Annotated in this window: 52 protein-coding genes, 1 pseudogene and 2 riboswitches (1 of these 55 running past the window's edge); of the genes and pseudogenes, 36 read left to right on the top strand and 17 right to left on the bottom strand. The window is 46.9% G+C overall.

The features are described 5' to 3' along the window. Positions 1–30: 30 nt before the first annotated feature. The gene (locus tag EJP77_RS00735; protein ID WP_127197282.1) at positions 31–408 is read left to right on the top strand and encodes a nuclear transport factor 2 family protein; all 378 of its coding nucleotides are present in this window, start codon (positions 31–33) and stop codon (positions 406–408) included. Between the two features lie 2 nt (positions 409–410). Beyond that, positions 411–1073 carry a formylglycine-generating enzyme family protein gene (locus tag EJP77_RS00740; protein ID WP_127197283.1) on the top strand — a complete coding sequence of 221 codons (663 nt, stop codon included), beginning with the start codon at positions 411–413 and terminating at the stop codon, positions 1071–1073. Positions 1074–1140: 67 nt separating this feature from the next. On the opposite strand, the gene EJP77_RS00745 is transcribed toward EJP77_RS00740, so the two are convergent. Together EJP77_RS00745 and EJP77_RS00750 are read right to left on the bottom strand one after the other, a co-directional pair. Continuing rightward, a complete protein-coding gene (locus tag EJP77_RS00745) occupies positions 1141–1470 on the bottom strand; it encodes an ArsR/SmtB family transcription factor (protein WP_127198243.1) in 330 nt (109 codons plus the stop codon). A 1-nt stretch (position 1471) separates the two neighbouring features. Continuing rightward, positions 1472–1873 (bottom strand): SRPBCC family protein, encoded by a 402-nt coding sequence (locus EJP77_RS00750; RefSeq protein ID WP_127197284.1) that lies wholly within the window; start codon positions 1871–1873, stop codon positions 1472–1474. A gap of 137 nt (positions 1874–2010) precedes the next feature. Between EJP77_RS00750 and EJP77_RS20535 the strand changes: the two genes are divergently transcribed. The 6 genes from EJP77_RS20535 to EJP77_RS00775 all read left to right on the top strand — a co-directional run bounded on the left by EJP77_RS20535 (position 2011) and on the right by EJP77_RS00775 (position 7003). Continuing rightward, a complete protein-coding gene (locus tag EJP77_RS20535) occupies positions 2011–2151 on the top strand; it encodes a hypothetical protein (RefSeq protein WP_185897085.1) in 141 nt (46 codons plus the stop codon). Between the two features lie 177 nt (positions 2152–2328). After that, positions 2329–3267 (top strand): hypothetical protein, encoded by a 939-nt coding sequence (locus EJP77_RS00755; protein ID WP_127197285.1) that lies wholly within the window; start codon positions 2329–2331, stop codon positions 3265–3267. Positions 3268–3347: 80 nt separating this feature from the next. Beyond that, positions 3348–4085 carry an ABC transporter ATP-binding protein gene (locus tag EJP77_RS00760; RefSeq protein ID WP_127197286.1) on the top strand — a complete coding sequence of 246 codons (738 nt, stop codon included), beginning with the start codon at positions 3348–3350 and terminating at the stop codon, positions 4083–4085. Next, the gene (locus EJP77_RS00765; RefSeq protein ID WP_127197287.1) at positions 4078–4824 is read left to right on the top strand and encodes an ABC transporter permease; all 747 of its coding nucleotides are present in this window, start codon (positions 4078–4080) and stop codon (positions 4822–4824) included. The genes EJP77_RS00760 and EJP77_RS00765 overlap by 8 nt, the downstream gene beginning before the upstream one ends. Positions 4825–4841: 17 nt before the next feature. Beyond that, positions 4842–6320, top strand: a complete 1479-nt coding sequence (locus EJP77_RS00770; protein ID WP_127197288.1) for a sensor histidine kinase — start codon at positions 4842–4844, stop codon at positions 6318–6320. Continuing rightward, entirely contained in the window at positions 6317–7003 is a 687-nt protein-coding gene (locus EJP77_RS00775; RefSeq protein ID WP_127197289.1) for a response regulator transcription factor, read from the top strand. The genes EJP77_RS00770 and EJP77_RS00775 overlap by 4 nt, the downstream gene beginning before the upstream one ends. A 126-nt stretch (positions 7004–7129) precedes the next feature. On the opposite strand, the gene EJP77_RS00780 is transcribed toward EJP77_RS00775, so the two are convergent. The 5 genes from EJP77_RS00780 to EJP77_RS00800 all read right to left on the bottom strand — a co-directional run bounded on the left by EJP77_RS00780 (position 7130) and on the right by EJP77_RS00800 (position 13631). Beyond that, complete coding sequence (locus EJP77_RS00780; RefSeq protein ID WP_127197290.1) at positions 7130–8623, bottom strand: response regulator; 1494 nt, start codon at positions 8621–8623, stop codon at positions 7130–7132. An 11-nt stretch (positions 8624–8634) separates the two neighbouring features. Further along, positions 8635–10452, bottom strand: coding sequence for a cache domain-containing sensor histidine kinase (locus EJP77_RS00785; protein WP_246021586.1), 1818 nt, complete (start codon positions 10450–10452; stop codon positions 8635–8637). A gap of 28 nt (positions 10453–10480) precedes the next feature. Further along, positions 10481–11314, bottom strand: a complete 834-nt coding sequence (locus EJP77_RS00790; RefSeq protein ID WP_127197291.1) for a carbohydrate ABC transporter permease — start codon at positions 11312–11314, stop codon at positions 10481–10483. A 2-nt stretch (positions 11315–11316) separates the two neighbouring features. Continuing rightward, on the bottom strand, positions 11317–12210 hold the full coding sequence (locus EJP77_RS00795) for a carbohydrate ABC transporter permease (RefSeq protein WP_127197292.1): 894 nt from the start codon (positions 12208–12210) through the stop codon (positions 11317–11319). A 110-nt stretch (positions 12211–12320) separates the two neighbouring features. Next, positions 12321–13631 carry an ABC transporter substrate-binding protein gene (locus tag EJP77_RS00800; protein WP_127197293.1) on the bottom strand — a complete coding sequence of 437 codons (1311 nt, stop codon included), beginning with the start codon at positions 13629–13631 and terminating at the stop codon, positions 12321–12323. A 315-nt stretch (positions 13632–13946) separates the two neighbouring features. Here EJP77_RS00800 and EJP77_RS00805 point away from each other — a divergent pair, with 315 nt between their 5' ends. The 6 genes from EJP77_RS00805 to EJP77_RS00825 all read left to right on the top strand — a co-directional run bounded on the left by EJP77_RS00805 (position 13947) and on the right by EJP77_RS00825 (position 20466). Continuing rightward, positions 13947–16544: a glycosyl hydrolase gene (locus tag EJP77_RS00805; protein ID WP_127197294.1), complete on the top strand. Its 2598-nt coding sequence runs from the start codon at positions 13947–13949 to the stop codon at positions 16542–16544. Positions 16545–16728: 184 nt separating this feature from the next. Then, positions 16729–17559, top strand: a complete 831-nt coding sequence (locus tag EJP77_RS00810) for an AraC family transcriptional regulator (protein WP_127197295.1) — start codon at positions 16729–16731, stop codon at positions 17557–17559. A 99-nt stretch (positions 17560–17658) separates the two neighbouring features. After that, positions 17659–18648 (top strand): aldo/keto reductase, encoded by a 990-nt coding sequence (locus EJP77_RS00815; protein ID WP_127197296.1) that lies wholly within the window; start codon positions 17659–17661, stop codon positions 18646–18648. Between the two features lie 153 nt (positions 18649–18801). Then, on the top strand, positions 18802–19713 hold the full coding sequence (locus tag EJP77_RS00820) for a helix-turn-helix domain-containing protein (protein WP_127197297.1): 912 nt from the start codon (positions 18802–18804) through the stop codon (positions 19711–19713). A gap of 276 nt (positions 19714–19989) precedes the next feature. Next, positions 19990–20202 carry a nucleoside triphosphate pyrophosphohydrolase family protein gene (locus EJP77_RS20805; RefSeq protein WP_246021587.1) on the top strand — a complete coding sequence of 71 codons (213 nt, stop codon included), beginning with the start codon at positions 19990–19992 and terminating at the stop codon, positions 20200–20202. Then, the gene (locus EJP77_RS00825) at positions 20203–20466 is read left to right on the top strand and encodes a pyrophosphohydrolase domain-containing protein (RefSeq protein ID WP_246021588.1); all 264 of its coding nucleotides are present in this window, start codon (positions 20203–20205) and stop codon (positions 20464–20466) included. It abuts the gene before it with no gap. Here EJP77_RS00825 and EJP77_RS00830 read toward each other — a convergent pair. Further along, positions 20463–20744: a YbjQ family protein gene (locus tag EJP77_RS00830; RefSeq protein WP_127197298.1), complete on the bottom strand. Its 282-nt coding sequence runs from the start codon at positions 20742–20744 to the stop codon at positions 20463–20465. The two genes, EJP77_RS00825 and EJP77_RS00830, sit on opposite strands and share 4 nt — an antisense overlap. Positions 20745–20892: 148 nt before the next feature. Then, a complete protein-coding gene (locus EJP77_RS00835; protein ID WP_127197299.1) occupies positions 20893–21081 on the bottom strand; it encodes a hypothetical protein in 189 nt (62 codons plus the stop codon). A gap of 321 nt (positions 21082–21402) precedes the next feature. Between EJP77_RS00835 and EJP77_RS00840 the strand changes: the two genes are divergently transcribed. The 5 genes and pseudogenes from EJP77_RS00840 to EJP77_RS20810 all read left to right on the top strand — a co-directional run. Continuing rightward, positions 21403–22326, top strand: a complete 924-nt coding sequence (locus EJP77_RS00840; RefSeq protein WP_127197300.1) for an AlbA family DNA-binding domain-containing protein — start codon at positions 21403–21405, stop codon at positions 22324–22326. 161 nt (positions 22327–22487) lie between these two features. Then, positions 22488–22820: a hypothetical protein gene (locus EJP77_RS00845; RefSeq protein ID WP_127197301.1), complete on the top strand. Its 333-nt coding sequence runs from the start codon at positions 22488–22490 to the stop codon at positions 22818–22820. Between the two features lie 158 nt (positions 22821–22978). Continuing rightward, positions 22979–23167, top strand: a complete 189-nt coding sequence (locus tag EJP77_RS00850; protein WP_127197302.1) for a hypothetical protein — start codon at positions 22979–22981, stop codon at positions 23165–23167. Beyond that, the gene (locus EJP77_RS00855) at positions 23118–23825 is read left to right on the top strand and encodes a hypothetical protein (protein WP_127197303.1); all 708 of its coding nucleotides are present in this window, start codon (positions 23118–23120) and stop codon (positions 23823–23825) included. The genes EJP77_RS00850 and EJP77_RS00855 overlap by 50 nt, the downstream gene beginning before the upstream one ends. 201 nt (positions 23826–24026) lie before the next feature. Then, a pseudogene (locus EJP77_RS20810) lies at positions 24027–24158 on the top strand (HNH endonuclease); the annotation flags it as partial. 93 nt (positions 24159–24251) lie between these two features. Here the strand turns inward: EJP77_RS20810 and EJP77_RS00865 are convergent. Further along, positions 24252–26273, bottom strand: coding sequence for an S-layer homology domain-containing protein (locus EJP77_RS00865; protein ID WP_127197304.1), 2022 nt, complete (start codon positions 26271–26273; stop codon positions 24252–24254). A gap of 149 nt (positions 26274–26422) precedes the next feature. Between EJP77_RS00865 and EJP77_RS00870 the strand changes: the two genes are divergently transcribed. The 9 genes from EJP77_RS00870 to EJP77_RS00910 all read left to right on the top strand — a co-directional run bounded on the left by EJP77_RS00870 (position 26423) and on the right by EJP77_RS00910 (position 42735). Next, positions 26423–27430, top strand: a complete 1008-nt coding sequence (locus EJP77_RS00870) for a substrate-binding domain-containing protein (protein ID WP_127197305.1) — start codon at positions 26423–26425, stop codon at positions 27428–27430. A gap of 24 nt (positions 27431–27454) precedes the next feature. Continuing rightward, positions 27455–29281, top strand: coding sequence for a cache domain-containing sensor histidine kinase (locus tag EJP77_RS00875; protein ID WP_127197306.1), 1827 nt, complete (start codon positions 27455–27457; stop codon positions 29279–29281). Then, the gene (locus EJP77_RS00880) at positions 29281–30507 is read left to right on the top strand and encodes a response regulator (RefSeq protein WP_127197307.1); all 1227 of its coding nucleotides are present in this window, start codon (positions 29281–29283) and stop codon (positions 30505–30507) included. The genes EJP77_RS00875 and EJP77_RS00880 overlap by 1 nt, the downstream gene beginning before the upstream one ends. A gap of 230 nt (positions 30508–30737) precedes the next feature. Further along, the gene (gene chvE, locus EJP77_RS00885; protein WP_127197308.1) at positions 30738–31820 is read left to right on the top strand and encodes a multiple monosaccharide ABC transporter substrate-binding protein; all 1083 of its coding nucleotides are present in this window, start codon (positions 30738–30740) and stop codon (positions 31818–31820) included. Between the two features lie 17 nt (positions 31821–31837). Further along, complete coding sequence (gene mmsA, locus EJP77_RS00890; protein ID WP_127197309.1) at positions 31838–33397, top strand: multiple monosaccharide ABC transporter ATP-binding protein; 1560 nt, start codon at positions 31838–31840, stop codon at positions 33395–33397. Beyond that, positions 33372–34535 (top strand): multiple monosaccharide ABC transporter permease, encoded by a 1164-nt coding sequence (mmsB, locus tag EJP77_RS00895; RefSeq protein ID WP_127197310.1) that lies wholly within the window; start codon positions 33372–33374, stop codon positions 34533–34535. Before mmsA ends, mmsB begins: the two co-directional genes overlap by 26 nt. 244 nt (positions 34536–34779) lie before the next feature. After that, a complete protein-coding gene (gene fdhF, locus EJP77_RS00900; protein ID WP_127197311.1) occupies positions 34780–37764 on the top strand; it encodes a formate dehydrogenase subunit alpha in 2985 nt (994 codons plus the stop codon). After that, entirely contained in the window at positions 37739–38230 is a 492-nt protein-coding gene (locus tag EJP77_RS00905; RefSeq protein WP_127197312.1) for a helical membrane plugin domain-containing protein, read from the top strand. Before fdhF ends, EJP77_RS00905 begins: the two co-directional genes overlap by 26 nt. 224 nt (positions 38231–38454) lie before the next feature. After that, entirely contained in the window at positions 38455–42735 is a 4281-nt protein-coding gene (locus tag EJP77_RS00910) for a glycosyl hydrolase 53 family protein (protein ID WP_127197313.1), read from the top strand. 41 nt (positions 42736–42776) lie between these two features. On the opposite strand, the gene EJP77_RS00915 is transcribed toward EJP77_RS00910, so the two are convergent. Continuing rightward, a complete protein-coding gene (locus EJP77_RS00915; protein WP_127197314.1) occupies positions 42777–43415 on the bottom strand; it encodes a GGDEF domain-containing protein in 639 nt (212 codons plus the stop codon). A gap of 309 nt (positions 43416–43724) precedes the next feature. Here EJP77_RS00915 and EJP77_RS00920 point away from each other — a divergent pair, with 309 nt between their 5' ends. The 5 genes from EJP77_RS00920 to EJP77_RS00940 all read left to right on the top strand — a co-directional run bounded on the left by EJP77_RS00920 (position 43725) and on the right by EJP77_RS00940 (position 48481). Continuing rightward, a complete protein-coding gene (locus tag EJP77_RS00920) occupies positions 43725–44342 on the top strand; it encodes a helix-turn-helix transcriptional regulator (protein WP_127197315.1) in 618 nt (205 codons plus the stop codon). Positions 44343–44355: 13 nt separating this feature from the next. Further along, positions 44356–45159 (top strand): pyruvate, water dikinase regulatory protein, encoded by an 804-nt coding sequence (locus EJP77_RS00925; protein WP_127197316.1) that lies wholly within the window; start codon positions 44356–44358, stop codon positions 45157–45159. A 27-nt stretch (positions 45160–45186) separates the two neighbouring features. Beyond that, positions 45187–46161, top strand: a complete 975-nt coding sequence (gene glpX, locus EJP77_RS00930; protein WP_127197317.1) for a class II fructose-bisphosphatase — start codon at positions 45187–45189, stop codon at positions 46159–46161. A 245-nt stretch (positions 46162–46406) separates the two neighbouring features. Beyond that, positions 46407–47843: an aspartate ammonia-lyase gene (gene aspA, locus EJP77_RS00935; RefSeq protein ID WP_127197318.1), complete on the top strand. Its 1437-nt coding sequence runs from the start codon at positions 46407–46409 to the stop codon at positions 47841–47843. Between the two features lie 170 nt (positions 47844–48013). Next, a riboswitch (cyclic di-GMP riboswitch) is annotated at positions 48014–48105 on the top strand. Positions 48106–48193: 88 nt separating this feature from the next. Beyond that, the gene (locus EJP77_RS00940; RefSeq protein ID WP_127197319.1) at positions 48194–48481 is read left to right on the top strand and encodes a hypothetical protein; all 288 of its coding nucleotides are present in this window, start codon (positions 48194–48196) and stop codon (positions 48479–48481) included. A 101-nt stretch (positions 48482–48582) separates the two neighbouring features. Here the strand turns inward: EJP77_RS00940 and EJP77_RS00945 are convergent, their stop codons facing one another. Further along, on the bottom strand, positions 48583–49314 hold the full coding sequence (locus EJP77_RS00945) for a CAP domain-containing protein (RefSeq protein ID WP_127197320.1): 732 nt from the start codon (positions 49312–49314) through the stop codon (positions 48583–48585). A 6-nt stretch (positions 49315–49320) separates the two neighbouring features. Beyond that, a riboswitch (cyclic di-AMP (ydaO/yuaA leader) is annotated at positions 49321–49452 on the bottom strand. A 226-nt stretch (positions 49453–49678) separates the two neighbouring features. Between EJP77_RS00945 and EJP77_RS00950 the strand changes: the two genes are divergently transcribed. Then, positions 49679–50581, top strand: a complete 903-nt coding sequence (locus tag EJP77_RS00950) for a DMT family transporter (RefSeq protein ID WP_127197321.1) — start codon at positions 49679–49681, stop codon at positions 50579–50581. 79 nt (positions 50582–50660) lie between these two features. On the opposite strand, the gene EJP77_RS00955 is transcribed toward EJP77_RS00950, so the two are convergent. The 5 genes from EJP77_RS00955 to EJP77_RS00975 all read right to left on the bottom strand — a co-directional run bounded on the left by EJP77_RS00955 (position 50661) and on the right by EJP77_RS00975 (position 55434). Then, complete coding sequence (locus tag EJP77_RS00955; protein ID WP_127197322.1) at positions 50661–51446, bottom strand: glucose-1-dehydrogenase; 786 nt, start codon at positions 51444–51446, stop codon at positions 50661–50663. Between the two features lie 22 nt (positions 51447–51468). Further along, positions 51469–52323: a GRP family sugar transporter gene (locus EJP77_RS00960; RefSeq protein ID WP_127197323.1), complete on the bottom strand. Its 855-nt coding sequence runs from the start codon at positions 52321–52323 to the stop codon at positions 51469–51471. A 166-nt stretch (positions 52324–52489) separates the two neighbouring features. Further along, a complete protein-coding gene (locus EJP77_RS00965; RefSeq protein WP_127197324.1) occupies positions 52490–53500 on the bottom strand; it encodes a FecCD family ABC transporter permease in 1011 nt (336 codons plus the stop codon). Then, on the bottom strand, positions 53497–54507 hold the full coding sequence (locus tag EJP77_RS00970; protein WP_127197325.1) for a FecCD family ABC transporter permease: 1011 nt from the start codon (positions 54505–54507) through the stop codon (positions 53497–53499). The genes EJP77_RS00965 and EJP77_RS00970 overlap by 4 nt, the downstream gene beginning before the upstream one ends. Positions 54508–54513: 6 nt before the next feature. Beyond that, the gene (locus tag EJP77_RS00975) at positions 54514–55434 is read right to left on the bottom strand and encodes an iron-hydroxamate ABC transporter substrate-binding protein (protein ID WP_127197326.1); all 921 of its coding nucleotides are present in this window, start codon (positions 55432–55434) and stop codon (positions 54514–54516) included. A 230-nt stretch (positions 55435–55664) separates the two neighbouring features. On the opposite strand from EJP77_RS00975, the gene ypfJ reads away from it, so the two are divergent. Beyond that, positions 55665–56510, top strand: a complete 846-nt coding sequence (ypfJ, locus tag EJP77_RS00980) for a KPN_02809 family neutral zinc metallopeptidase (protein ID WP_127197327.1) — start codon at positions 55665–55667, stop codon at positions 56508–56510. Between the two features lie 307 nt (positions 56511–56817). After that, a protein-coding gene (gene nirB, locus EJP77_RS00985) for a nitrite reductase large subunit NirB (RefSeq protein ID WP_127197328.1) crosses the window boundary here: on the top strand, positions 56818–57671 show its start. 1510 nt of this gene lie beyond the right edge of the window; the window shows 854 of its 2364 coding nt (coding positions 1–854); it begins with the start codon at positions 56818–56820; its stop codon lies off the right edge, out of view.

The following is a 57671-nucleotide window of genomic DNA, read 5'->3' on the forward strand; positions in this document are numbered from 1 at the left end:
GACAAATTAGAGAGGAGCATGAATTTGAACATGGACGAAAGGAAAGAAATTATTAATAAGTATATTGAGGCGTACAACAATTTCGACATCCAGGGTATGATGAGTTGCTTACATAGTGATATTTTGTTCAGAAATATCTCAAATGGAGAAGTTAATACGGAAACCCGAGGAATAGAGGAGTTCAAAGAGCTGGCAGAGAAGTCGACTGCTATTTTCTCAAGTCGGTGCCAGTCAGTTACAGGCTTCGCAGCAACAGAGGACAAAGCTGAAGTGCAGATTGACTATGAAGGCATACTGGCTGTTGATTTGCCAAATGGACTACAAACTGGCGATAAGATTCAGCTGAAAGGGAGAACTGTTTTCCAGATCAAAGAAGGTAAACTCGCTTTAATCGAGGATTACAGTTGAACATGAATATAGAACTAAGTTTTCCGTTGATAAACATACCTTCTGGGGAAGTACAATTAAGGGACGACCGTATCAAAAAAACGTGGACGGCCCAGATCGAAGCCTTCCAGCTTGCGCCAATTCCCGTAACGAAGGCTTTATACAGCTCTGTTATGAATCAGACAGCCGATTGCCCTCAAGATAGGAACGCTCCGGTTACAGAGGTGTCATGGCACGATGCCATCTCGTTCTGCAATAAGCTCTCTAGGCAGTCGGGACTTGGGGAATGCTATACATTGGATGGCAACGTTCCCGAATGGAATAAGGAAGCGAACGGATATAGGCTGCCGACGGAAGCGGAATGGCAGTATGCCTGCCAGGCGGGAATGGGCGGATACCGATACGATGAGCTGGACGCTGTGGCCTGGTATAGCGATAACTCGGGAGGTGGCGTGCACGAGGCAGGTCAGAAGAAGCCAAATGCATGGAAGCTTTACGACATGCTGGGTAACGTCTGGGAGTGGTGCTGGGATGTCTATGATGCCGAGGTATACGGCTCCTACAGGGTTTTTCGCGGAGGGAGCTGGGCAGAGGAAGCCCGAGGCTGCGGAGCTACGTGCCGGCGCCGTAGTCATCCTACATTTCGGATTGACGACCTAGGTTTTCGGATTGCCAGATCCCTATAAGCATAACCAGTCTCAGCTTGAAGGCATAGTAATAAGCTGGCCTACGGTTCCCGGGCCAGCTCGATATTTACTTGTTATCCTCGGACTCTACAAAATTCTTGAGCAGAGCCATTTTATTGTCCCAAAATCGTTCGTAGAAGCTCAGCCACTGCTTCAATTCAGTGAGCGGATCTGGATCAAAGCGGTAGCGGGTCTCGCGGCCAACTTTTCTCTCTTTGACAAGTCCTGCATCGGCAAGTATCCGTAAATGCTTGGATACAGCCGTTCGGCTGATCGGAAAGTGTCCGCTTATTGCCGTTACGGGCATCTCCTTGTCGACAAGCATTTTAAGCAGACTGCGACGGGTAGGGTCTGCAATAGCTTGAAAGACATCATGCTTCGCAGACGCTGCACCCATGCTAGGCTTGGACATATTTGCCGAGTCGCTGCCCAATCTCTGCCCAGCCATGATTCATATTGTTATAAGGGATCTGATCCGCCGCATCCCATCCTGCATGGGTAAGGGTGAATTCGGTCTGACCTTCCAGTTCCTTCAACTCAAAAGTGATAGTCCAGTTCTTGGCCCAGCTGAAGGAAAGCTTGTCAGGGGGCTCAAGCTCAGTTACCTTACAAAGATTCTTGCCATATGGGCCTGCGTCGAGGTAGAATTCATGTCCAATTTCTGCCTTAAAGTCATTGGGCATGAACCAGGCGGCCATCCCTTCAGAAGTGGAAACAGCCTCCCATACTTTCTGAATAGGGGCGTTAAATGTAAATGTGTGCTGGATGTCCGGCAGTGAATTTGAACTTGAATTGCTCATGTGATGTAACCTCCGAATGTTATGTTTTAATATGCAACCAAATGGTTTCCGTTTATGATTATATGACACCAAATGGTTTCGTGTCAATGCATGAAACCTGCTCAAGTCGATCATGTTAAGACATGGAGGTGATCGATTTGTCAGGAAGAAACAATAAACCGAAGAATACAGGTCCTGCAGCCAGCCCCAGCCGGCTTGATCAGTTCGGGCAAGAGCTTGCGGAGGATATGGTAACCAAAGTGGGTAAAGGCAATACATCCCGGCAGGAAGAGAAGTAGAAACTTACGAGCTAAGATCAGAGCAAGGGCTGTCTCATCGTCATCTTGGATGACTGATGAGACAGCTCTTTTTCTTTTTGTTATTTAAGAAAATTTTAATAAATGGTTCACTGGCAATTTATTTTTTATCTCTATCATTGCAATTGTAGTTAATCAGATAACACAGGAGGATGTAAGATGAAGAAAAAATGGTTAGTGTTAGGAAGTACAGTAGGTCTCAGTGCGGCGCTTATGGTGACAACAGGCCTCAGCGCGATGGCGAGCACATCAGGTTATGAAGCATACAAGTCGGCCTTGAAGAACAGCCATACAGTCCAGAGTGTTACTTTACAGGCTAACGCTTCTCTCAAGGATAATGGGAAGGTACTGGAGACAGCTGATGCACAGCTTAAGCTGAATCTGAAGAACGGGAATATGAGCGGGAACACCGATCTCTCCGCTGGCGGCGAACATCAGAAGCTCAGTATGTATAACCAGAATGAACAGACGATTCTAAAAACGGATAGCAGTGATACTTACTATGTGAAGCAGGATAAAGATGACACTAAGGCTGAGTTCAAGAAAATGCATCATTCCAAAGCAAGTGACCCGGAAACTTCCCGTCAGGTAGAGACGGTTATTGATGCGCTGGTCGGTAATCTGAAAGATTATGTGAACATGGATACGGCTTCAGATGGTTCCAAACAGATCTCTCTGCAGCTTGATCAAGCCCAGCTTCCTGCCGTTGTCAATGCGATTGCACCTCTTGCTATTAAAGAAGCAACGAAGCATAGAGAAGAGATTCAGTCTAAAGAGAGCAACCCTTCGGCTTTCCCTTTCCATAAACAATTCCTGAAGAATGAGGTTCCACAGCTTACTCAAGATATCAAGATTGATCATGTCTCTGTAAAAGCTAACGTCAATGCGTCCAATTACATTCAGCATCAGGAGGCGGACTTGACTGTGTCCGGTAAGGATGCCAGCGGTGCTGCTCATCAGCTGGTTATCCATCTGCAGGCTGACTTCTCCGGCTTCAACAGCACAACACCTGATACCCTTGATTTGAAGGGCAAGAAAGTCCAAACCTTGAAATCTAACCACGAAGGTATGTTAAAGGCTGATGGCAATAACAAATAAGAGTTAATTGCTGAGTGGACAGACAGGTAGGGTGCTTCTGCAGCCTGTCTGCCCTTATTTTCTTACTTGGAGGGATTCAATTGGAATCTGTACTAAAGACGGTCAACCTGGGCAAGAGGTATGGAAATGACAGGGGCATACATGAGATTGATCTTGAGCTTCATGCAGGGGATGTATATGGATTGCTCGGTCCGAATGGGGCAGGGAAGACTACATTTCTAAAGGCTGTAACTGGTTTAATCCGTTATGACCAAGGGAGCGTATCCCTGTTTGGTGAAGAGGGCGTGGTCAGCTTTGACAAAGGACTTGAGCAGGTGGGATGTATGATAGAATCTGCCGACTTCTACGAATTCCTTACTGCGAAGCAGTATCTTCAAAGTGTCGCCAGGTTCCATCCTCAGGTAAAGGCCCAGAGAATTGATGATCTCCTGGAATACGTTGGGCTCGCTTATGTTCGTAATGATAAGATCAAAGGCTTCTCAACGGGAATGAAGCAGAAGCTTGCGCTTGCAGCAGCAGTCCTGCCGGAGCCGAGATTCGTCATTCTTGATGAGCCGACGAACGGCCTGGACATTGAAGGGATCGTTATGTTCCGGAAGCTTATTCAGAGTATGAATGAGGAGAAGAAAACCACCTTCCTTATATCCAGTCATATGATTCATGAGCTTGAACAGCTATGCAACCGTGTAGGCATTGTCGTTCAGGGACGGCTCATAAAGGAAGGTTATGTCACAGACCTGCTTGCGCATAATCAGTCCCTGGAGGCGTTCTATATTGAACAGCTGCATCAACACAAAGGGGAGGTTCAGTATGTATAAATGGACAGCTTCTTACTTCAATGAGCTTACACTTTTATTTTATCGCAGAAAAGTTATCTTGATCGCACTGTTCTCGGCAGCTCTCCCGGTGCTCATCGCATTTGCCCTGAAAGGTCTGGAGCCGCTGCTTGCCCTTCTTGCCGTAGGACCATCTTTTCCTATTGAAATGTTAAGCTTATACACAGGCCTCTGGATACCACTGGTAATCATGACGCTTACAGCAGATCTATTCCCGCATGAAGTGGCGTCCAGAACTCTCAAGCTTGCTTTTCTTAGACCGGTTACAAGGCTGCAGGTGTTCCTAAGCAGAGCAGCTGCTCTGGCTACATCTGTTGGAGGAATTCTGGTCATTCTGTTCATCACTACATTCCTGTGTACTTTATTTGCAGGAACTCTAACTGGATTCGGCGAAGTTCTAAGTAACTTGAAAGCCTACGCGGCTGCATTTATCGCTATGCTTGCGGTCTCCGCCGTATTTGTATTCATCGCCCAATTCTTTAAAAGCGTGAGCGGCTTCGTTATTACAGCGCTCGTACTGTATGCAGGTTTTAAAGTTGCACCATTTCTGCTAAGCTCCTTCTCGGCCTTTTCGCCCTTGAACTATACAGACTGGCATATGTTATGGCTTAGTTCTTATGTGCGGGCAGGTACTCTGATCACCGGCACCTTGTTCCTGCTGGCCAGCAGTGTACTGTTCTTCTCGCTGGGTTATTACAAATTTGATCGCACTCAGGTCTAACATAAAGGAAGATGTAGATGTCCATCCGGTTAAAATTAATTCTCTCCTATGCAGCTATGCTAATAGTCCCGCTAGTCTTGATGGTGATCTTGGCCCTGCTGCTGACATTCGTCTTCAAAGGTGATCTTCAGGCTTTACATGAGAAATACGGGTATTCTAAGGATTATTATGAGGATCACAGCCTTGAACGTCTGGTAAAGGAAATAGGCAGGACCGCGAAGAGCAACCCTTCCATGTTGTCGGATTCCGCTTATCTCAGAGAGCTCTCGGAGGAACTTGATCTTACCAATTCCAATCTGGTTATACGCAAAGAAAATCAGTACGAATATGTGTCCCCCTCATTGAAGAATAAGGATCTTCTATCGGTGTTGGCTGATTATAAAGATAGGGGTACGAGCAGAAAGAATGAAACGCTCAAGTATGACAAGGAGTCAGTCAACATGACACTTTACAATTTCACTTATGAAGATCATCAGCCGGGAACCGTATTTATAGTTACCAGCGTGAACCCTGTGATTCATTTTGTACAAAAGTTCGCTTTTATACTATTCCTAAGTCTGATTTTCATTCTGATATTAACACACACGCTGCTCACTTATTTCGTATCCAGGAGCATTATCAGGCCCTTGAACAAGTTGAAAGACGCCACCAAGCGGATCAAATCAGGGGATTTGAATTCAGAGCTTCAAATTACGAATAAGGATGAGATAGGGGAGCTAAGTCTTGCATTTGAACAAATGCGTGTGAGATTGAAAAATTCTATTGAGACCCAGCTACAATATGAAGAGAACCGCAAAGAGCTGGTCTCAAATATTTCGCATGATCTCAGAACGCCGCTCACGGCGATCCGCGGTTATATTGATGGAATTGGAGACGGAATCGCGGATACGCCTGATAAAGTGAAAAAATATATGGATATCATCTCACTCAAGGCAGAGGAGATGGATCATTTGATTGATGAGCTGTTTCTGTACTCCAAGCTGGATCTTAATCGTCTTCCTTTCCACTTCGAAGAGATCAACCTGCATTCTTTTCTTGCGGATTGGTCGGAGGAACTGCTCTTTGAGCTTAATAAACAAGGGGTACAGTTTCACTCTCATCTTCAGATTGCGGAGGAGACGAAGATTTCGATTGACCGTGACAAAATCCGGCGGGTATTCTCGAATATCATCAGCAACAGCTTGAAATATATGAATAAATCCGAGAAGGAGATTGAACTCAAGGCTTATGAAGCCAGGGGGCAGCTGGTTCTGTTCATTTCAGATAATGGCCAGGGAATCGATGCAGCGTCTCTTCCTTATGTATTTGAACGATTTTATAGAGAAGATCCTTCTAGAAACAGCGTTACAGGGGGGAGCGGACTTGGCTTGGCTATAGCAAGACAGATGATAGAAGGTCATAGAGGAAGTATTCAGGCAGAAAGTGTGAAGGGGGTAGGGACCAGCATTAGAATCACGCTCCCGCTTATCTTTAATGAAGAGGGTGACCGGATTTGAAGAATATTCTAATCGTAGAAGATGAACAAATTATTGCAGAGCTCGAAAGAGATTATCTGGAAGTAAGCGGCTATCAAGTAGAGATCGCTTCAGACGGGCAAAAGGGACTTGAACTGGGACTTAGCGGACAGTATGATCTGATCCTCTTGGATTTAATGCTTCCGGGAATGAGCGGGTTCGAGGTCTGCAGGCAGATTCGCGACAAGTTAAATGTGCCTATCCTAATGGTTACCGCGAAGAAGGAAGATATTGACGTGATAAGAGGCCTAGGCCTTGGCGCGGATGATTATATTACGAAGCCCTTCAAACCGGGAGAGTTGGTTGCCAGAGTGAAGGCCCATCTTGCCAGATATGAGCGGCTGATTGGAGATAAAGCAGGGCCGAATGAAATTCGGATCCGGGAGCTTCGAATTGATGCAGATGCCAGAAGAGTATTTCTGCAGGAGAATGAAGTTGGCCTGACGACCAAGGAGTTCGATCTGCTGCATTTTCTCGCCCAAAATCCGAACCGGGTCTTCAGCAAGAATCATCTGTTTGACAGCGTTTGGGGCTTCGATTCCTTAGGCGATGCCCAGACCGTTACCGTTCATATTCGTAAGCTGAGAGAGAAGATCGAGACTGGACCCTCGAGAACCGATTATATTGAGACTGTTTGGGGGGCGGGGTATCGTTTCCGAAATTGAGAAGAGCCTGAGAATTCAGGTTTTTTTGTATAGAAGAAGCGATAAATACCATAGGACGCGAATACTAACTTCTTCGCGCCCTCCTGATAAGATGTGGATTCCGGGTCGGTGCCCGCGCAGGTATGATTAGCGTGAAATCAAACCAGATTGCCCGGAGATTTGTTTGTAGGTATTGGGAGTTACCCCTACAATGCGCTTGAACAGTTTATTGAAATAGGCCGGATCTGCATAGCCCACCTCTGCACCTATACTATGAATCTTTCTCCCAGGTTCTGACCGAAGGAGCTGCTTGGCTTTATTAATGCGGACTTCGATCATATAATCCGTCAAGGTGAGGCCTGTCTCTTGCTTGAAGAGTTTGCTTAAATAGCTGGGGGTTAAATACACCATTTGGGCCAGCTCATTTAGCTCGGCCTGGTGCTGATAATTAGCGGATATCCATTGTTTTACCGTTTCGACAGCGTTAGCACCCATACACATCCGCCTGGTACGGATCTCTGTGAACATGGAGTGGAACGCGTTAATGAACTGCTGCTCCAATTCTGTATAGGTCATACATGCCATAAGTATCTTCTCAAGTTCTGCATACGAACGATAGATGAAGTTAAATTCCTGCAGCTCATGGGCGGATATCTCTCTAATCAACTGCGCGTACCCAAGGTAAGCTTCCGGCTCGGCATATTCTGACTTTAGGGACATAAGCCCTTCCTTGATCCATCTCATTATGTTCTCAAGGTTCAGAATTTGCAGCTCGTGAATCAGCTCGGTTCTGCTGAGGTTTAACCTTTCCAGAACATTTGAGGTGGGAAGATCCAGATCCCGGATGTTGGATATATGCAGATAAGACTCGCTATAAATACCCCGATCGCAAGCTTTCTTGGCCTCCAGATAGGCGGGGTAGAAGTCTGTAAGATCAGTATAGGAACGGCTTATTCCCATATGAAGGGTAGGCCGGGTCGGAACCGATATTGAACTGCAGATATTTCTTAGCTCGTGATCGGTGAGCTCCCTCTCGGAATAGCAGACCAGGATCAGCAATCTTTCCTGAAGCTCCAGGCGGTCAAGTAGAACAGGTACATTCGTCAGCTCAACTTGCAGGTCTCCCAGCCGGCTCATTTTGATGGCAATCAGGGTAAAGCAGGGACGGGGCATAACAAGTTCGGGCAGCAGATAAGGCGATGAGACTTTGCTTAGCAGGATAGACAGCAGAAGTCCTGTGCGCTGACGCTCTTCTCTGAGCCGGGCAGATTCCTTCTCCTCGTTGAGCCGGTACAGCAGTTCGAACAATTGATCTTTATTAATAGGCTTTAATAAATACTCAACTGCTGAATACTTGATTGCTTCCCTAGCGTAATTGAACTCCGTGAAACCGCTCATCAGGATGGAGCGAATCTGAGGGCGTTGTTCTTTGAGCTCCCGAATTAATTCCAGCCCGCCAATTTGGGGCATCCGAATGTCTGTGATGATGACATCGATTTCGCTCAGATCGATGTCATCCAGCACCTGCTGCCCATCCGAGCAGCTGGCTGTGATTTGGAATTCAGGACTTTCTTTTTGGATCATACGGGCAAGCCCTTCGCGAATTAAGACCTCATCATCTACAATCACAATACGCAGCAACTTGGTTCCCCCTAACCTATATTGTTCATCTGTGTTGTCTTGGACAATCCATCAATCCTGAGTGTTACGACGGTGCCAACACCAGAAGTGCTATCTACTTGAAGACCATAAGAGTAACCATAGTGGAGACAGATGCGTTCGTTCACGTTGCGAAGGCCAATTCCAAATTTCTCCCCGGTGTCCGAGGAGCGAAGACTTTGATTCAGCGCTGCAAGTGTCTCTTTGTTCATCCCAACGCCATTGTCAGCAACCGAGAATAGGGCCGTATCCTGCTCATACCAGGCGGTGATTGTGAGAAGACCGGTTCCTGCCTTCTTCTCCAATCCATGAAATACCGCATTCTCAACAATAGGCTGAAATACAAGCTTAAGAACGGGTAAGTCCAGGAAAACGTCAGGTACATCAATCATTAATTCAAATTTCCCTGGGAAACGAATCTGCAACAGCTGAAAGTAATTTCTCACATGATCCAGCTCCTGGGCGATCGTCACGGTCTCTTCACTTCGTACAATGCTGTATCTCATTTGTAGTCCTAAGAGATAAGTCAGCTCTGCAACCCGGGGATCGTCATTACTCTCTGCGAGCATCCTTATGGATTCTAAGGTGTTGTAGATGAAATGCGGATTAATCTGGCTCTGAAGCGCGCGCATATCTGCCTTTTGCTTACGCTTCTCGGTAAGGGAGACCTCTTCCAGCAGATCTTTAATCCGAGTGATCATCCGGTTGAATTGACTGCCGAGCAGTCCGATCTCATCATTGTATTTGGGATTCAGGGATACCCCCAGATTTCCGCGCTGAACCTGCTTCATTAATCGGACCATGGACTTGAGCGGCTTGGTAAGCGCGTAAGAGATCACGGTCGCTACACATAGAGCAAATCCGATAATAATAAGTGTGGTAACAATTAAGGCAGAGCGGTTCTGTTCAAAAGAAGATAGGATGTGACTCTGCGGGATGTTAACAAGCGTCACCCATCCTGTAACAGAGGATACGGTATACACGGTTAAATAGGAGTGACCTTCAATCTCGGATTGAAACGAACCTCTGGGTGCTTTAACTTTTTGCATCAAATTCTTCAACTGCTTCGAAGGGTCAAAGCTGCTGTTCTTGCTGGCGAAAAGAATACTCCCTTGGGTATCCACAATAATAGAACTTCCGCGCGTTACTTGATTCACAGGATCGAGAATTTCATTGAACATATTCGTATCCGTATCAAAGACAATAATTCCGATATCCTTGAGCGTACTTGCGGATTTGACGGTCCGGACCACACTGAACACATCTTTGCTTTCGCTCAGGTTGACCCTAATCGTGTGCTTGCCAGTCAGTATGGGTGAGGACCCGTTATTTCGTATTAAATTGTTCCATTGTCCCCTTTGTTCATAAGGATAGAGCTCATTGATTGTCGTATTCTTGTCGTAAAATACAGCTCCGAATTTATCAACGAGATATACGGCTGTAATCTCTTCCTTCGTGTGGCTGAGATAGCTAAGGAACATGGAGATACTTACGTTTTTGTCCCAATTGGTTACTTTTTGCTCCAAATAATACTGAACATCCTTGTTATATAAGGGAAGAACGGTATAGCGCTTCAAATCGGCTACGTAGCTGTCGATCGTATCGGAGACATTGGTTGTCATTTGAGCTGCATTATTCGTTGCGTTCTGAAGAACGGACTCCAGGGTGGAGCGGGCAGAAAGGTAGCTGACATAGGTGATCGGCAATGAAATGAGAAAGACAAAGATGACGATCAGCTTTTTTTGCATGGAAAGGTTGGCTAGGAACAACCATCCCCGGTGCAGGGCAGCACGTATCATTGAGAACTTCACTTTGGGCCTTCCTTTCCAACCCTGTAGCCTATTTCACCGCACCGCTGGTCACGCCTTCAAAGATATACTTCTGCAGGAAGAAATATAGAATTACGGTTGGCAGTAGAATCACCAGAATTGCTGCACAGATTAAATTCCAATCGGCCGTATCCACACCCTGGAAACGCATGAGTACGGTAGTGACTACGCCAAGGCTCTGTTTGGGCATATATAAATAGGGAATATACATATCATTGTAAATACTGATCGTCTTCAAAATGACCAGTGTAGCGGTTGCGGGAGTAAGCAAAGGGAATATAATGGACCGGTATATTTTAAATAGAGAAGCTCCTTCAACCATGGCGCTTTCATCCAAATCTACGGGAATGTTCCGGATGAACTGAAGATATAAGATAATCTGGATTACATCGGCTCCAATATATAGAATGATAGGGGCTCCCAGCGTATTGTACAACCCCAGACTTTTAATAATGCCAAAGGTAGCAACTTGAGTAGTAATACTTGGAATGATCGTAGCGACAAGGTACGCACCAAAGATCACCGGCTTCAGCTTGAAACTGAACCGTCCAAGAACATAGGCTACCATCGTTCCGAACAGAATATTTAGGGCCAAAGCAACGACAATGATGATTAGAATGTTGCCAAAGCCGCTGAGCAGATGTCCCCGCTTGAACACGGTCAGGAAATTATCCATATTGAAAAAACTCTTAGGAAGTGCCATTGAATTACTAGTATTAAATTCATCCGTAGACTTGAAGGCATTTACAAGCACCACATAAGGCGGGAAGAGCACGACGAACACGCCAACGAGCAAGGTTAAGTATTTAATGATATCGATAACTCGGAATTTGGATTTTCCCATGGCTATTTGTTACCTCCCCGGTTAAGAACAAGCTGTTGAATCAAGAGGACAAAGACGACAAAGAACAGCAGAATGATGCTCATGGCCGAAGCGAGTCCGTAATTGTTATACGCAAACGCTGTCTCGACAACACGCTGTACATAAGTCTGACTTGCACCGGCTGGTCCGCCTTTGGTGAGCACAAAAGGAAGATCAAATACTTCGAGTGCGCCTGTAACGGTAAGGAACAGATTTAGCTGGATCACCGGCTTCATATTCGGAAGCGTAATTCTCCATAAGGTCTGCATGGAGCCTGCTCCGTCAATCTTGGCCGCTTCGAAGATATCCCGCGGGATCGCCTGCAGTGAGGCGATATAAATAACCATGTTATAACCCATAAAGCGCCATAATCCTGTTGAAGCCAGGGAGTAATTGACCAAGCCTTCGGTACCGAGCCAGCTGGTCTGGGAGAGACCGGACAGGCCAAGGTTCCCCAGCAGAAGATTGAGGGAGCCGTTCGTTGTGTCAAATACATAACCGAACATGAAGGCTACAGCAACGCCGTTCATGATATAAGGCAGGAACAAGAGAATGCGGAAGAAGTTCTTCCCGCGAAGCCGATTACTCAGAATGACGGCAAAATAAATCGCGATAATGTTCTGCACGACACCCATGACGAAATAAGCAAAGTTATGCTCAAACACTTTGAAGATGTCCGGATTGCTGAAAACTTCCCGGTAATTAGCCAGCCCGACCCATGGCTTCTCCGGGCTGTATCCATCCCAATTGGTGAAGCTGTAGTAGATCAGCTTGATTGCCGGGTAGTAGGTGAACACGCCAAGCAGAAGCAGAGGAATGGTCAGGAAAGACACGATAATGATAGTTTTTTGCTTATTGTAGGACATGGTTCCAAACATCGATCAGACCTTCTTTCTCAAATCTTCAGGTTTTAAATGAAAATGGATTATCCGAAGGAGATAATCCATTTTCATATTTGTGGCTGGATGGATTGAACTAAAGACTGCGATTAGTGCTTTACTTCTTTTCTTGCTTTGGCCCAGGCCGCGTTCCATTTGTCGAGTACCTTTTGTGGATCAGGAGCGAGTACGAACTCTTGGGCAACCGCAGGCAGATCAAGCTGTGCTTTGTTGCTGATATCGGTAACTACAGGATCATCGACTGTACCTTCTTGGAGCTTAGCTCCGCCGGACTGGAACTCTTTAAGCTGCGGGAGCTTGGACTCTTTGTCCTTGAGTGGAGGGATGAATCCAGCGAAATCCTCGTAGCCTGAATCCTCGAGCATCCATTTTACGAAAGCCTTTGCCGCATCAACATTCTCGCTGTCCTTGGCTACAGCGTAGAAGAAGTCTGGGCTGAGTGCTGCAGAAGGAGTGCCTGAGTTATCATATGGCAGCGGGAAGAAACCTACGTTATCCGAAGTAGTTCCTGCTCCGATAACCTGGTTAATGACCCAGTTACCCAGGAAGTACATGCCGAATTTGCCTGAAGCAATATCTTTCTTGGACTGTTCCCAATTTGTCGAGTTGATGTCTTTCTCCAGGTAACCCTTTTCGTTAAGCTCACGAAGCAGGCTCATAGCTTTACCGTAACCGTTGTCCATGGTGAATGGCGTATCGGTGTTCAATTTGTCATTCGGGAAGCTAGGATTGTTCTCGATCAGACGAGGCAGATCATAGACCCAGTTGTTCAGCGGCCATTTATCCTTAAAGTTGGAAGCTAGAGGGACAATGCCTTTTTGCTTCAGCTTCTCGCAGGCTGCCAGGAATTCATCCCATGTCTTAGGTACTGCGGTGATGCCCGCATCAGCGAATGCCTTCTTGTTATATACAATCCCTGAAGTCGAGTTACCGGATGTAATTCCGTACACTTTACCATCAGCTACTTTGAAGTCTTTAAATGTAATGCGGTCATTAAGTCCAAGGTCGTCTAAAGGAGCGAAATATTTAGGAAGATCTGAGTTGGGAATGGTTGGGATGAACATGACGTCAGGTAGTTCCTGACTGGCCATTCTAACTTTAGCCTGCTGGTTGTAGTCTGTCTGAGAAGGCTCGAGCTCGACTTCGATATTCGGATATTTCTCATGGAACCGCTTGAGATAATCGTCATATTCCTTCCCGATCATATCTGTCCGGTTGGTGAGGAAGGTGATCTTGCCGCTGATGTCAGCGCCTTCCTTCGCCGTCGTCTTCGTTGAAGTGTTCGTGTCCGTCTTCGCGGCAGAATCACCGCCGCTTGAACTATCGGAACCGCAGCCCGACAGCAGCATGGACATAACCATTACCATGGATATCCCCGATGAGAACAATTTTTTCTTCAATTCATTCGCCCCTTTTCATTTTTGTTAGCGTTTACATCGTCATTATATAGCTGTTTTGAAATCGATTTAAAGGTACTCAAATGTGATTTATTGTTCTGAATTATCCTGTTTGCGCACATTCGGTAGAGGACCGCAGGCACAACTATAACAAAATACAATGAATCATAAATGTTGACAAGACAGTTATATAAAAACAAATTCAGTCCCTATTTTTATAGAAAGAGGCTTGCTAAAATCTCTATTAAACCGCTTACATTGCAGAAATGACGCGGTTTTTCTCTCAAATCGAACTTCTATTACATTAAGGAGGTAGTTATGAAGAACTTTCAGAAAGCATGGATCACACTGCTCACCGTTGTGCTAATGATGTCCATTATGTCGCCGGTACTTGCATCGAGTGAGAAGAAGCAGACAGGGCAAGCTGCGGGAATGCAGAAGAAGATCAACCTGGCAGACTCAGAGGCAACAGCCAGCACCCGATCCCTATTCGTATATCTACAGAGTATCCGGGGAAAGCAGACCCTGTTCGGTCAACAGCATGCAACTGATGAAGTATTGTCTGCGAAGTCAGGCACGGGTCCCGCTTCCGATGCCAAAAGCGCGGTGGGAGATTACCCAGCTTTATTTGGATGGGATACACTCAGTCTGGAAGGCTTCGAGAAGCCAGGTTCAACTTCTAATACACCTGAACAGAACCGGGATAATCTTGTGAAGAGCATGAGACAGGCCTATGATATGGGCGGGGTGCTGACACTAAGCTCTCATATGCCTAATTTCGTAACAGGCAAGGACTTCTATGATACCAGCGGAAATGTGGTAAGTCACATCCTACCAGGCGGGGACAAGCACAAGCAGTACAATGCTTTTCTGGATAGGATCGCGGACTTCGCCCTCCATCTCAAGGATGGGAAGGGGAATAACATTCCGGTTATTTTCAGACCGTTCCATGAACAGAATGGCGGATGGTTCTGGTGGGGCGCTCCGTATGCGACCAAGGAGCAGTATATTGAAATCTATCGTTATACGGTGGAATATTTAAGAGATGTTAAGGGAGTACATAACTTCCTATATGCCTTTTCCCCGGGCAGCCCATTTAACAACTTGGATTCAGCCTATCTGAAGACTTATCCAGGTGATGACTATGTGGATATATTAGGATTTGATACGTATTATGACGGCAGCAATCAAGGATGGTTCGATACGGTTGTGGATGATGCGAAGCTGATCTCGAAGCTGGCGGATTCCAAGGGGAAAGTGGCCGCTTTTACCGAGTTTGGATACTCGGGCGTGAAGCCGACAGGAACGGCGGACAAGAACTTCTACACCAAGTTGATTCGTGCTATGCAGTCCGATCCGGATGCTAGCCGCATGGCTTATATGCTGACTTGGGCGAATTTCAACTATGACTCGATCTTTGTGCCTTACCGCAACTCCGCGCAATACGGAGATCATGAGCTTCTTCCTGACTTTGTGAATTATTACAAAGATCCATATACCTACTTCAGCCGTGATCTGAAAAATGTATATAAGAACAAAGCTGTTACTGTAAAAGAACAGCCCTTCATGCATATCGTCTCGCCGACTGGACAAGAGACCATCCGGACAAATACCACGACAATCCGGGCAAGAGTACTGAATCAGAATGTGTCCAAGGTCGTGTACTCCATCGGCAATTCAACCACTGAATACCCGATGACACTTGCTAAGAACGGTTATTATCAGGCAGACTGGACGCCATCGGCTGACCTGAATGGCAAAGGGACTGAGCTTACTGTAAAGACATATGCCAAGAATAAGACGATGCTTAAGCAGACGATTACGGTATATGTGGGTATACCTGAGATTTCACTTAAGACCATTTCTTTTGAAAAAGGGATCGATGAGGTTCGTAACAATGGGACTTGGCCGGCTGAGATGGAATCCCAATTCTCCTTCGCTAAGCTTGGGGACGACGGAAAGCTAAGAATCGACGTGAAGAATATGGTATCTTCCGACTCGTGGCAGGAACTTAAGATTGGACTTCCCAAGATCTCGGCAGTTGATCTGAAGGATGTGAACCGGGTTGCATTTGACGCTTGGATTCCCGTATCTGCAGGTTCGAAGAACCCGGATGCCAATCTGCACGCAGCAGCCGAGCTGTCTCCGAGCACTTCCAAGTTCGAGACTAAGGCTCCTGCCAAGCTGACGGCAATGGACACTGTTACGGTGGGAGGAACCGTCTATGGCAAATATACAGCTTCCATAGATCTTACTGACGATAAGCTCAGACAAGCTGCAGAAGGACTATCGATTGCGTTAATCGGCAGTGGTCTTGAATATTCGGGACCGCTCTATGTAGATAACATTCGCTTGATTAATGCCTACACGGGGGAGTCCACCGATCCTAATCTGGTAGATGGCTTTGAAGGCTACAAGGGGAGTAATGACCTTCTTCGTGCAGCATACAGCCCTAATGGGGATGCCAATACGATTTCTCTGGACACAGCACACAAGGCAGCAGGGGATTATGGCCTGAAGTTCGACTACACCTTGGCGGGTCAGGGGTATACAGGGGTCACTCTCAATCTAGGGAGCCGCGACTGGTCATCCCGTAATAAGCTGAAATTCTGGTTGGAGCCGGATGGCAAGAACAAGAAGCTGGTGATTCAGGTCAAAGCGAATGATGTCTCATTTGAGTACTATCCTTCGCTGACAGATACAACACCACGGTGGGTAGAAATTCCGTTCGAAGATTTCGTTGTAGCCTCCTGGGACACTAGCAATGCTGGCAAGAAGCTGGATGCCGTAAGCGCAGCCAAAGTCCAGGCGTTCTCTGTATATGTGAATGCACCTGCGGGCGAGAGCTACACCAAGGATAATCCATTTAAAAGTATAATATATATCGATGGCATTGAAGCCATCTCTTCAAATTAAGCTTGGACTCAAGTAAGTAAGGAGCTGTTCCAGTAACCATCCACGATGGCTGCAGGGAACAGCTCCTTTTTAGTAGATAACAGAATAATAGAATTCTGGACAAGCAGCATCTGGGTGAAAGGGCTTTCGAATTGTGGTACGATGTCTCGTAGAATGCAGGATACCGAAGGGAAATCATTGAGATATGGCTATATTTCACTATAATATGGATCGTCCTGAACGCGAGGATCAAGAAATATTCCTTTCCTACTGGGGAAAAGAGAAATGCACACCCGGTCATTCGTTCGGACCTGGGGTGAGAGATGTCTACAAAATTCACTTCATCCATTCCGGTCAAGGTCTGGTGAGAGTGGGACGTATGACTTACGAGCTCAGCGCGGGGCAGGCCTTTCTCAGTTATCCGGGCGAGGTCATCTATTACCAGGCGGATGAGAGTCAGCCTTGGACTTATTCGTGGGTAGCTTTTCAAGGGAAAAGAATAGAAGAGTTGCTATCACGCACCCGCTTGACTCCGGAAGAACCGGTATTTCCGATGGATACGCGTCTTATGCCTGACCTCTATAATCTGCTTAACGAAGCGGCTGATCATCAGGTCACTCAAGACCTGCGTCTGCTCGCCGTTATGGCCGATTTCTTGTCCGTACTCATCGAGGTCGCTCCTGCGTCCTCAAGTACTCATCTGCACTCCAATACTAAGGAAGAATATATTCACCGCTCTCTTGAGTATCTGCACAGCCATTATTGCGAGAATGTCTCACTCACTAAGCTGGCTACCAATTTGGGTCTTAACCGGAAGTACTTATCGACCATCTTCAAGGATGCTACAGGCCTGCCTCCAAGGCAGTACCTCCTTCGTTACCGGATGGAGCGGGCTTGTGGACTTTTGAAGAAAGGGAACTATACGATCAGTGAAGTTGCTGGTTCTGTCGGCTATCAGGATGCGCTGTTATTCTCCAAAATGTTCAAGAAAACGATGGGCGTATCGCCCAAAGGTTATCGATCGTCTCAGCCATGAGTATCTGACTTTATTCCATATTTAACAGCCTTCTTGACATGGGAATTCGGTCCGAACTCGGCTATAGTTGTCTCATAAACTCTTAATGGAGGCGAGAACATGTCTTATCAAGCAAACAATGAACGATATGAATCTATGACATATAACCGCAGCGGGAAAAGCGGTTTGAAGCTGCCTGCGATTTCCTTGGGGCTGTGGCACAATTTTGGCGGAATCGATACCTATGAGAATGGAAAGTCGATGGTGAGAAGAGCCTTTGATCTGGGCATTACCCACTTCGATCTGGCGAATAACTATGGGCCGCCTGCGGGTTCGGCGGAAGTATCTTTCGGCAGAATGCTTCAGGAGGATCTTGCACCGTACAGGGATGAGATGGTTATTTCAACGAAGGCCGGTTATTATATGTGGCCAGGACCCTATGGAGAATGGGGTTCCAAGAAATATCTCGTCTCAAGTCTTGATCAAAGCTTAAAGCGGATGGGTCTGGATTATGTGGATATTTTCTATCATCACCGTCCAGATCCGGATACTCCACTTGAGGAGACGATGTCCGCGCTCGATTTGATTGTCCGTCAAGGAAAAGCACTTTACGTGGGCTTATCTAACTATAGACCCGAGGAGACCCGCCAGGCCTCCAAGATCTTGAAGGAGCTCGGTACGCCTTGTGTCATCCACCAGCCAAGTTATTCTATGATGAACCGCTGGATTGAAGAAGGGCTGCAGGATGTTCTGGATGAAGAGGGGATTGGTTCGATTGTGTTCTCCCCACTTCAGAAGGGGATTTTGACCGACCGTTATCTGCATGGAGTTACACCGGATTCTCGCGCCGCCGGGCCGAGTGTATTCCTTCGTCCAGAGGATATTACCGATGAGGTGATCAGCAAGGTATCCAGATTGAATGATCTGGCAGCTGAGCGCGGCCAGAAGCTGTCGCAGATGGCTCTTGCCTGGGTTCTTCGCGGGGGAAGAGTAACTTCGGCATTAATCGGGGCAAGTAAAGTCAGCCAAATTGAAGATGCCGTAGGGGCACTGAACAATGCTGAATTCACTGCAGATGAACTTAAGTTGATCAACGATATCTTGAATTAACTATAACCTGAATACGGCATGAGAAGAGGGAGATTCCAATAGGTCACTGACCGGGGATCTCTCTTTCTCTGAGCAGGAAATATCTGCTTATCTACTTTCTGGTTAATAATTGTTAAGGTATTAACAACGACTAACTAGAGGAGATGAACTGCTATGGCTAGAAAATTATGCTTGTTCTGTGATGAGATCGTTCCTATTGAGGCACACGGGGATTCAGATAGATTCATAGGATGCCATTGTTCTCCGGACGGCTATTACTCTCTTAAGAGAAGCAGCTACACTCCTATCCAGAATTTGTCCCATATACTTAAAAGACAGATGTTCCCCGTGATCTCCGCCTACATCCGGGAGAAGACGGACCTGGATCAGAAGGTGAGTCTAACGTTGGAAGACATGGATTCGATCATGAACTCAGCAGAAATCCCTGTAACGATTGAAGATAAAGGAACCCGGTTCCTGCTGTACTTGTACCGGCATTCGGATGGGGCCGGTCATCCCGTGACGATACGTCCCTTATCAAAATGTTATAATCTGACCTACTCTCCAAATTTGCAGGAGCTTGTGTATATCATTGACAAGCTAAGAGGGGAGGAGCTTATTGAACGGGAAGGCGGAACCTTCAAGCTCACCGACAAAGGCTGGAGCGAAGCCGCGGCCAGAAGCGGCGGTCGGAAGCTGAAATCCTGTTATGTGCTGCTCCCCGACCATGAGCTGATGAGAACAGCTTGGGCAGAGAAGATTCTTCCCCGGCTTGAGCAGTGTGGTTATAGTCCGATACTCCTCCATGAAGCCTGGACCATGAACCGGGATATGACTCCCGGTGAACTTGTCTCTGACAGTAAGCTTGTGATCGCCGACATCACATCGCACTCACCAGCCGTATATTTTGCAGCCGGAATTGCTGAGGGTCTGAATATTCAGGTGATCTGGACAGTCAAACAATCGGAAGAAGCGCCTCTGGCGGTTCCCTCCCAGCATATACGCCCCATGGTCTATGAATTGGAGGATGAGCTGGCTGCTATGCTGCAGCAGAAGCTGATTTCCAAGACAGATGAAGTAGCCTGAGTTAAAAAGCCAAAAGCCGCTGGTTTTGGTCATACCCTTGTTAAGTAGACAGGGGTATGATCATTTCTCAGCGGCTTTTTGTAGTGTTGATGGGTTCACAAACTTAAGCTGGCTTCTAACTATTTACCGAGTACCAGAAAGTCGTTCTAGATTACATTATAAAGCCTACAGCGAAGTAGAAGAAACGAGCATATGGAGTATAAGAGATCGTTCATGGCCTTGTCTCACTCTTAAATAGAACTGATGTTTGATCAAATGCAAATTTTGGAGGAAAGTATGAACAGACAATATGAGCAAGTCAGGGAGTTTCACAAGGCGTTTAGTCAGGAAATGCCGAATAAGCCAACAACGCTTGACCAAGGGCCACTAATGACAAATAACTGGTTAATTAGTCCGTTACATGATCTGACAATGGGAATAAAGGCTATTTCATCCACAAAGTATGACGAAAAAGATATAGGTGGAATGGTTGCAGAGCGTGTTTCCTGAATGTTGGAGGAGCTAACAGAGTTCGCGGCAGCAGATTCCTTGGTAGAGCAGACAGATGCTTTGATCGACTTGATTTACTTCGAAATTGTTACCTTTACACTCTTGGGCGTAAAACCTGAACCATTCTTTGATATCGTACACGCTGCCAACATGGGCAAACTGCACAAGGATGGAAAGCCAAGATTTAACGAGCAGGGCAAGATTGTAAAGCTGGAGGGATGGGCGCAAAATTACGCCCAGAGCCCAGAATTGTTGAGGAACTAAAAAACCTCATCAATATTTCCTTCTTCATCTAACAGGAATTCAATAGCAGTAGCAAAAGCATAAGAAGTTCCATCGGCAACACCTGGACGGAAAACTAATCCAATTACTGCATCTGCTCCGAGGGCAGCTGCTTGTTCTTCTAAATCTTCTATCATGTCGTAAATATTTAGCTTAGTAGAGACGATTGTTTGAAGAGCTGCAAATTTAATATGAGGATCAATAGCGGTATATAAAGGGGCTCTTGAGCGATTTTCCTCTTTCTTCTTTCTAAAAAACATAGTTCATTCCTCCTAAAATAATATGACAAAAGTATATATGAGATCACCAGAGTTTTGTTCCAAATGTTGGGATAAGCCTTATGCAAACCCTATAGGCTACCGCGAAGCCAAAAAAAATGCTTAGCGGCATTGGCTAAGCTTGAAGGAACTAAATCATATTAAAATGCTTAAAGGTTTCTATAAAGTCTTTCTGTTTGCTAGTTGGACATGGTTTAACTCTTGAAGGCTTTTTAGGAATTAGTTCGCAAATTTCTTTCTTATGAGCAATCCAACAAGTTTGAGCTGTATAGCCATATTCCTTTTTAATGTATTCAGTAATTTGTTTATAAGTAACCAAAAACCCACCTCCAATATTAAACAGAATACATGAAAGATAAGAAGAGGTAAATCACAATTCGGGGAGCCCTTTTTGATTTTTTGTCATACACTTGCCACCTATATATAGGGGTAAAACCCTACTAAAAAAGATAGCGTGCCTTCAAACGTGTTATCTGTACAAAAAGCGCTCACTTGGTTGTGGGCGAGTCCATATCGGTATCATAACCATTAACATATTAACTCCATTCTTGCCGGTGCCTTCGGGTGCCGGTATTTAGGTTGCAGGAAATATCTCCCTCTTGTCGAAGTTTGTTATAACAAGGTCGGAGGAGAGGGTTGTATGAAGGATACAAAAGAGTGGACAGAAGATGAAATATTAAAATTAGTTAAGAATAGAGTTAAAGAAAGCATTCATCTCGATTATAAGGCTTGTGCCTCATTAGATTTAAAGGATAAAACTAAAAATGAATTATCTAAAGATGTTTCAGCTTTTGCTAATTCGGACGGGGGTCTGTTAATTTACGGTATTGTAGAACAAGGAAATGAGCCTGAAAGAATTGACGAAGGTTATGACCCGAATGTTATAACTCGTGAATGGGTTGAGCAAGTCATCAATAGTCGTATACAAAGGCGTATAGACGGCATTAGAATATATCAAGTGGATTTGCATAAAACTAATCCGGGAAAGGTCATCTATGTGATCAGTATTCCTCAAAGCATTGACGCGCCTCATATGGCATTTGACAAAAGGTATTATAAAAGGTTTAACTTTGAGTCAGTTCCTATGGAAGATTATGAAGTTCGAGATGTGAGAAGACGGATGGAAGTTTCGAACTTGAGAGTAAAGTTATCGCTATTGAAAAATGCTGATGAAGGGATTTCCAGGGTAAGATTAAATATAGCTGTTTTTAATACATCTTCAATCCCAGCGGAGTACTATGCAGTACGGATTTTACTTGATAAAAGAATCAATATATATAATGAAAATGGCTTTGTAAAAGATGCTAATGATGACTTTTTTTATACAGGCGATGAACCGAGTATCCCTGCAATATCCCTAACAAGAGTTTGTTCAGTTCCTCATCAGGTCCCTATTTGGGAAGATCAAACCTTCTTTTTAGATGACTTGGAGCTTGATACTCCTAAGGACGTGGGGGACACATACTATGTTGCCTGGAAAGTTACAGGCCCCGGCTTTAATAACTTTGAGGTACTAACACTAAATTTTAAAGATAATAGACTTGAGTTAGTTGAGGCGCCCTAACCGGTGCTTTTTTTATTTCCTTGAAAGTAAGCGGTTAAAGAGTTAATCATAGGCGCAGCCGGCTGCGCAAGTAAATGCCGGGGATTTGGGAAACCTTTTAAAAGTGTGCTATTTTTAGTGATATGCTATTTACAGATCATGTTAATGGAGGTTTGAGACCCATGGAGATTTACAAGGATAAATTTAATCGGATGAGAGACGGCAGGAAAAGAAGTATAATTTTAACCCATTGTGGTGATTCGGAAAGAGGTATATATACAAACCGTAGAATATACAAAGACCACGAGTTGTTTAAAGTGTTCGAAGATTTGAAGGATGCTATTACTGGAGGAATAGAACAGACAAGATATGATTGTGCAGAATTTTTAACCAGCAAAGGATACCCTGGTGCTTATGAAATACTCCATTACTGTAAAAAGGAAGGTAGAACTGAACCGGAAAATAGTATGGAGATTTGGACGATAGAACAACTTTACAAGAATAGTCGCCAATAGGTGGCTTTTTAAGTTTGTATACATAAAGACAAGTCACCTAGAATTTTTGAACCTATAAAAGAAAGGTGTGAAATGATGCTTTCGCATAGCAAAACCAAGTAGTTAAGCACTGTGACTGCAGTAGAGTAGGATAGCCGCTGCAAATAGGATTTAAAAAGATGTTGAGGATCGAGGCGTGGAGTGCAGGTTCTTTTACCATACAGATTGAAGCAGCGGGCGAAAGCGGCACATATAGGCCTCTGCAAATGTGGAATATTGCAGCCAATGGATTTGTTGCGAACAGCACAATAACGGCAAATGGATTTTACGAAATTGATGTTCAAGGTTCCAGCGCTAGTATGGTGTGATGAGCAAGGCAGAGATAAAGCCGCTATTATCGCTCACTACAAGGCAAATGACTCAAGTCGGATAGATCACCGTCATTTTTCCATCGAAACAGCAATGAGCCCGACCGCTGTCAATCCTGATGAACTGTTCAGACGGTTTGAGCTTCCTTTTGATGCAAACATTTGTGAGATACAAACACATAATAGTAACTTCACTGTGGTGGAAGGTAAAACGAGAATCATGGGTGGAGCTGCCTCAAACAGAGGGCTCACCTTTGGACAAGCCAACTCAAAAGAGATACCAGCGAATGCGTACGGATCGCCTGACTACAATATGATATTCCAGGGACGCTTTGAGATTCGGGTAGATAACACCGCTGAGTCTGGTGGTAATGCTGGATCTGACTTGGGGATTGTACGGTTTTCTGATGCAGGTGTGGCACAAGATGCGTCATTCCTTATCAAGCGTTCTAATACGTACATTGGCTTAGGTACAACAGCGCCTACGGCTTCACTAAATGTGAATGGTTATACAATTAGACTAAGAACTAAGAAGACACCAGCAAGCGAAACAGCCGCCGGTAACGAAGGGGATATCTGTTGGGATACAGATTACCTGTATGTATGTGTTGCACCTAACAGTTGGAAGCGGATGGCTTTGGCTGCTTGGAAACAGTAATGCAGGGCCGTCTTAAGGGTGGCTCTCTTTTTATAGAAGGGGTAAGAGATATAACGCAACCATTCTACAAATCCTGTAAGTGGAAGAACAAGAGAGCGAGGGTATTGAGGAGAGACGACCTTTGCCAAGAGTGCAAGAGATACGGCAACAGCAACAGCAACCGTACACCACTGTAACCCAGTAGAAAACTATCCAGAGCTTGCCTTAGTGAGTTGGAATCTGGTAAGCCTCTGTAATCCTTGTCACGACTCGATGCATGAAAGAGTTTCACACGAGCTAACTGAGGCAGGGAACAGGTGGAAAGAGCGGGTCCCCCCCTCCCATGGGAAATGAATTTCGGGGCCTGGGGGACCTATTCTCCTAATCATATACAGATAACTAGGGAAGAAATAGTTTGAGAGTTCTTGACTGCTGGTAAAGTAAATGTTACTCGCCGATAGTCAAGTTTGAATTTGTCGAGGTTAGCTGGAAGGAGTGGGCTGCAATGATTTGATCTGAAACCTCAGACTTTGGTTTGACCTCAATAACTGTTACATATTGGCCAGGAACAGCTAGAATCGTTGAACTGGTTGTCAAAGCATTAGCGTGAGCCCATAGTTCGTCCAATTCTTTGTAAGGAAATAGTATTGTAATTGGAGTGTCTGACACCCGGTAATAGTAAGAATGTCCGGTGTCAAGGGAATTGAAGCTTGCTGTCCAAGTACCGAGTAACCCTTCATGGAAAGTAATTTGCTGAGACAGTGTACCCGAATTAGTTGGTGGTCGCAGCACCTGGTCTTCAGAAATTGCAAAGCTCTTATAGCCATAGACAACACCAGTTGCTTGGTTATAGTCTATGACCGTAATGGTTGGATTGCTGCCATCAATAGGGATAAGGGATCCAGGTGAAAGAAGCTCCGCACCTTCCCAGAAGTCCCCATTGATCCCCGTGCCGAATGGAAGTCCAATCACGACAGGTACACTTTCTTCAGATAATACATATCTGTATTTATGGTTTTCGGTTGCCGCAAAGTTAGCTTTTGTCTTGTTGTAATTATCATTAATGTTATCGGGTTTGAAGAAGTCTACAGTACTGCTCAGACCCGGATTCACGGCTTCAACGAGCTTGTTGATTGGCGAGATTTCATTCCCGGCCAAGTCTTTGAGCCCGGATACCTGGATGCCTACATTTCCTGTAAAGTAGCTCAGTACGGAATACTCTACATCGTTGTAAGCAAAGATCTCAGGGAATGTAATCGTGACTTGTTTCTTATCATCAGACAATTGAACGGCTGTGCCTTCCGGCAGATCCAGGAATGAGACTACATCAGATTCGTCCTTCGCTTGCAGCTTATAGTTCGCCTTCTGGACAGCGAGAGTTCCATTCAGTGCTTCCGAAAAACTTAGCACAACCTTATTCTCACTTCCTTGGCGCTTGGCGCTCAGCAGCTGAGGAGCAGTCGTGTCAGCTGGCGGGGTATAGCCGCCATTGCTTGGTGGGTTGTAGCTGGTTGGTGGAGTTACTGGTGCTGCGGGCAGCAGATTTGCTTTCTCAATAGGAACAGGATTATCGGTTTTTAGCTGATTCCCTGTGATGGATTGAATTCCGCTAATCGAAATCGCAGGCTGGTTCAACAATTCAGCGCTGAGTGGTTCGTCGAAAACAATGGTTAATATTTTACCGTCCGATGAGAGCTTGAAATGTGCCTTTGAGCTGTCCAGCGGTTTACCGCCAATCAGAATTTTGGACAAATCGACCTGGGATTCCTTTAGGGAAGCACTGAACGACAGGACGAGCTCATGCTGATCCGTAACTGCGGCAGCCACCAGCTTGAGCGGATCAAATTGCGTCTTTGTCTCGTAGCTGCTTAATACTAGATTGGACCGGTTTGCACTGGCCTGCCAATCGGAATTCTGTTGTGGTGGCAAGATTTTATATTCAAGTGCTTTGGCAACATATTCGGATGCCCAATCACTGACTTTGCCAACATCACTGTGGTTATTATCAGGCTTGATCGTAAGACCCAGGGATCGTACCAGAAAAGCTGCCAATTCTTCTTTGCTTACCTTGCCGCTTGGATTATAGGTGTTGGGGGAATCGTAACCCTGAGTAATACCGCTCTTCTTAAGGGCTTCAATATAAGGAAGGGCATACCCATTTGCCGGGTCATTGGCTTTTACATCTGTGAAGGTAGAAGACTTGAGATCTGTGTTGACATCCAACTTCAGAATAAGGGCCAGTACTTTTGCGAATTGGGCCCGGTTCATCGCATCATTGAGGCCAAACTTAGTTTCTCCCACCCCGCTAAATACGCCTGCATTGATCATGGCATCAAATTTGGCCTTGGTTGCCGCATCCAGATCCTTAAGATCGGTGAAGTCCGCCGAAGTCTTCGCTGCTGCCTGGGTAAGGGGGACGGATAACGTAAGTAAGAGGGCGGCGGCTGCTGAGTACACAATTTTCTTCATTTAATCAACCCTTCTGTGATTTAATTAATTGATTTCCAATAATTATAGAAGATAGCAGAAAAAATTGGTAGAAATTCTTATAGATGATCTATTCTTGTGTAATTTGCTATAATGCCTATTACGAGTAGCGACGATAGGAGGGATTTGCGATGAAAAAAATGCTGGTCGTCTACTTTCTTCTGATTGGGGCCTTCCTTGTCTATGTTTTTCAGTATTACGCCAAAGACCCGCAGGCGGGAATATGGAAGGAAGAAGGTCTCCACGGAGAGATCGGTGAGAATTATGTCATGGTTACCTTTCAATCTGGGTTGGAATATTGGAAGAGCTGCCTGAAAGGCTTCGAGGATGCGGGCGATGCGTTAAACGTGTCGGTAGAGTACAGGGGAGCAACTCAGTATGATGTGCGTGAGCAGATTACTGTGCTTGAACAAATTATAGCGAAGAAGCCGGCCGGTATCGCCGTATCATCGATAGATCCTTATGCTCTGACCCCGACTATCGACCGGGCTGCCGAGGCAGGGATTCCGGTTGTACTGTTCGACTCCGGAGCGCCGGGCAGCAAAGCTTATTCGCTTCTTGCCACGAACAATTACAATGCAGGAGCAGCTGCTGCTGAGAAGATGGCCCAGCTTGCCGGAAGGCAAGGGGAGGTCGCTGTGATCACACTTCCGGGTCAACAGAACCATCAAGATCGGGTTCGGGGGTTTAGAGAGACGATCAAGAACAACTATCCCGCTATGAAGGTGGTAGCTGTAGCTGATGGTAAAGGGGACTCGATGGCGTCCAAGAATGTGACGTTATCAATAATGAAAGCGCATCCGAAGCTGGCAGGTGTCTTCGTTACCGAAGCCACCGGGGGGATTGGGGTAGGCGAAGCGGCCAAATCCATAAAGCGTTCTGTACCTCTTCAGATCATTAGCTTTGATACGAATAAAGGGACCCTCGATATGATTAAGGAGGGGACTATCGCTGCCACTCTGGCCCAAGGTACATGGAATATGGGTTATTGGTCCCTGCAGTATCTGTTCCATCTTCATCATGGACTAACCATACCTGCTCCATCGAAGATCGGAGATGTATCGCCGCTGCCAGTACAGGTAGATACGGGTGTATCTGTCGTGACTAAGGACAACGTGGAGAACTACTATGCCAAATAACAGCATGATAGGGGTTGCAGCTTCATGAGCAGGCGGGACTTACGATTACCCAAGCTTAAGAATATGCCGCTTCGTTATCAGCTTAGTATCCTGTTTCTGCTGTTCAGTATCTTGCCATCGATAGGTCTTGGAACATTGGTAAATTGGACGGTGGACCGGATCATCGAGAGGCAGGTAGTGGGCAATACGCTGCAGCTGATCGGCAAAGTAAACCGGTCGCTTGATGGCACTGTTGAAAACTTACAAAACTTAACGTATTTAATCGATTTCAATCCACTGGTCAAATCCTTTCTTGCCAAGCAGCAGATGACAGATACCCGGACGTACGAGACCAAGCAATTTCTCCAGGGTTTTACGTCCTTGTATTCGGAAATTGCCGGGATTCTGGTGGTGAACAGCAAAGGTGAGTATATCAGTAATGAAATGTATGCTAGGAAGCCGATTAGTCTAACCGAGGAGACCTGGTACAAAGAATCGGTAAGAAATAAAGGGATCTTCACGATACTTGGTCACCCATCAGCTCGCAATGTCACGACTCATGTGAATTACCGGAATGATGAAGTGATCTCTGTAGTTCGTTCCTTTACAGACCCGGACACTCAGCAGGTTACCGGTGCTGTCCTAATTGATCTCAAGCTACGGGCGATCTCACAGGCAGCGAAGGACGTAACACTTGGAAAGACAGGTTACCTTATGGTCACCGATCCTAACGGCGAGAACATCTACGCTCCCGCCGACCCAATTATTGAGCGCATTCCGAGCACTTGGTTTGGCAAAGAGGCAGCCGGCAGCTTCAGCCGTGAGGTTCATGGAGAGAGACTTCAGTTCATCTATGGAACCTCATCCTATACGGGCTGGCGTACAGTAGGCGTCTTTCTAACCCGGGAATCAGCCCTGGAAGCCCGAGAGATTCGGTTTTATGTCATCTGTTTCCTCTTCCTGCTAGGCTTCTTTGGCCTGACGGCTTCCTACCTGCTGTCCCAATCGATCTCGCGTCCCATTCATCAGCTGATGTCGTTCATGCAAAAGGCCGAGTCCGGGGACATGGCTCAGCGTTATTGGGGGGACCGGAGTGACGAAGTCGGCATGCTGGGACGCAGCTTTAACCGAATGCTGAACCAGATACGCAAGCTGATCACCTTGAATGAACTTAAGGAGCGGCAAAAGCGCGAGGCTGAGCTGCGCAGCTTGCAAGCTCACATTAAGCCGCATTTTCTGTATAATACCCTCGACACCATTCATTGGATGGCTAAGAAAAAGGGGGCTGATGAGGTCTCTGATCTGGTGGAGGCTTTGTCCAGACTATTTCGCATTGGTCTTAATAAAGGTGAAGATATTATCCGGTTGACTGAGGAACTGGAGCATATTTCAAGCTATTTGCAGATCCAGCATACCCGGTACCGGGACCGATTGAATTACAGTATTGAGCTTGACCCGGCTGCAGAGCAGCTATTCGTGCAAAAGCTCCTGCTTCAGCCTATCGTAGAGAATGCTATTTATCATGGAATCAAAGCGAGACGTGGACCAGGTAAGATAGAGATCCGTGCACGCATTGAAGAGGAGCAGCTCTGTCTGACCGTATCTGATGATGGGGCAGGGATGTCACCGGAACGTCTTCAGGAGCTTCGCCGGAAGCTGGAGGATCCCCTAAATTCAATAGAAGGGCAGAACCAAGAGGGCGGACGCAGTTACGGCATGCTCAATGTTCAGGCCAGGATTCACTTGGCTTTCGGTAGGGAATTCGGAATCAGGATGGAAAGCGAAGTGGATCAAGGTACCCTAGTTACAATTACGCAGCCTTTGATGCGCGAGTATCCAAGGAATCAGTCACATGAGGAGGATCATTCCTAATGAAACCATTGTACCGGGTGTTGATAGCTGATGATGAGCCGATCATTAGGGAAGGAATTCGAGATTCAGTAGAGTGGGAGAAGCTGGGTATGGAGGTGGTCGGTGAGGCAGAGGACGGAGAAGAAGCACTGGAGCTTGCTGAGAAATACGGCATTGATATTCTGCTGGTCGATATGAACATGCCCTTTATGGATGGAATCACGTTGATGAAACGTCTGCGCGTAATTCTGCCGGAATGCCGGTACGTCATTATTACGGGACATGATGAGTTCAGCTACGCTCAGGAAGGTATTAGACTTGGTGTAGAAGATTATATTCTTAAACCGGTGAATACGGATCATCTGCAGCGGGTGCTTGAGCATTTGGCCAATGAGCTTGATAGTGTTCACCAACAAAACCGGTATCTCAAGGCCGCATCCGACCAGATTGAGAAGAATATTCCACTGCTTCGGGAAAGGTTCTGCCTCGAGTGGATCGAAGGGCAGCTAACAGAGGAGGAAATCTACGAGCAGCTTCAGTTCCTGCAGCTTCCGGGTGACATCCCACGGCAGCTCGGCATCGTAAGATGGCCGGAAATGTCAGCGAGCCAGCCGCTCACCAAAGAAAGTGACCGACAACTGTTCTTGTTTGCACTGGAGAATATCGTCTCCGAACTGCTTCAGCACTATGAGAGAGTCATGTTCCGAGATACCGGAAGTAATATCTCAATATGTCTATGGGAGATCATATCGGAAGAAAAGATTGCCGAGATTGAACGAGCCGCACAGCAGTACCTGAAGATTGCTGTAAATGTGCATTTTGAAGAAATTCATGAAGAGATTGGTGCCATTGGTCTTGTCTATAAGACTTGTCTTGATAAGGTATATAAGGAATCTCAGCTCTCGCCGCTAGTCAGGCGGGCAAGGCAGTATATTCATGATTATTATCATGATCCCGATCTTACCCTTGAGGTATTTGCAAGAACGCTTCAAGTCTCTCCGGTCTATCTCAGTCGGATGCTGAAGAAAGAACTTGGCACTTCCTTCGTAGGTTTCATCATGCATCTGCGCATTCGCAGGGCGATTCAGCTCTTGAATTCTACGGAGCTGACCATTCTTGAGATTGCCGAGCAAGTCGGCTACGAAAGTCAGCATTATTTCAGCACGGCCTTCAAAAAGGTGATGGGCGTCTCCCCCAATCAATACCGCAAGGGAGCTGCTTTTAGCGAAGTGCCGGATAGCAGGTAATCATTCAGCTTCTTACATAAGCAGTCATGAACGAAGGAATTCGTTATGGCTGCTTTTTTTGCTGCTCAGAAATACGAAGTCTGATTTTTATAAAAAAGGTTGCTTGTGTGCAAAGACCCGCCCACAGACCGGGTGTTACCATAATTCTTGCAAAGAGAAATTCCGATGGAGCAGCAGGGCGTGTTGTAAGCGCTATCCTGCGACGTGTACAGCGAAAGGGGAAGATCTTTATGAAGAAAGGGTTAACCCTGCTCCTTGTGCTTGCCATGTTCGTGGCACTCACGGCATGCAATTATGCAGAGAGCAAAGGGAGCGGCGATAAGGGTTATGTCGGCATTGCCATGCCAACGAAATCGTCAGAACGCTGGGTTGCTGACGGACAGAATATGGTCAGACTTTTTCAGGAGAGAGGCTATAAGACCGATTTGCAGTATGCGGAGGACGTTATTGAGAACCAGATTTCACAGATTGAGAACATGATCACTAAAGGAGTCAAAGTTATTGTAATCGCCCCGGTGGACGGAAATACGCTTACGGATGTAATTAGCAAGGCGCATGCCCAGGGGATTCAGGTGATTTCTTATGACCGGCTGATCAAGAACACGGACTACCTGAGTTATTATGCGACCTTTGATAATTTCAAGGTAGGGGTGCTGCAAGCGTCTTATATCGAGAAGGCACTTGGGCTGAAGGAAGGGAAAGGACCGTTCAATATTGAGCTCTTCGGGGGTTCTCCGGATGATAATAACGCGTACTTCTTCTTCGACGGAGCGATGTCCGTCCTGAAGCCTTATATCGACTCGGGCAAGCTTGTTGTACGAAGCAAGCAGACAACTATGGCTCAGATTGCAACCCTGCGCTGGGATGGCGCATTGGCCCAGTCACGTATGGATAATTTGCTTAGCGCCTATTATTCAAGTGAGAATCTGGATGCGGTCTTGTCACCCTATGATGGGATCAGTATAGGGGCGATTTCTTCTATGAAAGGTGTTGGCTATGGAACGAAGAGCAAGCCTTTGCCGGTAGTGACAGGTCAGGATGCGGAGCTCGCTTCAATTAAATCCATCGTGGCTGGAGAACAGACACAGACCGTCTTCAAGGATACGAGGAAGCTCGCTGAGAAGACAGTGGATATGGCAGAGAGTATCCTCAAAGGCGAACAGGCTGAGGTCAACGATACGAAATCCTATAACAATGGCGTCAAGGTCGTTCCGGCCTACCTGCTGGACCCGGTTTCTGTAGACGCTTCCAACGTGCAGAAAGAAATCGTGGACGCAGGCTATTACACCAAGGAAGAGATTGGACTTAAGTAAGTGGAGGAGGGTATTACATGTCGGAAGTTATTCTGGAAATGAGAAATATAACCAAGACTTTTCCAGGCGTAAAGGCACTGCAAAATGTGAATATTCAAGTCCGAGCTGGCGAAATTCATGCCCTATGCGGTGAGAATGGCGCCGGCAAATCGACACTCATGAAGGTGCTTAGCGGCGTGTATCCTTATGGAACCTATGAAGGGGAGATTCGTTTCGAGGGAAATGTGTGCCAGTTCAAGGATATCAAGATGAGTGAAGAGCTTGGCATCGTGATCATCCATCAGGAACTGGCCTTGATTCCCTATCTTTCGATAGCGGAGAACATCTTCTTAGGCAATGAGCGTGCAAGCGGCGGAATAATGAACTGGAAAGAGACGATCCTTCAGACTCGGGAGCAGCTTAAGAAGGTTGGACTTAAGGAGTCTCCAACCACGCTGGCGGGCAGCATCGGCGTCGGCAAGCAGCAGCTTGTTGAAATCGCGAAGGCGTTGTCCAAGAAGGTGAAGCTGTTAATTCTGGATGAGCCAACTGCTGCCCTGAATGAGGATGACAGCGAGAATCTGCTGCAGCTTATGCTGGAATTCAAGAGACAGGGCATTGCTTCGATTCTGATCTCGCACAAGCTGAATGAGATTTCCAAGGTTGCGGATTCAGTGACCATTCTCCGGGACGGGCAGACCATTGAGACGCTGGATATGCACAAGGATGAGGTAACTGAAGATCGCATCATCAGCGGAATGGTGGGCCGCGACCTGACGAACCGATATCCGGCTCATCAATCCAAGATTGGTGATGTCATTCTGGAAGTGAAGGACTGGACGGTCTACCACGAGCAGCAGACCGGTCGTAAAGTTCTGGATGGGATTCATATGAACATCCGCAAGGGAGAAATTGTGGGTATAGCCGGACTTATGGGCTCCGGACGTACGGAGCTTGCTATGAGCATCTTCGGCAAGGCCTACGGCAAGAACATTACCGGCCAGCTGTTCAAGGATGGCAGACCTATACAGAACAATACTGTGAATCAAGCTATAGAGAATGGATTCGCCTATGTCACGGAAGACCGCAAGAATTACGGGCTTATTCTGATGGATGATATCAAGCGAAACATCTCACTTACCGGTCTTGGCAAGCTGTCATCCAATATGGTGGTCGATGACAAGAAGGAGATTCTGGTTGCCGAAGAGATGAGGAAGAAGCTCAAGATTAAGACGCCGAATATTTTACAAAAGACTGGGAATTTGAGCGGCGGGAATCAGCAGAAGGTCGTGCTTAGCAAGTGGATTTTTGCCGAACCCGACATCTTAATTCTGGATGAACCGACCCGTGGAATTGATGTGGGGGCCAAATATGAAATTTACTCCATCATTAACCAGCTGGCTGATGAAGGCAAGGGCGTGCTTGTGATCTCTTCGGAGCTGCCGGAGATTCTGGGAATCTGTGACCGCATTTATGTCATGAGCGCCGGACGGATTACCGGAGAAGTGAAGCGGGAGGATGCAACCCAGGAGACTTTAATGAAGTATATGACCAGAACGGGAGGGGCACAACATGGAAACACTAACCAAACTGTTTAAAAATAATATCCGGCAGTACGGGATGATCATTGCTCTAATCTTCATCATGGTGCTGTTCCAGGTGTTAACCGGCGGCTTGCTGCTGAAGCCGATCAATATCACGAATCTGATTCTTCAGAACAGTTATATTCTTGTCCTGGCTATAGGTATGGTTCTTGTTATTATTACCGGTCATATCGATCTGTCTGTCGGTTCCATTGCTGCCTTTGTTGGAGCGATATCGGCTCTATTAATGGTGAATATGCACCTTTCACCCGTACTCGCAGTGATTGTATCTCTGTTAGTCGGCGCATTGGTAGGTGCTTGGCAGGGATTCTGGGTGGCTTATGTGCGGATACCTGCTTTTATCGTAACGCTGGCCGGGATGCTGCTGTTCCGGGGTCTGACCATGATCGTTCTGGAAGGACAGTCGATTTCTCCATTCCCGAACGGCTTTCAGAAGATCAGTTCCGGCTTCATTCCAGATCTGGGCAGTGGAGGTCTGAATCTGGTTGCTCTACTCGCAGGCATTGTGTTGTCCGTGATCTTTGTTATTAATGAAGTACGCGACCGGGCACAGCACCGGAAGTATAATTTCGATGTGATCCCACAGGGACTATTCATTGCCAAACTGGTCGTGTTGCTTGTGGTCATTAATCTGTTCACTTATATGCTTGCCACCTATTCAGGAATACCGAACATTCTTGTTCTTATGTTCCTCCTCATTGTGATCTATTCCTTTGTCATGAATAAGACGGTAATGGGCCGTCATGTCTACGCACTTGGTGGCAACGAGAAGGCAGCTGGCTTATCCGGGGTCAAGACGAAGAAAGTCACGTTCTGGGTCTTCGTCAATATGGGGGTGCTAGCCGCCATTTCCGGTCTAATCTTCGCAGCTCGTCTGAATGCAGCTACACCAAAAGCAGGTACGAACTTTGAGCTTGACGCGATAGCGGCCTGCTTCATTGGCGGCGCATCCGCTTCAGGCGGGATCGGCACTGTTTTTGGAGCCATCATCGGAGGTCTGGTCATGGGCGTGCTGAATAACGGGATGTCCCTGGTCGGACTCGGGATTGACTGGCAGCAGGGGATTAAAGGCCTTGTACTTCTGCTCGCGGTAGCGTTCGATATCTACAACAAGAACAAGAGAGCTGTATAAACTATCAAAAACAGCAAGGATGAGCACGGGTGGTGCTGACCTTGCTGTTTTTTTTGTGGTGTGTGGCCCTTTGAACTGTAGGCGAAAGAAGTGGCGGAATACCATTTTAACTGTCCGCTAACAAATAAAACCATCTTATTTTGGACATAATCTATTTAAAGATTTGCATAATAATAAGTTCGTACAGCCATTAATTCGGGTAAGTAATAGTGGTGAAAAATATGCCCTTACAAGAGGTGAGTCCATGGAAACTGTAAATGTGAAAATTCGCATGAATGGTAAAGAGGTGGAATGTGAAGCTGGACAAACGCTTCTTCAAGCCGCGTCACTGAGTGATGTGTATGTGCCCAGTATATGCTACAATCCTCAGTTAGGGCCGATCCAGACCTGTGATACATGTCTGGTTGAAGTGAACGGTGAACTAGTCAGGGCTTGCAATACGGTTGTTCAGGGAGGTATGGACGTATCCACCGAATCCGCTTTGGTGAAAGAGGCGCAGATGGAGTCCATGTCCAGAATTCTGAAGAATCACGAGCTCTATTGTACAGTATGCGACAATAATAACGGGAACTGCATTGTACATAACACGACGGAGAAGCTGGAGATGGACCATCAGAAATACGTGTTTGAGAAGAAGCCGTATGAAGTGGATATGTCTCACCCGATGTATCGGTACGATCCGAACCAGTGTATTTTGTGCGGTCGGTGTGTTGAAGCATGTCAGGATCTGCAGGTGAATGAGACGCTCTCCATAGACTGGACAAGAGAGAGACCTAGAGTGATCTGGGATCAGGATGTTCCGATTGATCAATCTTCCTGTGTCTCCTGCGGCCACTGTGTCAACGTGTGCCCATGTAATGCGCTCATGGAGAAATCGATGCTGGGTGAAGCCGGTTATTTGACCGGAATTGGATCGGACGTTCTGGAGCCGATGATTGACCTAACCAAAGAAATTGAGCCGGGTTACCGTGAAATCTTCATGATCTCCGAGATGGAATCCGCTATGCGCAAATCGAGAATAAAAAGAACCAAAACCGTGTGCACCTTCTGCGGTGTTGGCTGCAGCTTTGAAGTATGGACGAAGGACAGACACATTCTGAAGATTGAGCCTACCGTAGATGCTCCTGTAAATGGGGTCTCCACCTGTGTTAAGGGCAAGTGGGGCTGGGATTTTGTGAACAGTCCGGAAAGACTGACAAAGCCGCTCATTCGTAGAGGAGACACCTTTGTGGAATCTTCCTGGGATGAAGCCCTGGATTTGATCGCGAGCAAGCTTGGTGAGGTCAAGAATACATACGGTCCTCACTCCATTGGATATATTGCCTCTTCCAAATGCAGTAATGAGGAGAACTATATTTTCCAGAAATTCGCCCGCTCCGTTATGCAGTCCAACAATGTAGATAACTGCTCCCGGTACTGTCAGTCTCCGGCGACCGCGGGTCTTCTGAGAACCGTAGGGCTTGGCGGGGATACCGGTACCATGCACGATATTGCGAGCAGTGAGCTGGTGATTATCGTCGGGGCGAATCCGGCTGAGTCGCATCCGGTACTGGCTACGCGAATCAAGCGGGCTCACAAGCTTCATGGCCAAAAGCTGGTTGTGGCGGATATCCGCAAGAATGAGATGGCGCAGCGTGCGGATCTTCATATTCACCCCAAACCGGGTACGGATCTCATCTGGCTGTCGGCGGTCACGAAGTATATTATTGATCAGGGCTGGCAGGCCGATGAATTCATTGCCCAGCGGGTAAATGGATACGCGGAATATGTAGCTTCTCTCAGCAAATTTACTATGGAATACGCATCTGAAATGACCGGGCTTTCGATGGAGGAGCTGATCGGACTAGCTACCCTCATTCATGAATCCGGCTCAACCTGTATTCTGTGGGCCATGGGTGTGACGCAGCATATGGGTGCTACGGATACAAGTACGGCCATCTGTAATCTTCTTCTGATAACAGGCAACTTCGGTCGTTCAGGAACAGGGGCTTATCCGCTGCGGGGACACAATAATGTGCAGGGAGCATGTGATTTCGGAACCATGCCGGCTTATTTCCCGGGGTACGAATTCGTGAAGGATGAAGCTGTACGTGCACGGTATGAGCAGGCATGGAATACCAAGCTGCCGGAGGAACCAGGATACGATAATCATCAGATGGTGGACGGAATCCAGAATGGAGATCTGAAGGGATTGTATCTGTTTGGGGAAGACATGGCGTTTGTTGACTCGAACTCGAACTTTGTGGAAGAGATGTTCGAGAAGCTCGAATTCTTCGTAGTGCAGGATGTCTTCTTGACCCGTACTGCTCAGTTCGCTGACGTCGTGCTGCCAGCTGCACCGAGTCTTGAGAAGGATGGAACCTTTACGAATACGGAGAAGCGCATTCAGCGATTCTACAAAGTGTTCGAGCCGATGGGACAATCCAAGCCGGATTGGATGATCATCCAGGAAGTGGCTAACCGTATGGGAGCGGGCTGGAATTATACGCATCCAAGCGAAATTATGGCTGAGGCAGCCAGACTTGCACCTATGTTTGCAGGAGTCAGCTATGAACGTCTCGAAGGATGGAATACCCAGGTCTGGCCGGTTCATCCAGATGGCCAAGGGACCCCAATTCTGTATGAAGACAAATTCGCATTCCCTGACGGCAAAGCCCGTCTTTATCCGGTAGATTGGACGCCTCCTTTCGTGGTGGACGACCCCTCATTTGATCTTCATCTGAACAATGGACGTATTCTTGAACACTTCCATGAGGGAAATCTGACTTATCGCTCAGAGGCGATCAAACATAAAGTTCCAGGCGCCTGGCTGGAGGTCTCCCCTGAGCTGGCCGCGGAAAGAGGCCTGGAAGATGGAACCAAAGTGCGCCTTACTTCGCCTTATGGTCAAGTAAAAGTCTCTGTTATCGTAACTGATCGGGTAAAGGGTAAGGAATTATACCTGCCGATGAACACCATGGATGAGAACGAAGCGGTTAACCGGCTGACGAGCAGCTATTACGATAAGCACACGCATACCCCGAACTATAAGGAAATGAATGTGAAAATGGAGGTTCTGGAGCCGAAGGGAGAAAGTCCACTGCCGAGAGTGAATCACCGCTTCGCCCAGCGTAATCCGCAAATCGGAGTCAAAGTAGTGGAGAAATGGAACCGTCCGGATTTCGAGCCCGTAGAGGAGACTATTCGTAAAGAGAGGGAAGAACATGGCCAAACCCATTCGAACCATTGAGCGAATTGTTCCTACCAAGGAGGAAGCCCAAGCAGATGCAGTACAGCAAATCCTTGATGCTCTAAGCGCGAACAGAGACACTATTGTCTCATTCCTTGGAATACTGGGTGAGCTTGACCAAGCCGGGGTGCTTGATATTGGTCATGGCGTCCTCCAGAACCGCAAAAGCCTTGAGAAAATCGGACTTGAATTCATCAATGTGGCCAACATCCCGGGCATGCTGAAGAATGTGATTCTCGTAAGCCAGTTCCTGGGCAAGCTCGATCCCAAGAGAACCGAGAAGCTTATGGCAGGCCTTGGGAAAGGTCTCGACCAGGCGATGCAGGAGCAGGAGAAGCCTGCGAGTATGTGGGGGCTTGTCGGCCAGTTTCGTGACCCGGACGTGCTTGCATCGATCTCGACCGCGCTTCATTTCCTCAGAGGAATGGGCGAGGAACTGCGAACCCGAGAGGAAAGATCAACTTAACTTGAGCTAAATATGAATAAAGCAAATTCACCCAGCCTCCAAAGTGCAGTAACTGCATTTTGGAGGCTATTTGTGCTGATCCTGCTCATTTGGCGGTCTCAACTTCGAAGAAGGTTGGATTAACTGCAGGAATGTTTGTTTTGTATCCTGTAAGTCTCGTTTAGGTAACGCTTACAATTATAGTGGAATCACTTATTCATCTAGTAAAGGAGGAGATATCAGCGATGAAGAGAGGTAAATCATGGGTAAGCAGGCTCATTGTAATCACATTACTACTGCCTTACTTTGGAATCTCAGCATCCTCAGCTGAGGCTGCGGCAGTAAATTTGGCGCTGAACACAACGGTCACCACCAGCAGTGAATATACGGAGTGGGGCAGTGCCAAGGAACATATAGTAGACGGGGATACAGGGACACACTGGAATGCTTCCAACGCAGACCCGGGTAACTGGGTAGTGCTTGACCTGGGCGGTACATATTCATTGTCTGGAGCGGATGTCTTATGGAAAGACGAAACTTTGGTCCAGTTCAAAATTGAAGCATCTGCCGATAATCAGAATTGGAGTATGGTTGCTGATCAGACCGGGAATGCGAGTACGCAGCAGCTCGCGGCACTTAAGTTCGATACCCCTAACGTCAGGTATGTTCGACTTACGATTAACAAGTATGGGGATACAGGGGCGTGGCCGGGAATTAAGGAGCTGCGAATTTGGCAGAAGCAAGAGGTCAAGGATCCGGCTGCAATCACTGGGTATGACACAGTGACCACCAGCACAAGTACGGGCGCAGCACCCTCACTGCCGAATGAGATTTTGGCTTATTACCAGGATGGTTCCTCCGGGAAGGTGAACGTAGTCTGGGAAGCAGTACCCCCTAGTTCCTATTCGGTGACTGGAACTTTCACAATTAAAGGAGCCGTGGAGGGCTCCACGGTTCAACCTGAAGCATCCATCACGGTAAGCGGATATCGGGAAGATTTCATCCGGGGAGTAGATATCTCCACCCTAACCGCAATTGAAGATCATGGAGGACGATATTTTGACAGTAATGGGGTCCAGAGAGATCTGCTTGATATTCTTAAGGATCGCGGCGTTAACTATGTAAGACTTCGTCTGTGGAATGACCCCAAGAAATCGGGCGGTTATAATAATGAGTCTGATGTGATCAGGCTGGCTAAGAGAGTGAAATCGAAGGGGTTGAAGCTCTTGGTCGATTTTCACTATTCTGACGAGTGGGCCCACCCGGGACAGCAGATTCCACCTTCCGCATGGAAGGACCTGTCTCAAAGTGACCTCGAAAAGGCAGTTCATGATTATACTCAGCAGGTCGTACAAGATCTGAAGCAGGTGAACGCGATGCCGGACATGGTTCAGATCGGGAACGAGATTAACAGCGGTGTCCTGAATGGATTAAATTCCACACCGGATTTCGACAAGAATGCTGCGCTTCTGAGTAGCGGAGTTCAAGGTGTGCGTGATGTTGCCGGTGGAGATCAGGTGAAGATCATGATTCATCTGGCTGAAGGCGGGAAGTATGACACGTTCAAATGGTATTTCGGTGAGCTGAACAAAAGAAATGTGCCTTACGATATTATCGGTCTGTCTTACTATCCATTCTGGCATGGTACCTTTGCCGATGTGCAGAAGACGATGAATGGAATGGCAGAAGAGTTCGGCAAGGAGGTAGTCATTGCTGAAACCTCTTATCCTTTCACCTTCAAAGAAGGGGATGCACATGAGAATGTCATCAATTCTCCTTCCAAGCTGATCGGGGGTGCGACTTTCCCGGCTACGGTACAGGGACAGTATGACGCAATGAAAGCCGTAATGGAGGCATTGGTTCATGTTCCGGATCAGAAAGGAGCCGGATTCTTCTACTGGGAGCCGGCATGGATTACAGCTAATGTAGGATGGATTGATTCTGAAGGAGATGCCTGGGAGAATCAGGCTATGTTCGATTACAAGGAATTCCCGGCTAATGGCGGCCAGTCCTATGCAGGATATGCCCTGAACTCACTAGATGTGTACAAGATTGGGCTTCCTGTTATGCCTACGAATCGCGCTGAGTTAGCTGCGGCTATAGCTAAAGCCTCATCACTCGTTCAAGCTGACTTTGCTGATGGAAGCTGGGAGATATTGCAGCCGGCTCTAGCGAATGCTTCAAGCAAGTATAATCAGCTCGGATTAACTCAGGCTGATGCGGACTCAGCGGCAGAGTCGCTGTCTGCCGTCATGAGCAGTCTTCAGATTAATACGCCTGACAAGTCGATCCTGAAGACGGTTATTGACGAAGCTAAAGCATTGAAACAGGCCGATTGGAGCGCAGTTACCTGGGCGGATTTACAGACGGCATTATCCAAGGCGGAAAATGTATATGTGAACAACAAGGTAACACAGACGGAAGTTAATACTGCGGCAGCCAGTCTTCGGACAGCCATCGACGGTCTGTCGAATGTCGACAAGACCACACTTGTTGCCCGTATTGCCGAAGCGAAGACCTTGGATGCAACGAGCTATTCCAAGTCAAGCTGGAACAAGCTGCTGACCGCAATCTCTGCAGCTGAGGCGGTAAATACAAAGGCGAATGCGGTTCAAACTGAGGTTGAAGCTGCACTCACAGCTCTTCAAAGCGCAGTCAACAGTCTGGTTCCTCTTCAGTCGCTGACTGCCGGTGCAGCGGTTACTTCTTCGAGTAACGCAGGCTCTGGAGGCGGGAAAGCCAACTCACCTGAAGGAGCTATTGACGACAACACCACAACCTCCTGGGGTACCAATCAAGGTGGCCCGAGCTGGTGGAAGATTGATTTCGGTGAATCCAAGCTGCTCAGCAAAGTAGAAATGCTGCTCTGGAGCGGTGGATTGAAGTACACCATAGAGATATCCGATGATGATGACAACTACACCAAAGTTATCGATACAACAAGCGATGTCATTACCACGACAACTCCGAAGCATGTGCTGCCGGATAACACCAAAGCCAGATATGTGAAAGTGACTATTGTTAGTGGGCCGGCTTGGGTGGGCATCAGTGAGTTTAAAGCCTATGGTCTGGCGATCGCTGACAAATCTCAGCTCCTGGAGCTTATTGAAAAGGCAAACGGATTCACTTCTACGAAATATACATCAGCAAGCTGGAATCTTCTTCAGCAAGCTTTATTGCCGGCCAAAGAGACTGCCGCCGATCCGCAGGCTCAGCAGAGCGAAGTGGACCACGCAGTCACTAGTCTAAATGAAGCGGTTAATGGTCTTGTCCTAGCTAGCACAGTTTCACCGGGTACACCATCCGGAGATTCGTCTGGAGTGCCGGTTTCAACTTCTTCGCAGTCTGAATCCTCGGCGAACCAGCCGATAATCTCGGTTATTGGATCCGATATCAAGATTCAGCCGGGGAATACAACGGGAGATATCCATGTAAGTATGGAGCAGCTCCGTGAAGCTGCGGCCCATCAACCGGATGGACAGGTCTCCATCATCGTGCAGTCAGCTCAAGCAGGGAAGTTACAAACGGTTCATGTACCTGCAAAATGGCTTTCAGAACAGACGAACACGCAGAAGGAGTCTCTGCTTGTTAACATAAGTGGTGCTGCGGTATCGCTTAATGGAGATATTCTCAGCGGTCTTAAGCTGGACGATAACAGCTTGCTTGAAATCTCCATTGCAAAGGTAAGCTCGTCCTCACTTCCACTACAGTCAGCATCCTCCATCGGCAATCAATCTGTATATGACTTCAACTTGATGCTTAATGGACGAAAGCTGACTTGGAACAATAGGAATGTGCAGGTCTCTCTACCCTACACACTGGGTTCTGGAGAGACGCCGGAGCAGGTCGTAGTCTATCATGTGAATGAGACAGGAGTTCTTGAACCTGTTAAGGCAGCGCATTATGACAAGGAAAGTGGCCGGGTGATCTTCCGCCCCGAGCATTTCAGCATGTATACGGCAATCCGTGCCCCTAAGCAATTCTCGGATCTGGCTGTGCTGCCTTGGGCACAGGGTTCAGTCGAATCGATGGCAGCCAAAGGGATTCTGATGGGGAATGGACATGGACAATTTGAGCCAGGTAAGGCAGTGACCAGAGCTGAATTCTTACAAATGTTGATGAAGGCCATGGACCTGAAAGCCGAGGGGAAGGCAGGCGGCTTCACGGATGTGAAGGCAAGTGCATGGTACTACCAGGTTGTTAGCGAGGCTCAGCTGCTTGGGATCGTTAAGGGGAAAAAAGATGGCAGCTTCGGTGCCAACGAGGCAATCACAAGACAGGATATGGCAGTCTTACTGGTTCAGGCTCTTCAGCTAACGAAGGATAAGCTTGTTAGCCATCCCGTAACCGGGACATTTAAAGATGTGGCGCTCATTTCGGATTATGCGACTGAGGCAGTGACATACGGACAGCGGACTCAGATTATCAAAGGCATGGGTAATGGAACCTTTGAACCCCATGGGACCGCAACCCGTGCAGAAGCTGCGGTGCTCTTGAACCGAGTAATGGAAGAAATGAGCAAATAACATTTCATGAATACCAAACAAGAAGAAACCATTCTGACTGGTTAGAATGGTTTCTTTTTGCCTTCTTTCGATACGTACATATTTCGGTCTGCCAGGCGAAGCAGTTCATGGAGTTCTTCACTATGATCAGGGTAAAGGGAATAACCAAGAGAGATCGTTGCAGGGAATCCGAGGTCAGAGGACATCGTTCGAAATTGCTCATCCAGACGCTGCATGAAATTTCCCATGGCTTCCTTGTCATCGTACTGTCCAATAATGACAAATTCATCTCCACCCCATCTCGCTACAATGTCCTGCTTGCGGGTGGATGCTCGAAGGATGGTTCCAGCTTTCTGCAGAACCAGATCTCCCATATGATGTCCGTGGGAATCATTGATCGTCTTAAAGTTATCACAGTCAATGATCAGGACGAAATACTTGGTATGCCCCGAAGGCGATAGCCTGCTGAAGAAATTACTCAAGAAACGCCGATTGTACAGAGTGGTAAGTTCATCCCTTTGGGAATAGAAGACGGCTTGGTCATATTTGCGTCCTATTAAATATCCGGCTGTGAGAGTAAGTGCATAGGAGAGAACGTCCACGTAATTGAACCCCAGATGATTATAAGAGCGATTCAAAAAGTCAACGAGTTGAAATCCTATTACAATTAGCACGGTATAGATTCTGCCATAATATTTCATGCTGATATAACTCCCTTGATGGATGTAGAATCTCGTAGCTGCTATCTAAAAGTTATTGTACTGTATTCTGCGGATCAGATAAATAAATAAAACTAAGAAAGACGATAAATGACTATTATAAGTAAATATTGTGTATTATATATTGATTTTAACTTATATATGACGTATTATATCCACAGGAAACAATCTCTAACGGAAGGAGGAACTGAGAATTCGCTTCGGCCTCAGATTGGTTCCAGAGGAATGTTATACTAGAAGCGAATATATCCGGAAGCGGAGGGATCTATTATCGAACTGACATCCCGTCAATTGGAGATCATTAATATTGTCAAAAAGCATGCCCCGATTACCGGGGAGCAAATAGCTGAAATGCTAAATTTAACTCGTCCTACCATCAGATCGGATCTATCGATCCTCGTAATGCTTGATCACATTGATGCGAAGCCGAAGGTAGGCTACTTTCTCGGGAAGAGAGGGACAGCCGAGAGCGGGAATAAGGTCCGGCTGTTGGAGATGAAGGTGGGGGATCTGCATGGTGTGCCGGTTGTTGTCCGCGAGACCACAACGATTCATGATGCGGTCGTCTCCCTATTTCTTGAAAATGTGGGGAATCTGATCGTTACCGATGAAGAGGGAAGATTGGCCGGAATTGTCTCCCGTAAAGATCTGCTGAAGGTTACAATCGGCAATGCGACAGCCTCTTCTATGCCGGTAAGCCTGATTATGACCCGCCGTGCAAATGTCGTTACAATTTCACCTGAGGATTCGGTTCTCGAAGCAGCGCGCAAAATTATTACACATCAGATCGATAGTCTTCCTGTGGTCGTTCCAGCAGCCTCCGGTAAGCCGGATGAATGGAATGTGGTTGGGCGCATAACCAAAACAAATATCATTAAAATGCTGCTGGATACAGTAGCAGAGGAATAATGGGAGGAATGGGATGAATCAGGCTCCAGCTCATTTCATAGCAATCTGTTCGGATTCCATAGGTGAGACAGCCGAAGCCGTCGTTCAGGCTGCCCTTCGGCAGTTCGAACTTCCGAGCACAGAAATCAAACGATTTATGAACGTTCGTCATGAAGACGAGCTCAGCCTGTTAATGGAAGAAGTCTCGCGCCGGGGTGGATTTGTTGTATACACCTTAGTGCAACCGGAGCTCAGGGAAGCGATTAAGGAAGAAGCGGTACGCCTCAATGTCCGTGCGGTGGACATTATGGGTCCCATGATGCAGGCATTTATCGATACCTTTAATGATTCACCCAAGCGGACTCCCGGTCTGCTGCACAGATTGGATGAAGATTACTTCCGGCGGGTAGAAGCGGTGGAGTTCGCCGTTAATAATGATGATGGCAAGGATGTTAGCGCCATTCTTAAGGCCGATGTGGTGCTGCTTGGAGTCTCGCGTATCTCCAAAACTCCGCTATCGATTTTTCTGGCCCATAAAGGCAAGAAGGTTGTGAATTATCCTGTAGTTCCGGAATTAATACCTCCGGTTCAGCTGCGAGAGATCAGCCCTGGCAAAATATTTGGCTTAACCATTGATCCGGAGCATCTGATGAAGATACGTACGGAAAGACTTAAGGCAATGGGGCTGCCGAACGGAGCCCAATATGCCACACTGGAGAGAATTGAGGAGGAACTCAAGTATGCGCAGTCCCTATTCAGTTCGCTGCAATGTCCGGTTATTGACGTAACTGACAAGGCGATCGAAGAGACGGCCGGATTGATTATGAAGTACTTATAAATCCTTTATGGAGCGGAGGGAAATAATATGGAACGTCATTTAGCTTTGGAATTGGTACGAATCACGGAAGCAGCAGCATTGGAATCCGGACGGTGGACTGGCAGGGGAGATAAACATAGCGCCGACGAAGCAGCAACTACAGCTATCCGCAGCAAGTTTGATTCTATAGCTATTGACGGTACTGTAGTCATTGGAGAAGGTGAAATGGACGAAGCTCCGATGCTGTATATTGGCGAGAAAGTAGGGAGCGGCCGTGGTCCAAGAGTGGACATCGCTGTCGATCCGCTTGAAGGAACGGAGACGGTAGCGAATGGACTAAGCAATGCCATCTCCGTTATAGCTGCCGCACCGCAGGGTAAGCTTCTGCATGCCCCGGATATTTACATGCAAAAGCTGGCCGTAGGTCCATTGCTGGCAGGTCAGCTCTCCCTGGATGAACCTATTGAGATTACGCTCGTCAAAGCATCGAGAATTTTGGGTAAGCCTTTGTCAGATATGACGGTATCCATATTAGACCGGGAACGACATAGCGAGATGATCTCTTCGCTCAGACGGGCAGGCGTCCGGATCAAACTGCTAAGCCATGGAGATGTCATGGGCGCCATTGAAGCAGCCATGGATAATGAAGTGGATATGTATGTAGGTTCTGGGGGAGCGCCCGAGGGTGTGCTCGCAGCAGCCGCATTGAAATGTCTTGGCGGAGAAATGCAGGGCAGGTTACTACCGGATGGTCCGGAGGATATAGAGCGCTGCAAGCGGATGGGACTTCTCCAGCCGGAACAGCTTCTGCAGATGGAGGATATGGTAGGCTCAGGGAGCGTTTTGTTTGTTGCTACAGGGGTTACTTCGGGCGATTTTCTGAGCGGGGTGCGCTACCTAGCAGGGGAGCGGGCCGAGACGCATTCCGTTGTGATGCACTCCTCATCCAGAACCATCAGTTATCTGAAGACTCTTCATTATTTCCCTGAACAGATGGATATAGTGAGAGCAGCGGTAATATGAAATATGTTCCGCCTCGGCAGAACAATTAAATAGTTACGATGAACAACCGCCCATTTTTGGACGGTTGTTCTATTATTATGTGCTGCAGGCAGAAATGAAGGATAGGTGCGTGCATCTGAAGCTGATGACATGATTGGCAGGCTATGGAACAGTTTCTTTCTTACCTGGAGTATGTTATAAGAATGCGTATAGACATCCTAGTACCGAACAATAATTTCAAACCTTGAATTTCGGAGGAATGCAGTGTGAGTGAATCGTTATTTCGTATTGAGAAGGATTTCCTGGGCGCCAAAGAAGTTGAGGTCCATGCCTACTATGGGATTCAGACGCTGCGAGCAGTAGAGAATTTCCCAATCACTGGCTATACGGTACATAAAGAGTTAATTAAATCCATGGCCATTGTGAAGAAAGCGGCAGCCTTGGCGAATATGAAGATTGGCAGGCTTTATACAGGACATGGTGAAGTCATTGTAAAGGCAGCCGAGGAGATTATAGAAGGTAAATGGCATGACCAATTCATCGTTGACCCGATTCAAGGGGGAGCCGGGACATCCCTCAACATGAATACGAATGAGGTGATCGCGAACCGTGCGCTCGAGCTGATTGGCAGGGACAAGGGTGATTATGCTTTCCTGAGCCCGAACTCCCATGTAAATATGGCTCAGTCAACCAATGATGCATTTCCAACAGCTATACATATTGCCGTGTTATCATTGATGGAACAGCTTCTAATCACGATGCGTTATATGCACGAGGTGTTCGTTGCCAAGGCGAATGAATTTGACCATGTGATCAAGATGGGTAGAACCCACCTTCAGGATGCAGTGCCGATCCGTCTGGGACAAGAATTTGAGGCTTATTATCGGGTGCTGGAGAGAGATATTATTCGTATTGAGAGTTCCAGACAGCATCTGTATGAAGTCAACATGGGTGCAACAGCAGTGGGTACCGGACTCAATGCGGACCCTAAATATATTGAGCTCGTCGTTAAATATCTGGCGGAGATCAGCGGATTTCCGCTTGAGACAGCGGTTCACCTGGTGGACGCTACTCAGAATACAGACGCATATACCGAAGTATCCGCAGCTCTGAAGGTATGCATGATGAATATGTCCAAGATCGCTAATGATCTCAGGCTCATGGCTTCGGGCCCACGCGTTGGATTTAACGAAATCTCTTTGCCAGCAAGACAACCAGGCTCTTCGATTATGCCAGGCAAAGTAAACCCGGTTATGGCGGAGGTCATCAATCAGGTTGCGTTCCAGGTCATCGGCAACGATCACACGATATGCCTGGCTTCATCAGCAGGACAGCTTGAGCTGAACGTAATGGAGCCCGTGTTGGTCTTTAATCTGATACAGTCCATCAGCATGATGAACAATTCGTTCAGGGTCTTTACAGATTATTGCTTGTCAGGGATTGAAGCGAATAAGGACAAGATGAAGGAGGATGTGGAGAGAAGCGTGGGTATTATAACCGCTGTGAACCCACATCTGGGCTATGAGGTTGTATCCCGAATAGCCAGGGAGGCCATTCTTACCGGAGAGTCGGTAAGGGCGCTTTGCCTGAAGTATAATGTTCTAACCGAAGAAGAGCTGAACCTGATTCTGGATCCTTATGAGATGACGCATCCTGGCATCGCGGGAGCTGAGGTATTCTATAGGGATGAGAAGAAGAGTTAACTTGAGTAAGCCAAAATAGAACAGCGGCACACCTAGGACTTCATTCACGCGTCTTAGGGGTGCCGCTGTTTAATTTGTTACTCAATTTCTTTAAACCGTATGAGTTAGAAATGGATATTGTCATTATATGTCGAATGATGTAAAATTTAATCGAATCATAGGTTGAATTATAGAAATACGGGCAAAGCTGATGAAAATCAGTGACGCAAAGCTAAAGGGGCTAAGATACTTGAGTAAGGTATTATGCCAGCCAGTTGCCTTTCAGACACCATCCCATAAGGATAATTGTCCATTAAGGCAATGTCCTTTTTTATTTGCTGTTTGCTTTCTAAAGAAAGGAGGTAGAATGTGTGAAAGACCGGTATTATGTTACAGTTGAAATTCAGGACCGATTAGGTAAGGGAAGGAAAGAGCTGGAGGTATTTAGTGAAATGGGGAAGCTGCCCGCGATCTCTGACTACCTGGATTGTTTTCGGAAAGAGGGGCATAACATGGAAATCAAAGATTTCATTGAGATGATGTTCAGGCCGCTAAATCCGGCCCAATCCTCTGTGATCTCCTTAAAGGTTATCCGTGCCTTGAAGGACCAATCTTATCATACGAACAATTCCGAGCGTCTGAGATTTAATTATAGATAAACTCAAAGGGACTTAGATACAAAGATAAGAGACTATTCCGGCGTGAACATATTGCCTGAGTAGTCTCTTTCTCTTTGTTGGGAAGCTCCATTAATGGTTAATTAGTTCGCAATAAATTCCTGAACCCACTCGCCATTATAATAGGCGACACCGATTTTGGTATAGTTGGGACTTAAAATGTTTTGTTTGTGTCCGGGGCTGTTCATCCATGCTTTCATGACTTCGGCAGGATTCTGCTGTCCCTTGGCAATATTCTCTCCCGCATAAGTGTAGTGAATTCCGTATGCACTCATCATATCAAATGGGGAACCGTAGGTAGGTGAATTGTGATCAAAGTATCCTTTGGAATACATATCTTTAGCTTTATCCAGCGTCATAGCAGCCAAGGCTTTGTCGGCGGCAAGCGGCTTGACACCAGCTTTGGCACGTTCCTGATTAACAAGAGCTACAACCTGATCAGCATAAGCAGCCTTTGAATTGCTTACCTGGTCTGTATTTGTGTTGTTCTGGGTTGTGTTTGTGTTAGTCTGTGCAGACTTGGTGTTGTCCTGTGTTGTATTAGTCTGAGTAGTCTGAGTGTTTGTCTTCGTGTTCGTTTGCGTCTGATTGCCAGTTCCCTGCCGGGCTTGTGCAGATCCTTGACGATTCAAATAGCCGAACTGCTGCAGGAAATTCTCCCAAGAGAAGTTCTGGTTGGTAAAGTTTTGGTTCGTGCTGTAGGTCCACACTTTGTAACTGTCTGTGGTGGTATTCGCGGATGCGGATGCTGCTCCAGTACCTACAACCATGCTAAGCGCCAGTGCGCTGGTAATTAGTGTTTTTCTAAATCTCATTTGCACATTTCTCCTTTTAACAGCCTGCGAGGTTAGCTGACGGATTAGGGTCAAAGAGTAATCACCCTGCCAAATTTATGGCTTCACCCCAGTGTATGGGTCCCCCGTGCTTGTAGTAAGCTTCGGCCTTTATTTGCTTGAATCTTTATATGGATTTGCAATTTACATCCTAGATTCAAGGTCGTTTCAAATTGTAGCATGCCTGTGCCGTGAGTTCATTGGTCAAAACTTTCCATGCACTGTAACAACCCAAGCAGCTGGCAGCGAATGCCGGCTGCTTTTTGCTGTGAATCTTGTCAAAAATCGGTTAACATATAGGGACATCCCTATGGGAGCTCTGTACATACAGAAAGAAGGTAATCATTTGGCACGATCCCTTTATGTATCGCTGGTCCTCCTTAGTTTGATATGGGGAGGTTCGTTCTTTTTCATCAAAAATTTGCTTCATGATTTTGGCCCTTGGGGAATTGCATTTCTGCGATCAACCTTTGGATTCTTGTTCATAACCGCATATATGCTGATTATGCGCATTCCGTTCGCCGTGCGGCAGATCAGGTGGGCACCTGTAATAATCGTAGCCATGATTAATATGGCATTACCTTGGACGCTCATTGGATTCAGTGAGACCAGGCTGGCCAGCAGCATGGCCTCCGTGCTGAATGCAACAACGCCTATTTGGACGATGATTGTGGGGCTTGTGTTCTTCGGCTCGAAATTCCGGCGTATTCAGTGGCTTGGGATGGGGGTTGCGCTTGTTGGATTGATTGTCCTGCTAGGGATTCGTCCAGGATCATTTCTGCAGGTGGACCTGCTTGGATTCGGCTCAATGATTGCTGCTACACTGTGTTATGCCGTAGGTTCCCAATTATCCAAAAGAAAGCTAGGCGGTCTCAACATGTATCAATTAACGTTCGGGACGCTGCTTGGAGCGATGATTGGCAGCGGCATTCTTGCCGCCACGACAGAAGGTGTTAACTTGACTAAGCTCGCAGTGCCGGCGAATCTTTTCGGGCTCCTGGGGCTGGGAGTCATGGGTTCAGGGGTGGCTTATATTCTGTTCAACTATATGGTGCTCAAAGGGAGTCCGGAGTTCGCGACCTCGGTCACCTATCTGGTTCCCGCGACAGCCATGATCTGGGGATACACTTTGCTGCATGAGCCCATTGGATGGAGCCTGGTCGCAGGCCTGATTCTCATCCTTGGCGGTGTGTTCATTGCCAGCCGCGCTGCAGGACAGCCCATAAGGAACAGGGCGAAGGCCAAGTAGAGTGATTGTGAACTACAAAGAGGATGCCACTTAGTCCATGGATAGACTAAAGGCATCCTCTTATTTATGACTGGGTCGCTTACCCGCGTCCTCCCTGGAAGCTTGGATACTTGGTCATTCCTCCATCCGCGAAGAGCGTTATCCCGGTTACGTAGCTCGCTTCGGAAGATGCAAGCCAGGCGGCAACAGCAGCGATCTCGTGGGGCTCCCCAATATAACCGATGGGAATCATGGAGACAACATCCTCCTTGATCTTGGGATCCGCAAATTTCTTGGCATTGATAGGAGTATTAATAGCTCCTGGGCCAATACTGTTCACCCGAATGCCATGGGGTGCAAATTCAAGAGCAAGGGTCTCGGTTAACATCTTGATCCCGCCCTTACTGGCTGCATAGTGCACGAAATGAGGCCAAGGAATCTTCTCATGTACACTGGACATGTTGATCACGGAGCCTTTGATTTTCTTTTCCAGCATATAATGAATGGCTTCACGGCTGCCTAGAAAAGCACCGGTTAAGTTCACACTAATCACCTTGTTCCAGTCCTCGAGCGACAATTCTTCGGAATGAACCTCATTCTCCACGCCAGCGTTATTGATGAAGACGTCAACACTTCCAAACGCCTCATCGGCAGAACTAATAAGCTTCTTAACATCTTCTTCTTTGGTAACATCACCTTGTACGGCTTCAGCCTTACCACCACTTTGCTTGATGTCCTCGATCAATTGATCCAGCTCTTCGCTTGGTGAAAGGTAATTAACAATAACATTAGCTTTCTCCTGCCCGAAACGCAGGGCCATGGCCTTGCCAATTCCGCTTGAAGCACCTGTAATGATTACCGTCTTTCCTTCAAGATCTTTGTACATGTAAGCATCTCCTAAGTAGATATCATTTGGTGAATCCCATCATAACGCCTCCAGCAATGATGAGGCAGCAGCCGATAATAACAAAGACCATCTGCCGCCTCGATTTCTTCTCACCGAGAAAAAAGATCCCGCCGAGGGTAGAAATAATGATTCCGGTCTGCGAAAGAGAGAAGCTGGTAGCTTGACCGATATGGGGGAGAGATAAGAGCAGCCCCAAGTTTCCAATCCCCCACCATACACCCGTGAGGATATTCCGCGTCATATACTTATTAAACGGATCATGCTTGAATGTTAACAATAAAGTCCCGACCGTTATCCCTATTCCCTGAGGAAGAACTGCGGCCCAGCCGTTAATATTGAAATAGCGAAGAAGACTGACATAGATAAGGTAACCAAGTGTAGACAAGAGCAGAATGACGATTCCGCGGCTCATGCTGGACTTCTTATCCTGTTTGGCAGAATTCTTATCATTAATTACCGTGAAGACCGCACCCACTATAATACAGAGGATTGCAGCGGATCCTAGGAGAATTGTGACCAGATTCGTCCATTCATGGAATAGGATGACCCCAACAAGGGTTGTCGCGATGAGCTGCATACCCGTGGATAAAGGTACAGTACGGGAGACGCCCATGTACTGAACTGCCCTCAGCTGATTGCTCTGTCCAACCGACCAGAACAGGCCCGAGACGATCCCCACAATCCAGATTAGGGGAGACAATGGCGTGCTATGGAACACATATAACAGGATCGAGAAGATCAAAGCACCTATGGCCGTTCCGAGTACCTGGCTGTAGGCATCCCCGCCTAGCTTGGTATTGAAGAAAATAATGCTGCCCCAGCAAACAGCTGGAAGAAGCGCCAATAATAGATACATGGTTGTAGATTCCTTCTTCCTTCACTGCATTCATACAGAATAATGTGGTTCATATAACATGAACTTATTCGCGTTCGTTTGAATCAAGGAAGAATAGTCAAGCTTCAGATAAATTTCTGTTAAGCCAAAAAACTCCCCTGTCTTCTAGACAAGGGAGTGGTATAGATCATTTTTTCAATAAAAGATAAATAAAGTAGGGGGCTCCGATTAAGGATACCATAATCCCGGCTGGAATCCCGTCCGGATCAACGAGGTTGCGTCCAATCGTATCGGCGAAGACCAGTAACCAACCACCGATCAGCGTGGCAACCGGTAGATACAATTGATGTCTCGGTCCAACCAAGGCTTTGGCGATATGGGGGGCCATGAGCCCGATGAAAGCTATCCCGCCGGTCACGGAGACAGCGGAAGCAGCCAAACCTACCGCAGTCAGAAGCAGAACAATCCGCTCCTTTTCTACAGACAAGCCGACACCAACCGCCACGGGTTCATTTAGACTAAGCAGATTAAGCCGGTTCGCTTTGAATAAAGTGAAAGGAATAAGAATACACAACCACGGAAGCAGAGCCCAGATAAACGGCCAATCCGTGCCCCAGACGTTTCCGGCCAGCCATTTGGCGATGAAATCAACCTTTTCTCTTTCAGCAGAGGAGATAATGACAATCATGATGCCTGAGAGAGCCATAGAGAAACCTACGCCGATCAGTACGAGCCTAACGGGCTCTAGACCCCTAGAACGAGTGTACGAGAATAGATAAATCAAGCCGGCTGTTACCAAAGCTCCGACAAAAGCAACCAGAGGCAGTACATATACAAAGTTCCCTGCATCCAGTGGGAAATATAAAAAGAACAAGGCAATGGCTGCACCTGCGCCGGAATTTATTCCGATGATTCCCGGATCAGCCAGGTCGTTGCGGGTAATTCCCTGCAGAATGGCCCCCGATACAGCCAGGGCCATACCTGATAACAGAGTGATTAGCATGCGGGGGAGACGAACCGAGAATAATACAAAATTCTCTGCAAATGTGCCCTGCCCCATAAGGGTAGGAATCAGCCTGTCGAAAGAAAGGGAGGCATATCCTATCCCCATGCCAATCACAAGGGTCAATACGGTTAATATCAAGAGACCAATTAAGATGAGACGCTGTTTTCTCACAAGGAACGCAAGATGATTCATTTGAATACTTTACCTCCCTTACGAACAATAACAAGGAAGAAAGGTAGACCGAGCATAGCGACAATTGCGGCTACAGGCGTCTCGTAGGGTGGATTCAGGATACGCCCCAGAGTATCCGCGAGTAACATAAATGAAGCTCCCAGCACGGCCGACATGGGAATAATATATCGATAATCAGTTCCAGCGATTGCACGAGCCACATGGGGAATCATTAATCCGATAAAAGCCAGGTTCCCGACAAGAGCCACCGATGCACCCGCCAGCATAACAATGACAATGAGTAATACGCTCTTGAGAAGTCGGGTTCTCTGCCCAAGCGAGGTCGCCACTTCTTCGTTCAGACTGAGAACCGTCAACTGCTTGGACAAAGCAATGGAGATCAGAGTCCCAACAACGATAAAGGGAACAATAACCTGGATCTGCTCCCAGGTCGTACCGATCAATCCGCCTGCCGTCCACATGGATACATCCTTGGAAATTTTAAAATAAAGCGAAACACCTTCGGCGACCGCGTACAGAAAGGCGGAGACCGCAGAACCGGCCAGTACAATTCGAAGCGGGGAGAAGCCTCCCGATCGAAGTGACGATATCCCGAAGATCATGAGGGCTCCCAAGCCTGCTCCAACGAAGCAAGCGGTCATAATTCCAAAGTATCCGGCAGCAGGAATAAAGGCAATCGTAAATGCCAGAGCAGCGTTCGCACCGGAGGTTAATCCGAGCAGACTGGGATCTGCTAATGGATTACGTGTCATTCCCTGCATAATAGCTCCGGAGACGGCTAGGGCTGAGCCTACAAATATACCTGCAACCTCCCGGGGGAGCCGGATATCCCGGATTATGGAGATGGCATTGCTGGTGCGGCTGGAGGTAAGAGCCAGCCAGATATCATGAATAGTCGCGTCCGCTGCACCCAGAATCATGGCCAAGATGAACATCAGCACGAAGAAGACGATGCCGCCAACCATTTTATAAGCAAAAGGGATAGAATGCTTGCCAGGTGTAATCATTGGAGTCTATTTCCCAAGGAATTTCTGAATAAAGAACTGAAGCTGATAGTCCAGGGTCAACGGGTCGTTGAAATAGAATTCCTTCGCATTCGCCTCAAAGACATGATTGTTCTTCACGGCTGGCAAGTTCTTGTATATATCCGTTTGCTGGAAAGAGTTGTCCGTATCCGGATTTTTGCTCAGAATGACATAATCACCTGCAAATTCAGGCAAAACTTCGGTAGATAGCGCGTAGTATCCGGCCTTCAAAGCCATGTCTTTGACTTTTTGGGGCATGGGTAACTTCATTTCCTGGAAAAGAATCTCGGTGCCGCGTCCCCAATTGTTGCCGTATACATAGAGCTGCTTATCGAAATTCTCAATAACAGATACTGTGGTGTCTGCACCGATCTTGGCCTTGATCTCTTCACCGGCCTTTTGGGCCCGTTTCTTGAAATCATCGATCCATGTCTGTGCTTCTTTCTCCTTATTGAGGAGCTTCCCGATCTCCAAATGCTGGGTTAAATAATCTACCTTTCCGTAGGTATAAGTCACTGTAGGTGCAATCTGCTTCAGCTTATCAATATTCTTAGTTGAAGAGAGGCCGATTATGAGATCGGGCTTGAGCTCAATGATCTTCTCCAGACTTTCATCCGAGACCTCTTGAACGTCTTTTAGCTTGTCGAAGCGGGGATTCATTTTGGACCAAGAATCGACCCCAACAAGATTCACACCCAGTGCCATAACATTCCCTGAGAAGGAAGCAAGCACGATGACACGCTGCGGATTGGCTGGAACTTGGACAGGTCCGTTCTCAGACTGGTATGTAAGGGTAGTTGGTTTGGCCTGGGAGTCAGCTTCTTTCTTGGGTGCTTCAGTAGCGGTGCTGCTGCATGCACTAACCAGAATGAGAGAAAGCAGGATGAACGGGATGAATATTTTTTTCATATTTCAAGCTCCTTTAATTATGTTTTGAATTGATTTATTGATAATGATTATCAGTATCAACACATAGGTAACTTTAAAACTATAACGGAAAGTTGTCAATATGTATTTTGGTTTGTTTTTATAAAAATAAAGCATGTTCCAGTAAATGGAGTGTGAACCGCTCCTGTTTCGGGGTATAAACACTTATAACTATTCGAATGGATTAAGGATGCTATAGAGGAGGTTACCGTATGCAGTGGAAGGGTAGAAGGGAAAGCACCAACGTCGAGGATCGGCGGGGGATGGGAGGTAAAACCCTTGTCGGGGGAGGTATCGGTGGGATTATTATCATGCTGCTCGTCACGTTGCTAGGGGGCGGGAATGGCGGTGACCTGCTGAATAATATAACGGGGACTGGAACGGATACCGCTTCTAACTATACCCCAACTCAGCAAGAGCAGGAGCTAAAGGATTTCGTCTCTGTTGTCCTAGCAGACACAGAGGATGTATGGACAGAAGTGTTCAAAGAGAAGGGACTTACCTATCAGAATCCAACTCTGGTGCTGTATTCAGGCAGTGTGGAATCAGCTTGTGGAACAGCAGGCTCGTCTGTGGGTCCATTCTACTGTCCTGGTGACCGCAAGCTCTATATTGATCTTAGCTTCTATGACGAGCTAAAGCAGAAGTTCAAAGCTCCTGGTGACTTCGCCATGGCTTATGTTATCGCGCATGAGGTTGGGCACCATGTACAGACCTTGCTCGGGACGAGTGACAAAGTTATGCCGCTCCGCCAAAAGCTGAGCGAAACTGAATTCAATAAATATCTTGTTCGGTTTGAACTCCAGGCAGATTATCTCGCCGGGGTATGGGCCAACCACGCTCAGGGAATGGGCGTTCTGGAAGAAGGGGATCTTGATGAAGCTCTTACCGCAGCCAGCGCAGTGGGTGATGATACCTTGCAAAAGCAGGCTAGGGGGTATGTGGTCCCTGAGAGCTTCACCCACGGAACTTCCGCACAGCGCAAAAGCTGGTTCAATAAAGGCTTCCAGAACGGCACTATAGAAGGTGGAGATACCTTCGCTTCCCAGAATTTATAGATCTATATGAAGTACCTAAGCTCTTTCGGCAGTTCTGCCGGAAGGGCTTTTTTAGTGTGGTTAAACGTTGCCATATAGGTAACATGAATTGTTAAACTTTAAGTTGATAAAATCATAAAATATGTATGATTGAAATGATTTATGTCACATAAACTAACATAAACATTGACCAAATAATTAATTTGAAGCTATATTTGTTAAAAGTTAGAAGTTAAATAACGATAAGTTACCTTTTGGGTAAGTATTTATTACATGTTAAACAAGGTTGGTTAATTCTTAGGTTTCTCTTGCATTGGAGTGAGCATGAATGAGAAGAAGACTCGTTATGGTTGGTAACGGAATGGCTGGTGTAAGGTGCATCGAAGAAATCTTGCAGCTTGCACCGGATGCATTTGAAATCACGATTTTCGGAAGCGAGCCCCATCCCAACTACAACCGCATCCTACTATCTAAAGTGCTTCAGGGAGATTCAGGAATTGAGGATATTGTTCTTAATGACAGAGAGTGGTATGCCAAACACGGAATCCAGTTGTACACGGGTGAGAAGGTCATGCATATTGACCGGGAGAAGCAGACGGTATTGTCAAATTCAGGACGTATGCGGGGGTATGATGTTCTAATTCTTGCTACGGGATCCCTGCCTTTTATACTTCCACTGCCAGGGGCCGACAAACCGGGTGTAATGGCCTTCCGCAATGTTTCGGATTGCCTCCAAATTATTGAAGCTGCCCGGACCTACCGGAAAGCGGCTGTCATTGGGGGTGGATTGTTAGGCCTTGAAGCAGCCCGCGGATTATTGAGTCAGGGGATGGAGGTTGATGTCGTGCATAACTCCTCCTATTTGATGAACCGCCAGCTGGACAGGACTGCAGCGCGAATGCTTCAGGAGAAGCTTGAGGCTCAGGGAATGAATTTCCTGCTGGATAAGAACACCAGACGAATTTCGGGGCGTAAGCGTGCTGGAGGGCTGGATTTCACGGACGGAACTCACATTTCGGCGGATCTAGTTATTATGGCGGTTGGTATCCGTCCAAACGTTGAACTTGCTCTTAGAAGCAGCATCCGAGTTAACCGCGGGATCGTAGTGAACGATTATATGGAGACTCCTACTCCAAATATCTACGCAGTAGGTGAATGTGCCGAGCATCGCGGTATTTCCTA

The organism is Paenibacillus zeisoli (assembly GCF_003994465.1).
Lineage (GTDB): Bacteria > Bacillota > Bacilli > Paenibacillales > Paenibacillaceae > Fontibacillus > Fontibacillus zeisoli.

Coding starts and splice junctions, on each gene's coding strand:
- EJP77_RS00735 (WP_127197282.1), top strand. CDS start 31: ATGGACGAAAGGAAAGAAATTATTAATAAGTATATTGAGGCGTACAAC.
- EJP77_RS00740 (WP_127197283.1), top strand. CDS start 411: ATGAATATAGAACTAAGTTTTCCGTTGATAAACATACCTTCTGGGGAA.
- EJP77_RS00745 (WP_127198243.1), bottom strand. CDS start 1,470: ATGGGTGCAGCGTCTGCGAAGCATGATGTCTTTCAAGCTATTGCAGAC.
- EJP77_RS00750 (WP_127197284.1), bottom strand. CDS start 1,873: ATGAGCAATTCAAGTTCAAATTCACTGCCGGACATCCAGCACACATTT.
- EJP77_RS00755 (WP_127197285.1), top strand. CDS start 2,329: ATGAAGAAAAAATGGTTAGTGTTAGGAAGTACAGTAGGTCTCAGTGCG.
- EJP77_RS00765 (WP_127197287.1), top strand. CDS start 4,078: ATGTATAAATGGACAGCTTCTTACTTCAATGAGCTTACACTTTTATTT.
- EJP77_RS00770 (WP_127197288.1), top strand. CDS start 4,842: ATGTCCATCCGGTTAAAATTAATTCTCTCCTATGCAGCTATGCTAATA.
- EJP77_RS00790 (WP_127197291.1), bottom strand. CDS start 11,314: ATGGGAAAATCCAAATTCCGAGTTATCGATATCATTAAATACTTAACC.
- EJP77_RS00795 (WP_127197292.1), bottom strand. CDS start 12,210: ATGTTTGGAACCATGTCCTACAATAAGCAAAAAACTATCATTATCGTG.
- EJP77_RS00805 (WP_127197294.1), top strand. CDS start 13,947: ATGAAGAACTTTCAGAAAGCATGGATCACACTGCTCACCGTTGTGCTA.
- EJP77_RS00810 (WP_127197295.1), top strand. CDS start 16,729: ATGGCTATATTTCACTATAATATGGATCGTCCTGAACGCGAGGATCAA.
- EJP77_RS00815 (WP_127197296.1), top strand. CDS start 17,659: ATGTCTTATCAAGCAAACAATGAACGATATGAATCTATGACATATAAC.
- EJP77_RS00820 (WP_127197297.1), top strand. CDS start 18,802: ATGGCTAGAAAATTATGCTTGTTCTGTGATGAGATCGTTCCTATTGAG.
- EJP77_RS20805 (WP_246021587.1), top strand. CDS start 19,990: ATGAACAGACAATATGAGCAAGTCAGGGAGTTTCACAAGGCGTTTAGT.
- EJP77_RS00825 (WP_246021588.1), top strand. CDS start 20,203: ATGTTGGAGGAGCTAACAGAGTTCGCGGCAGCAGATTCCTTGGTAGAG.
- EJP77_RS00830 (WP_127197298.1), bottom strand. CDS start 20,744: ATGTTTTTTAGAAAGAAGAAAGAGGAAAATCGCTCAAGAGCCCCTTTA.
- EJP77_RS00840 (WP_127197300.1), top strand. CDS start 21,403: ATGAAGGATACAAAAGAGTGGACAGAAGATGAAATATTAAAATTAGTT.
- EJP77_RS00845 (WP_127197301.1), top strand. CDS start 22,488: ATGGAGATTTACAAGGATAAATTTAATCGGATGAGAGACGGCAGGAAA.
- EJP77_RS00850 (WP_127197302.1), top strand. CDS start 22,979: ATGTTGAGGATCGAGGCGTGGAGTGCAGGTTCTTTTACCATACAGATT.
- EJP77_RS00855 (WP_127197303.1), top strand. CDS start 23,118: ATGGATTTTACGAAATTGATGTTCAAGGTTCCAGCGCTAGTATGGTGT.
- EJP77_RS00865 (WP_127197304.1), bottom strand. CDS start 26,273: ATGAAGAAAATTGTGTACTCAGCAGCCGCCGCCCTCTTACTTACGTTA.
- EJP77_RS00870 (WP_127197305.1), top strand. CDS start 26,423: ATGAAAAAAATGCTGGTCGTCTACTTTCTTCTGATTGGGGCCTTCCTT.
- EJP77_RS00875 (WP_127197306.1), top strand. CDS start 27,455: ATGAGCAGGCGGGACTTACGATTACCCAAGCTTAAGAATATGCCGCTT.
- EJP77_RS00880 (WP_127197307.1), top strand. CDS start 29,281: ATGAAACCATTGTACCGGGTGTTGATAGCTGATGATGAGCCGATCATT.
- chvE (WP_127197308.1), top strand. CDS start 30,738: ATGAAGAAAGGGTTAACCCTGCTCCTTGTGCTTGCCATGTTCGTGGCA.
- mmsA (WP_127197309.1), top strand. CDS start 31,838: ATGTCGGAAGTTATTCTGGAAATGAGAAATATAACCAAGACTTTTCCA.
- mmsB (WP_127197310.1), top strand. CDS start 33,372: ATGGAAACACTAACCAAACTGTTTAAAAATAATATCCGGCAGTACGGG.
- fdhF (WP_127197311.1), top strand. CDS start 34,780: ATGGAAACTGTAAATGTGAAAATTCGCATGAATGGTAAAGAGGTGGAA.
- EJP77_RS00905 (WP_127197312.1), top strand. CDS start 37,739: ATGGCCAAACCCATTCGAACCATTGAGCGAATTGTTCCTACCAAGGAG.
- EJP77_RS00910 (WP_127197313.1), top strand. CDS start 38,455: ATGAAGAGAGGTAAATCATGGGTAAGCAGGCTCATTGTAATCACATTA.
- EJP77_RS00915 (WP_127197314.1), bottom strand. CDS start 43,415: ATGAAATATTATGGCAGAATCTATACCGTGCTAATTGTAATAGGATTT.
- EJP77_RS00925 (WP_127197316.1), top strand. CDS start 44,356: ATGAATCAGGCTCCAGCTCATTTCATAGCAATCTGTTCGGATTCCATA.
- glpX (WP_127197317.1), top strand. CDS start 45,187: ATGGAACGTCATTTAGCTTTGGAATTGGTACGAATCACGGAAGCAGCA.
- EJP77_RS00945 (WP_127197320.1), bottom strand. CDS start 49,314: ATGAGATTTAGAAAAACACTAATTACCAGCGCACTGGCGCTTAGCATG.
- EJP77_RS00955 (WP_127197322.1), bottom strand. CDS start 51,446: ATGTACAAAGATCTTGAAGGAAAGACGGTAATCATTACAGGTGCTTCA.
- EJP77_RS00960 (WP_127197323.1), bottom strand. CDS start 52,323: ATGTATCTATTATTGGCGCTTCTTCCAGCTGTTTGCTGGGGCAGCATT.
- EJP77_RS00965 (WP_127197324.1), bottom strand. CDS start 53,500: ATGAATCATCTTGCGTTCCTTGTGAGAAAACAGCGTCTCATCTTAATT.
- EJP77_RS00970 (WP_127197325.1), bottom strand. CDS start 54,507: ATGATTACACCTGGCAAGCATTCTATCCCTTTTGCTTATAAAATGGTT.
- EJP77_RS00975 (WP_127197326.1), bottom strand. CDS start 55,434: ATGAAAAAAATATTCATCCCGTTCATCCTGCTTTCTCTCATTCTGGTT.
- ypfJ (WP_127197327.1), top strand. CDS start 55,665: ATGCAGTGGAAGGGTAGAAGGGAAAGCACCAACGTCGAGGATCGGCGG.